A 55,193-nucleotide genomic window follows, 5' to 3' on the forward strand; every position below is an offset into this window, starting at 1 on the left:
TTCCGGCCACGGCACTAGCCCCGCAGGCGACGCAGGGCAGTACCGAACACCGCGATGCCCTCCTCGATCTCGCCCACCGGCCCTGCCGCGTAGCCGAGGATCAGCCCCGGGGGCCCCGGCGCGAGGCGGTGCCAGGACAGGGGGTGGCCCTTGACGCCGAGGTCGAGGGCCGCCGCCGCGAGGGCGGTGTCCTCGAAACGGTCGTCGTCGAAGGTGACCATCAGGTGCAGCCCCGCCGCCGCGCCGTGGACCCGCGCACCCGGAAGACGGGCGGCGATCGCCCCGAGCATCGCGTCGCGGCGCCGGCGGTGGCGGCGCCGGACGAAGCGGAGGTGGCGCTCCAGTTCCCCGGAGCGCATCAGGTCGGCCAGCACCAGTTGCGGCAGCACCGCGTTGCCGAGGTCGGCGTACCGCTTGGCCTCCACCACCGCGTCCCGGTACCGCGGCGGCACCAGCAGCCAGCCCAGCCGGAGCGCGGGCGCGAGCAGCTTGGACACGCTTCCGGCGTAGCAGACCCCGTCGGGCAGCAGTGCCCGCAGCGCGGGGACCGGCGCGCGGTCGTAGCGGTGCTCGGCGTCGTAGTCGTCCTCGATGACCACTCCCCCGGCGGCCGCCCAGCCCAGCAGCTCCCGGCGGCGCTCGCCGTCGAGGACGACCCCGGTCGGGAACTGGTGCGCCGGGGTCAGCAGCACCGCCCCGGCCCCGCTCGCCCCGAGCGCGGCAACGTCCAGTCCGCCCTCGTCCACCCGTACCGGCACCGTCTCCAGCCGCCCGTACTCCAGTTGCTGCCGGGCCCCGAGCGATCCGGGGTCCTCGACCGCCACCCGCCGTACGCCGTGCTCCCGCAGCACCTGTGCCAGGAGGCCCAGCGCCTGGGCGACGCCGGCGACGACGACCACCTCGCCGGGATCGGCGCGGATGCCCCGGTTCCGGGCCAGCCAGCCGACCACCGCCTCGCGCAGCGCGGGCGCGCCCTGCGGGTTCCCGTAACCGAAGTCGGCCGGGGTGAGACCGGCGAGCACCCGGCGCTCGGCCTGGAGCCACGCCGTACGCGGGAAGGCGGTGAGGTCGGGCACCCCGGGCGAGAGGTCGATGCGGCAGGGCACCGCGCGCAGTGCGTCCACCAGCCCGCCGCGCGCCGGGGCGCGGGAGGGCCTGGGCGCCGCCGGGGGCGGCGCCGCGACCACCACGGTGCCGCCCCGCCCGCGTCCGGCCACCTGGCCGCTCTCCGCCAGCCGCTGGTACGCCTCGGTGACCAGGCCCCGCGAGACCCGGAGCTCGGCGGCCAGGACGCGGCTGGCCGGCAGCCGGGTGCCCACCGGGAGCGTGCCGTCGGCGATCGCGGCGCGGAGCCGTCCGGCCAGCCATTGCGTACGGCCGCCCGCCGGGGCCTGGCCCAGGTCGAGCTGGAGGAAATCCGACCCGCCGGTGGCCGTGGGCCCTTTGGACCCCTGGGACTCGCCATCATTGGACCTGCTCATGGGTCCATTCTGGCGCCAGACTCGACGTCATGGAGCCAGAAGCCACATCGCCCGTACCCACCGCATCCGCTGCGTCCAACGCATCCACCGCATTCACCGCGTCCACCGCGTCCACCGCGTCCACCGCCTTCAGGGACCTCGCCCCCGGTATCGCCGGCATGGCGCTGGTCGGCAGCAGCGTCACCGTCTCCCGGTCCCTCGTCGACGCCCCGCTGTTCGCCACCCAGGCCGTCCGGTACGCGGCCGCCGCACTGATCCTGCTCGCCCTCGCCCGCGTCGCCCGGGTGCCGGTCCTGCTACCGCGCGGGCGGGAGTGGCTGTGGCTCGCCGGGATCGCGGCGACGGGGCTGGTCCTGTTCAACGTGGCCGTCGTACGGGGCGTCGCGCATGCCGAACCGGCCGTCATCGCGGTCGCGGTGGCCTCCGTACCGGTCCTCCTCGGGGTGATCGGCCCGTTCCTCGAGGGCCGCCGGCCCAGCCGTCAGGTGGTGCTGGCCGCCCCGGTCGTCGTCGCCGGGGCCGTGCTGGTGGAGGGGACCGGACGGACGGACGCCGCCGGAGTGGCCTGGGCGGGGCTCGCGCTGGGCTGCGAGGCCGCGTTCACCCTCCTCGCGGTGCCGGTGCTGCGCCGCCACGGCGCGTGGGGGGTGTCGGTGCACGCGGTGTGGATGGGGGCGGTGATGCTGGCGGTGCTCACGATGCTCGTCGAACGCCCCTCGGACCTCGTGGCGCTCACCTCGACGCAGTGGGCGGCCGCCGGGTACCTGGCCGTCATGGTGACCGCGGTGGCCTTCGTGCTCTGGTACCGCACGGTGGCCGCCGTGGGCTCCGGCCGGGCCGGGCTGCTGACCGGTATCGCGCCCCTGGCCGCGGCCGCGGCCGGGGCCTTCTCGGGCGACGGGGTGCCGGGCGCGGCGGTGTGGCTGGGCCTGGCCGTGGTGATCGCCGGGCTGGCGGCGGGGCTCCGGCAGCCCGCCCCGCCGGCACGGCTGCCTCTTGCGGACGACCGGGCGCCCGTGGCCCCTTGAGGGCGGCCGCCCGTGTGGATCACAATCCGCAGATGCCGACGCCCCCGCACACCACGTCCCCGTACAGCAGTTGGATGCGGTACTTCTCCCCGACCGCCAACCACCGCCGGCTCGGCCTGGTCTGCCTCGGAGTGGGGGTGCAGCGGGGGGCGCTGCCGGTGGTGGGCCCCCGGGTGCTCGACCACCACGTCGCGGTGGTCGTCTCGCGCGGCCGCGGCTGGTTCAGCCACGGCGGGCGGCCCCCGCAGCCGGTGACGGCGCCCGCGCTGCTGTGGCTGGTGCCCGGGGTGGAGCACCACTACGCGCCCGCTCCGGAGACCGGCTGGGACGAGTGCTTCGTCGACTTCGCGGGGCGCAGCGTGCAGGCGTACACCGACCTCGGCTACGTCACCCCGGACCGCCCGCTGGTGCCGCTGAGCGGGACGGCCGGAGTGCTGCACGTGGCCGACGGGATCGTCCGGGCGGCCCGGCGCGGCGGCCCGCTGCTGGAGGTCGAGGCCGCGGCGGCCGTGCACGGGCTGCTCGTCGCGCTGCGCTACGCCCGCGCCGAGGTGTCCGGGCACGGGGACGCCGTGATGGACACCCTGGCGCGGGACGCGCTGCTGCCGATATCGGTGGCCGAGCACGCCGCCCGGCTCGGGATGCCGCTGCCACAGCTGCGCGGGGCCGTGCGGCGCAGCACCGGGGAGGGAGTCAAGGAGTACCTCCTCGGCATCCGCCTGAGCCGGGCGAAGGAGCTGCTGGCCCGGACCGACCTGCCGGTCGCCGGGATAGCCCGGCGGGTCGGCTACGAGGATCCGGCGTACTTCAGCCGCCTGTTCAGCCGCCGGGTGGGCATGGCGCCCGTCCGGTTCCGCCAGCAGCAGTCAGTGCAGCAACAGGCGGTCCCGCATCAGGGCAGATAGCCGATGTTCAGCTCCGCGACGGAGGTCCACGCGTTGCCCGACACCTCCCTCGTGGCCTTCAGCCTGACGTAGCGCGCGGTGCGGGCCGTGAAGGCGACGTCCTGCTGGGCCGCGCTGTTCGGGAAGGTGCCGGAGGCCGCCGCCGTTCCCCAGTTCAGGCCGTCCGCGGAGGTGAACACCTGGTAGTCCGCGATGCGCCCGTTGCTCTGCGTCTGCCGGGGCAGGTAGTGCAGGGCGCTGACGTTGTACGAGGCGCCGAGGTCCAGGGTGATCTCGTGCGGCATCGGCGCGGTGGCGGCGTACCACTGGGTGTGCCAGATGGAGGAGGCGTCGCCGTCCAGGACGTTGGCGGCGCTGCCGTTCTCACCGGTGGTCTCCTGGCTGTCGACCGCCGTCACGCTCATCTTGCCCTGCGGTACGAGGAGTTCGCCGCCGCCGGCCGGGCCGAGGTCGTCGATGGCCAGGTCGTCCAGGATGAGATCGGCCTCGTTGTGGGAGTTCTCGGGGGTGACCTTGCGTACGCCGATCCAGGCATCGGCTCCGGCGGTGAACGTCTTGGTGAAGCCGGTGGGCGTGCGGGCCTGGTTCAGCGCCGTCGCCGTCTCGGTGCTGCCGGCTCCGGTGACGAACTGGTAGTCGCCGCTGAAGCCGCTCTCGTAGCTGAAGGCGACCTTGTAGGCGTGTCCCTGGGTCAGCCGCAGTGTCTGGGGCAGCGTGCGGTAGACGAGTCCGGTGCGCTCCTCGTGCGACTTGAGGGAGTTCTCGCCGCCGATCACGTCGTCGACGAGCTTGCCGTTCCAGCCGGCCTGGGTGTACGGGGCGTTGCGCTGGGCTATGTGCGTGCGCGGGTCGGTGGCGCAGCCGCCCGCGCCGCCGAAGGCGAAGGGTCCCCAGCCGGCGTCCGCGTTCTCGAAGTCCTCGGTGAAGGTGTGGCCGCCGAGCGGGGTGCGGGCGGAGCGGACCACGCGTACGTCGTCCAGGTGGACGGTGCCGGATCCGGCGGCCGCGGACAGCTTGAGCGTGGCGGTCGACTGGCCGGCCGGGACGTCGAAGAACACCTTCATGCGCTGCGTCTTGGTGCCGTTCTTCTCGCTGCCGCCCAGGTTGTCGGTCAGCGGGGAGGAGTCGGCGTACACGGAGGCCGCGCTGCCGCCGGCCGGGGTCACGGTCAGGGTCGCGGCCCGCCCGGCCGGGGTGGAGACCCAGACGGAGGCGGCGTAGGTGCCGGGGGCCAGGCCGGTGAGCTGCTGGGACACGGCGGGGGCGGTGCCGGCGGCCAGGGTGAGTTCGTTCTGGCCCTGGGCGTTGCGTGTGACGGCGGCGCCGGTCCCGGTGACGGTCCAGGCGTTCAGGTTGCCGGCGTAGAAGGAGGGGTCTTTGACCGGGGTCCCCTCGCCCCACTTCGGATCGGCCTGGGCGGGGGCGGCGCCGTTGGTGACCACGTAGGCGGTGCGGGCGGCGGCGTTGATCGTGACCTGGTTGCCCGTGCTGACGGTGAGGTCGCCGACCGGCTGCCGTCCGGTGTCGGTCAGTTTGTAGAGCTTGGGGGCGGTCCAGCCGGCGGGCAGCGTCCAGGTGCTGTTCCCGCCCTTGTCGTTCCAGTGGTAGAGCTTGCCGTCGCGCGGGAGCAGGTAGCTGCCGCCGGTCAGGACGGTCCGGCCGCCGGTGGTGATCTTCCGGGTGTTCCCGGTGGTGGTGACGGTGGTGCCGTTCGCGAGGGTGACCGTGTCGGAGGTCCACTTCACGATCGGGGATTCCTGGAGGTACTTGGTCGGCAGGTTGGTGGCGAAGGTGGTGGTGAGGAAGGCGGTGTAGTCCTTCTTGCCCTGCCAGCCCTCGTACGCGGTGAGCTCGGCGCCGCCGAGCAGCGGGTTCCCGGCGATCCAGTCGTCCTTGGTGTGGTTGGCGATGAACCGGGTGATGGTGGAGTTGATGCCCTTCAGGTCACTGCCGCCGTAGTTGACGTCGGCTGCCCAGTGGTGCCAGAGGGACTGTTCGGTGAGGGTGTTGGGAAACTCGGTGGCGAGCTGGAGGCCGAGCCCGGAGATCTCCCGCTGGAGCTTGCGCGACACGTAGCCGTCGCCGTACCAGACGTCCACGTACAGGAAGTCGAGGCCGGGCGCGGCCGCCTTGAGGTCCTGGAGCCGCTTCAGCCGCTCGCCGGACTGCCCGTCCTTCCTGGTGTCCACGTAGTACGACTGGTCGAGCCAGTCCCAGCCGAGTCCCCCGCTCTGGTGGGCCGGGTCGAAGGTGGCTGAGACCGGGTACTCCTCGGTGGCGTTGATGTGCACCCCGAAGTCGGCGTTGTACGCCTGGCCCGCGCTGGTGAGGGTGGCCAGGCCGGCGGCGCCGCCCAGTTTGGCGCCGATGTTCTTGTAGTCCATGTGCGCGGAGTCGTGGCCCTCGGAGGCGTACCCCTTGAGCAGGACGAACTGACCGAGGCCGTCGGTCGCGAGGCTGACCCGCTTGGTCTCGTCCAGGGTCTGCGCGAAGGGGTGGGTGGCCTGGGAGGCGAAGTTGAAGGGGATGCGCTGGACGACCCGGTCGGCGGTGTCCTGCCAGCCGGCGGGCGGGGTCCAGATGTCGCGGTAGGCGATGGCCGCGTCCTGCCAGTCGACGGCGGAGTCCGCGTTGCGGTCGCCGGTGATGACGACCCGCGCGTACGGGAGCGGCTCGGTGTCGCTGTCGGCGGCACCCGAGGCCCGGTAGAGCCAGTCGCCGCTCCACAGGCCGGCGCGGCGGTAGGAGCCCTTGTCGGTGACCCGCTTGCTGATCCGGCCGTTCTCGCGGGCGGTTCCGCCCGAGGGGCCGTCGTAGAGGGAGTTGGAGTCGATGGCGGCGGCCAGTTTCGCGGTGTTGAGCAGTCCGTGCATCACCGTGGTCGCGGCGGAGTCCACGGGGGTGGATCCGGTGACGGGGGTGAAGGTGTCCCCGGTGCCGGTGGTGGCGGTGTGCATGTTCGCGGTGGCGAGCGCGGCGCCGGGCTGGTCGCTGCGGACGCTGACGAGCTGGTGGTCCGGGATCGCGAAGCTGTGTACGCGCAGGGCCGCGGTGTCCTCGATCGCGGTGACCTTGAACTCGACGACCGGACCGGCCACCGAGAGCCGGGCCCTGACGGTCACGCCGGAGAAGGCCAGCGCGTAGTCCACGCCGGAGGCGGAGGGTGTCGAGGTCACGGTGGGGATGTGGGCGGTGCCGTTGACGACGATGGTGCTGATGGCGTCCTCGTTGCCGTGGAGCACGTCTCCGGTGGCTCGCCGGGTGTAGCTGATGGCACGGGGGAAGCCGCTGTCCACGCTGACGGACAGCTCGGGGGAGGTGATCGTGACGGCCCCGGCCGCCGCGGCGGCGGGCGCGGGCACGGAGACGACCAGGGTGGCGATGAGACCGGCGACCGCGGCTGCGGCCGGCCAGAGGGGGGTGCGCATCGGGCCTCCGGGAGTCGGTGCTTCCTGCACGGAAGATGCACGGAAGACCGCACGGCTCCGGAGCCCTGCGGTCCGCTCACTGACCAGTCAGCTTGCGGACCGCGGCGCGGCAGGCCCATGGACAAAGCGGAGCGATGTCCTGGACTTGCCTTCCCGGCGCGTCACGGGCAGGGCTCAGCCGGAGGAGGGAACCAGCACGACAGCCGTCCCGTAGGCGCACACCTCGGTGCCCACGTCGGCGGCGTCGGTCACGTCGAAGCGTCATCAGCACCGCGTCCGCGCCCCGCGCCTTCGCCTGCTCGATGAGCCGGTCCATGGCCTGGTTGCGGGTTTCCACCAGGGTCTTGGTCAGGCCCTTCAGCTCGCCGCCGATCATCGGCTTCAGGCCCGCGCCGATCTGGCTGCCCAGGTGGCGGGAGCGTACGGTGAGGCCGAAGACCTCCCCGATGACCTGCTCGACCCGGTAGCCGGGGACGTCATTGGTCGTCACGACGCGCGGACAGTGGTGTGCGCGGCCGGGGTGTGCTTGAGCACGTTCGTCAGCGCCTCCTGGACAACGCGGTACGCGCACAGGTCGATCCCTGGCGGCAGGTCGTACGCGGTCCCCGTGATCCGTACGTCGACGGGCACTCCGGCCTCCCCGACCCGCTTGACCAGATCGCCGAGCCGCCCGGGCCCGGACACCCCGGGGGCCGTCTCGGCGCCGGGCCCGCGCCCCTCCGCGCGTAGGACGACCAGCATCCGGCGCATCTCCGCCAGGGCCTCGCGCGCGCTCTCCCCGGAGCCGGCCCCAACCGGCATCGGCCCTGCCCCCCGGGGCCCCGCCGCGGGGCCGTGCCCGTTCGGGGGCGGGCACGGCCACGCATCCCCGCCCGGATTATTGGGCATATCGGGCTAAACCACGGTGCGCCGCCGAGGTGATGCGCCGCGCCCTCGCCATAGTCGTCGGTGGCGACCGCCCTGGTCGCCTCCCCCGGTCGCGCGCCGCGGCCGGACGGACGCCTTCGTCTGAGGAGCCAGCTCATGCTGAAGCCCACCAGGACCATCCTCGCTCTCGCCGCCGGAAGCCTGGTGCTCGGCCTGGTCGGGGCGGGCGTGGCCGTCGCCGATGAGGACCCGATGGTCGACACGCCTTCACAGGAGAACGTCACCGGCAACGGGTCCGACCACGGGTGGCACGACGCCAACCCGAACGGCAACCCCAGCGGCACCACGAACGGCACCACGAACGGGACCCCCACCGGGAACGCCGCCGGCGGGCGGCCGGGCGGAAGCTCCAGCGGGACCTCCCAGCAGAGGGCCGCCACCGGCCGGGTCGTCTCGCGCGGCCCGCTGAACCTCCGCAGCAAGCCGTACCTCGGGGCACCCGTCCTCGGCACTGTGTCCCCGAACAGCACCATCGGGCTCCTGTGCAAGAGGACCGGCGACACGGTCGACGGGAACCCCCGCTGGTACCGCCTGTCCAGCGAGAACGCCTGGGTCTCCGCCCGCTACGTCCAGAACCTCAGCACGGTGCCGGCATGCCCTGAGCGCTCGTAGCCACGGCCGGGCAGCCCGTCAGTCCGCCGGGCGTACGGTGCGCGGTCCCGCGCACCGCACACCGTACGCCCGTACCCGCGCGCGCAGTTCACGGTCCGCCGTGACCACGACGCAACCGTGCTCCGCGTGGGCCGCGGCCAGTTCCACGATCCGGTCGTCACCGCTCCCGGGGGCCGGGTCCACCCGGACTCCCGGTACGGACTCGACGCCCCGGGCGGCTCCTTCGACCACCAGGATGATCTCCTCGCCCGCGTCCCGCTCCGCGAGCCGGTCGCGCAGCCGCTCGGCCGCGCCCCTGCGGTCCCGCCACCAGCCGTCGGGTACGGATCCGACGACGTTCGCGGCGTCCACGATCAGCACGTTCACCACCCCAGTATGGCGCGGTGTACCGTCCTAGAAATCGCCGTAGTTGACCTGCCAGGTGGGCAGGCCCATCCGGCGCCAGACCGCGACCACCCGGTCCCGGTCGTCCAGCGACACCCGCACCGCGTACCGGTGGCGTACGTGGGCGTCGAACAGCTCGGCCTTCACGACGTCGTCGCGGCGCGTGTCGCCGAGCGGGCGCATCCACAGCTCGTCGTACGGCACCTTGTGCCGGGCCAGCCATGCCTCCGTCTGCGGCCGGTGCTCCTCGCCGCGCCCGGACAGCAGCACGATCGTGTCGCCGTCGGCGCGCCGGAAGGCGTCCAGCGCGTACCGCACCGGCTCGTTCAGCGCGTCGATCTCGCAGCGCGAGAAGTCGTAGGGGCTGCGGTCGCCGGTCAGCGCGAGTGTCCCGTCGATGTCGCACATCACCGCGGAGGGCAGCGCCGGGTCGGCCACGTACGGTTCGGCGGCCGGCTGGTCGTTCAGCCACTCCGCGGTGAGCCGCCAGCCGCCCTTCTTGGCGTTCCGGTGCTTCTCGGACAGTATCCGGATGATCTCCTCGCCGACCGGCCGCTCGCGCGCCGCGTCCCGGCGCAGGCACTCCTCCACCGGCACGTCGGTGAAGTCGTGCACGACGAAGGTGGCCAGCCCCGCGACCGCGGCCTTGAGCCGCTTGGGGATGTGGGACGTCAGGTGCGTGTTGTCCACGACCACGTCGAAGCCGCCCTCGACGGCCGCCCGCACCGCGGCGTCCTGGATGGCCAGGACGGTCTGCTCGTGCTTGTACGACCGGCGCCGCTCGGGGTCGGGTACGTCGAGCATGGCCCGCAGGTCGTCCAGGTTGACGCGGCGCATCCGGCCCGCGGCCTCGGCCTGCAGGGCGCGCGCGGCGGTCGTCTTCCCCGAGGCGGGCAACCCCGTCATGACATGGACGACGGGGCGTACGGGGTGTTCGGACACTGGTCAGTTCTCCTCATCGGTCGTGAAGGGGTCGGCCGTCTCCGGCCGGACGTGCCGCCATACGACGAGGTCGGTGGACCGGTCGTCCAGGCGCAGGAACATCGCGGCACGAATCCACCGGTCGGGCAGGGCCTTGGCGGCGCGTGCGAACGCGCCCCGGTCGCCGGTCAGGTGCGCCAGCCCCTGGAAGGCCTCGTCGATGGCGCGCTCCAGCCGCGTGGCCTCGTCCTCAAGCCGGGCGATGACCTCGCGCACCCAGGTGTCGAACTCGTCGGGCACCTGTTCCAGCAGCGCGTCGAGCGGCTTGCCGCCCGAGGCCTCGATGTCCGCCACGGTGCAGTTCAGGCCCTGGGCCAGCTGCTTGGCGGGCAGGCCGGCGAAGCGCTGGATGCCGTGGCCCCGCCAGATGTCCCGCTCGGTGACGCCGGTGAGCACCTTGTGGAGCCGTACGTACTCGGAGATCTTGGCCTTCGCGCGGACCCCGGAGGCGAAGCGCAGCACGAAGCCCTCGGCGTCGGTGCCGGTGGCGGTCCCGCCGCCGGGCAGCGTGTTGGACTCGGTGAGCGCGATCAGCTCGGCGAGCGGCATGGCGGGCCACACCGTGACGACGGAGCCGATGCCCTGCCAGTGCGCGGCGGCCCCGGCGAGCGGGACCTCGGCGCCGTCCCGGCCGAACGCGGCCAGGAGGACCAGGTCCCGGCGGTCGCCGTAGTCGACGACGATACGGTTCTGCGGGTACAGGATCTCGGCGAGGTAGGTCACGCCCGGGACCAGGCCCGAGGTGTCCTTGCCGTCGAGGCGGCGCTGCGCCCAGGTCGCCTGCTCACTGATGAAGGAACCCTTGGACGCGACCCGCCACCGGCCCGCGTAGTGGAAGACCACCGCGAGGCTGCCGTCGACCTTGTCGTACACCTCGAACGGCTCGTCCGGCAGGGCGGGCGCGTACGGCTGACCGGACTCGTGCTCGCCGACGTTGAAGAACTTCGGCAGCGGCAGTGCGACGACGGCGCCGGTGGTGTCGTCGGCGACGAGCCCCCGGCAGCGTGTGGTGACCTGGTTCCAGACCCGCTCGTACTGGGCCGTCCGCGTGTACGTGTAGATGGACAGCGGCAGTTCGGGGTGCTGTTTGCGGGTCACGTGCCCGGCGTCGATGGCCGCGGCCAGCTCCTGCGGCGGCAGCAGGTCATGCAGAGTCAGGTGGGCCTGGCTCATGGGTTCCTCCCGGATTGAGATGGTCCATTCTCACGTGCGGGAGGGACGGTCCGATAGTCAATTATGGCTGGTCCGGGGCGGGCAGCGGACCGTTCAGGGGCGCGGGCGGGCCTCGCCCAGCCGGTTGATGTCCTGGGGCCGGATGATGCGGGTGGAGGTGCCGGCGCCGGGTGTGGCCACCGCGATCATGGCGCGGCCGAGGGCCTCGGTGGTGGTGATCAGGTTCGGCGCGATACGGCGCAGCAGCGGGAAGAGCGGCGCGGTCACCGCGTAGAGGGTGCGGTAGAGCCGGGTCTTGGAGGGCATGCCGCGCACGGGCTGCACGATGCCGGGCCGGAACATGTAGGCCTGGAAGGGGAGCTTCAGCAGGTCGTTCTCGGTCTTGCCCTTGACCCGGGCCCACATGGACCGGCCCTGTTCGGTGCTGTCCGTGCCCTCGCCGGAGACGTAGACGAAGGTCAGTGCGGGGTTGGCGGCGGCGAGGGGGCGGGCGACCGCGAGCGTCAGGTCGTGGGTGACGCGGCGGTAGGCCTCCTCCTTCATCCCGACCGAGGAGACTCCGAGACAGAAGAAGCAGGCGTCGTAGCCGGGCAGTTCGGCCGACAGGGCGGACAGGTCGGAGGGGGCGTCCTGGACGAGCTCGTGCAGTTTGGGGTGGGAGACGCCCAGCGGGGTACGCCCGATCGCCAGGACGCGTTCGACGGAGTCGTCCCGCAGGCACTCCCGCAGGACGCCCCGCCCGATCATTCCGGTTCCGCCGAAGAGGATGACGTTCACGTGCGCAGCCTAGTGCGAGACGCAGAGTTCGTTGCCTTCCGGATCCGCGAGTGTCGTCCAGCTGCTGGGGCCCTGGCGGCCGTCGTGGAGGTGCTTGGCGCCCTTGGCGATCAGGCGCTCGACCACGGCCTTCGGGTCGTCGGAGCCGGTACGGACGTCGAGGTGCACGCGGTTCTTGACCGTCTTGGGCTCCGGCACGCGCTGGAAGAGGACGCGGGGCGCGCGTTCGAGGCCTTCCGGATGGCGGATCCCGGCGCCGGCCTTCCAGACGAGGGTGCCGCGGTGTGTGGTGGTGTCGTCCTCAGTCGCATGGCCCGCCGCGATCACGCTTCGGATGAATCCCTCGTCGCTCGCCTCCACTTCCCAGCCGAGGGCGTCGGCCCACCAGTCCGCGAGGGAGTGCGGGTCGGCCGAATCGATGGTCACCTGGAACGTGTATGCCATGACGGGACCCTACTGAGGAGTCCCGGGGGCCGCCACGCGGAGGAGGGAACCGGCTCCATGACTTCCACGGCCCGGAGCGGCGTACTGCGGCGGCTGGCCGCGCGGCTGTTCCCGCCGGGGCCGCGGGACGGGGAGGGCGGCCCGCACGGGGTGCTGCCGCCGCTGCTGATCGTGCTCACCTTTGTGAGCGGACTGGTCGATGCCGTGAGCTATCTCGGGCTCGACCATGTCTTCGTCGCGAACATGACCGGCAATGTGGTGTTCCTCGGCTTCGCGCTCGCCGGGGATCGCGAACTGTCCGGTGCGGCGTCGGTGTTGGCACTGGCCGCCTTCCTGGCGGGGGCCATGGCCGCCGGGCGGCTGCGCCGGGGGCGGGAGGCCGCCCTGATGTTCGGCCCGCTGGTGGCGACGCAGGCCGTGCTGGTGGGGGGTGCGCTCGCCGCGACCGCGGGCGGTGGCGGGCAGTTGGCCGTCGTCGGCCTCCTCGCACTCGGCATGGGCCTGCAGAACGCGGTCGTCCACCGGCTGGCCGTCCCCGACCTGACGACCACCGTGGTCACCCGGACGCTGACGGGCCTGGCCGCCGATCCGTGGGGACCGGCCGCGGTGCGCCGGCTGGTCTCGGTGGTGGCGCTGCTCTGCGGGGCGCTGGCCGGCGGTCTGCTGACCTTGCGGCACGGGTCCCGATGGGCGCTGCTGGCGGCGGTGGTGCTGCTGGTCTGGGTCGCGGTGACGGGGGTACGGTCGGCCGGCGAACGGCGCGGGGCCGCCGAGGGCGGAGACGGGGACGGTCGTTAGGGCGTCAGAGGCGGGGCCGGGGACGGGATGGTCGTTGGGCGTCAGGCGTCAGGCGTCGTGGCGACGGTCCTGTACGAGCTGTCCCAGGAACGCGACGAACGTCAGCAGCCACGCGGCGACGGCGATCCAGAGCAGCACCTCGCCCAGGGGCCGCAGCTGGCCCACGCCGGTCGGCCCGGCCGCGGCGAGGCAGGCTGTGGCGGTCATCCCGAGCGGGAAGACGGTCGCCCAGCGCCGGATGTCGTAGCGCGGGCGGAACCGGCCCAGCTCGGCGGCGAGGAGGACGAGGTACCAGGCGAGGGACAGGCCGAGGGGCCCGCCAGCGCGGTGCGCCATTGGGGCCAGGGCCGGCCCCCCGCGTGCCCCCCGCGATCGGCCTCGGTTCAGAGGACCTCGGTTCAGAGGACGCCGCGTGGCCGGAACTGGACGCTGATCCGGGGGCCGACGGCCCGCGCCGATTTGGGGATCGCGTGCTCCATGGTGCGCTGGCACGAGCCGCCCATCACGACGAGGTCGCCGTGCCCGAGGGGCAGCCGCAGCAGGGTCGCGCCGCCGTCGCGAGGGCGGAGTACGAGATCGCGCGGATCGCCGACGGAGACGATGGCGACCATGGTGTCCTCGGTGGCGGAGCGTCCGTGGCGGTCGCCGTGCCAGGCGACGCTGTCGCGGCCGTCACGGTAGAGGCAGAGCCCGGCGGTGGTGAACGGTTCACCGAGCTCGGCGGCGTAGTGCCCGGTCAGCGTCTCGCGGGCCTCGGTGAGCACCGGGTGCGGCAGGACCTCGCCCTCCCCGTAGAAGGCGAGCAGCCGGGGCACGTCCACCTCGCGCTCGTACATCTGCCGCCGCTCGGCCCGCCACGGGACCTGGCGGGCGAGGTGTTCGAACAGCGCGTCGGCTCCGGTCAGCCATCCGGGCAGGCAGTCCACCCAGGCGCCGGCTCCGAGCTCGGTGCGGCGCACACCCGTGAGCGGGCCGAGCCGGATCTCGTCGGTCTGGTCGAAGAGCGAGCCCTGGAGTGCGTGCATGACGCCCAGCGTACCGCGCGATACGAACACCTGCTCGATTTACTCGGCGACCTGGTACGGGACGAAGGTGCTGGTGTTCTCGTCGACGGCCAGCGGCCGCCCGAGCGGCGGTACGGCCCGCTGCGGGCACTCCAGGCGTTCGCAGATGCGGCACCCCATACCGATCGGGGTGGCCGCCCCGGCGTTGCCGAGGTCGAGGCCGTCGGAGTAGACGAGCCGTGCGGCGTGCCGGATCTCGCAGCCCAGCCCGATGGCGAAGGTCTTGCCCGGCTCGCCCCAGCCGCCGCGGTGGCGGGTGACGGCGCGGGCGGTCCACAGGTGGCGCTGCCCGTCGGGCATGGCGGCGACCTGGACGTGGATCCGGCCGGGCGCGGCGAAGGCCTCGTACACGTTCCACAGCGGGCAGGTGCCGCCCGCGCGGGAGAAGTGGAACCCGGTCGCGGACTGCCGCTTCGACATGTTCCCGGCCCGGTCGACCCGGACGAAGGAGAAGGGGACCCCGCGCAACCGTGGCCGCTGGAGGGTGCTCAGGCGGTGGCAGACCGTCTCGTGGCCGAGCCCGAAGCGGTCGGTGAGCCGCTCGATGTCATACCGGAACTCCTCGGCGGCCGCGTGGAAGGCGCGGTACGGGAGGATGAGCGCGGCGGCGAAGTAGTTGGCGATGCCGATCCGGGCCAGCGCGTGCGCGGTGGACCCGGCCGGGAAGTCCTGCGACGCCAGCCGGTCCAGCTCGTCGGCGTACTCCAGCAGAGCCAGCTGGGTGGCCATGCGGAACGCCTGCTGGCCCGGCCGGAGGCGGGCGGAAAGACGCAGCAGGCGGCCGGCCTCGTCGTAGTGGTGAAGCCGTGCCGAGTCGGCGGCGGAGGCCACCCGTACCCCGTGGTGCTCGGAGAGCCGCGCGGACAGGGCGCGTACGACGTCTCCGGGGCGGATACGGATCACGCGGGCCAGTTCCTCCGCGGCGAGGTCGGTGTCGTGGAGGTAGTTCTGGCGCCGGTAGAAGAACTCCCGGATCTCCTCGTGCGGGGAGCGCGGCATGCCGGTGTCGCCGGCCCCGTCCCGGCCGTCGGCGGTGTCGGTGAGGCGCTCGGCCAGCAGTTGGCTGCGCCGTCCGAGGTCCAGCAGGACCTGGGCGACGGCCGGCATCCGCGAGGCGAGTTCCGCCAGGTCGGCGGCGGACACCCGGGCCTCGGCGACCTCCCCCGCGAGGGCCTCCCGCAGATCGGCGACCAGCCGGCCGGTGTCCCGCTCGGAGAAGAAACCGGGGTCCACGCCGAAGGCCTCGGTCAGCCGCAGCAGGACGGGCACGGTCAGCGGGCGGGAATCGTGCTCCATCTGGTTGAGGTAGCTGGGCGAAATGGCGAGTACCCGGGCCAGCTCGGCCTGGTTCATCCGCCGCTCCTCGCGCAGCCGCCGCAGCCGCGCTCCCGCATAGGTCTTGCTCACCGCGCCCCCTCTCCCCGTGTCCCGCACCAGCCTACGCGGGAAAGCCCGCCGAAAAACCTTCGCAGACTTGGCAATTGGCCGCGCAAAGATGCGCAGAACTTGGCAGGCGTCCCTGGTTGATGGCACTAGGTGTCATTGGCAGAGTCATCCCCGCGGCCCGCCGGATCTGGCAGCTCGGACAGCATTGCTCAGCTCGTTCCACAGGCGGGGACGGCGGGCCGCGATGCAACGCACGGCACACAGTGCCAATGCTTCGCACATGTGACGTGCCGGGCAAGCTCAAGCGACTCATGGAGACAGTGACGGTGACGGTCATGGCAGAGACGAACACGAGGACGGCGGCAGCCGCGGCCGCAGCCGCAGCGGTGCGTGCCGAGCGCTGGGCGACGGACCCGCGGTGGTCGGGCATCGAGCGGACGTACAGCGCCGAGGACGTGGTGCGGCTCTCCGGCAGCGTCCGCGAGGAGCACACCCTGGCCCGGCGCGGTGCCGAACGCCTGTGGCGGCAGCTCCACGAGCGGGACTACGTCCACGCCCTCGGCGCGCTGACCGGCGGCCAGGCCGTCCAGCAGGTGCGGGCCGGGCTCCAGGCCATCTACCTCTCCGGCTGGCAGGTCGCCGCCGACGCCAACCAGGCGGGACACACCTACCCCGACCAGAGCCTCTACCCGGTCAACTCGGTGCCGCAGGTGGTCCGTCGGATCAACAACGCCCTGCTGCGCGCCGACCAGATCGCCACCGCGGAGGGCGGCGCCGACACGACCGACTGGCTCGCGCCGATCGTCGCCGACGCGGAGGCCGGATTCGGTGGTCCGCTGAACGCGTTCGAGCTGACCAAGGCGATGATCGCGGCGGGCGCGGCCGGCATCCACTACGAGGACCAGCTGGCCTCCGAGAAGAAGTGCGGCCACCTCGGCGGCAAGGTCCTGGTCCCCACCTCCCAGCACATCCGCACCCTCAACGCGGCCCGCCTCGCCGCGGACATCGCCGACACCCCGACCGTGATCATCGCCCGTACGGACGCCCTGGCCGCGAACCTGCTGACCAGCGATGTCGACGAGCGCGACGCGGAGTTCGCCACGGGCGAGCGCACCGCCGAGGGCTTCTACCGGGTCCGGCCGGGCATGGGCCCGGTCATCGCCCGCGGCCTCGCCTACGCCCCGTACGCGGACCTGATCTGGGTGGAGACCGGCACCCCGGACCTCGCGCAGGCCCGCGAGTTCGCCGAGGCGATCCACGCGCGGTACCCGGGCAAGATGCTGGCCTACAACTGCTCGCCGTCCTTCAACTGGAAGGCGGCCCTGGACGACGACCAGATCGCCAAGTTCCAGCGGGAGTTGGGCGCGCTCGGCTACCGCTTCCAGTTCATCACCCTGGCCGGCTTCCACTCCCTCAACCACGGCATGTTCGACCTCGCCCGCGGCTACGCCGAGCACGGCATGACCGCTTACGTCGACCTCCAGGAGCGCGAATTCGCCGCGCAGGCCCACGGGTTCACCGCCGTCAAACACCAGCGTGAGGTCGGGACGGGGTACTTCGACCTGGTCTCCACCGCCGTCAACCCGGCCTCCTCCACGACCGCGCTCACCGGCTCCACCGAGGAGGAGCAGTTCCACTGAGGACTGCGACGAACACATACGAACACATACGACCAGGACTGAGGGGTCCTGGTTCGCCGCCGGGGCTGAGGGTGTCCCGGCGGCGCGGTGAACGGCGGGGGTACGACGGGTGGTGCCGTCGCGCCCCCGCCGCGCGGCGGTGTCGTCACCCCTCGCGCGCGGTCTCCCCCCGAGTACCGGCGCCGGCCCCTGACGGTACGCCGGAATCCGCCACCGGAAGTACCGGGTGCATGGCGTCCAACCGCCGCAGGCTGGCCCGCCGTTGTACGAGCGACAGCCCGGCGACCGCCGCCCCGAGCACGAGCCAGCCCGCCGGCCCGGCGGCCATCACCGCACCGGTCAGCAGCAGCGGGCCGACGGACTTCTGTACGGACTGAGACATGCCGGCCACCCCCAGGTAGGCCGCCCGCGCCTCCTGCGGGGCGAGGGAGACGGCCAGTTCCCAGGAAGTCACCGACCGCATCAGCTCCGCCGCGGTGACCAGCATCGCCGCGGCGAGCAGAGCGACCGAGGCCGCCCACGCCCCGCCCCCGGTGGCCGTGGCCAGGAGCGTGCAGCACGCCAGCATCGTCAGCCCGTAGACGAGCAACGCGCCCAGCGCCTGCCGCGGCCCCTCAACCTTCGCCGACACCCGCATCTGCAGGACGACGACCAGCACCGTGTTGATCACCAGGAAGGCCGGGACCATGGCGTGCGGGGCCGCGGTATGGCCCACGAGCCACAGCGGAAGGCCGACGTCGAGGATCGAGTCGTCCAGGCTCATCGCGATGTCCAGCAGTACGAACCGCAGGTAGCCGCGGTCCCGCCAGGGGCTCGGCGCGGCCGGCCGGCTCGGCACGGCCGCCGTGCCGCCGGGCCCGGAACTGGGCCCGGCAGCGGGCCCGTCACCCGGCCCCACACCCGGCCCGACACCCGGCCCCACACCCGGCCCCACACCCGGCCCGGCACCGGGCCCCGCCGCCACCCGCTCGTGGCCGCGCGGTTCGCGAGTGCGCCACACCAGCGCCGCCGCCACGAGGAACGACAGCGCGTTCCCCAGGATCAGGACGTGGTAGGCATCCCGTGTCCCCACGGCCAGGCCGATCGCCGCGATCCCCGCACCGAGCGCGCAACCGGCGTTCGCCGAACTGCGCGAGAGGGCCTGGTACGTGGAGCGCCGCTCCCCCGCCACCCGGGTGGCGAAGAGCATCTCCAGCGTCTTGGCCGCCCGGTCGCCCAGGTACGTGATGGCGACCACCGCCAGCAGCACGTCGAAGCCGGTGAACACGAGCAGCGCGCAGAGGGTCCCGAGGCGCAGAAGGTGACAGCCGATCAGCAACGAGCGGACCGGGAAGCGGCCGGCCAGGTGGCCGGCGAGCGGCGAGCCGGCGATGCCCGCCACGCCGGCCGCGCCCAGCAGCAGGCCCAACTGCCGGGCGTCCAGGCCGACCACAAAGGTGAAGAAGAGGACGGAGGACGCGGCCCACACGCCCGAGCCCGTCCTGTCCAGAAGCTGGGCGAGCAGCATGATCCGCGCATCACGGCCCCCCGGCGGCCGGCGCAACTGCGCCACCAGCCCGGCCTCGCCGCCCCGCCGGGCCTTCTGGGATTCCCCGCCGCGCCGCATCTCTCAGACCTCCGCTCCGCCGAATGTATCTCGACATCGAGATACACGAGCAGCCAGCCTGCCTCACATTAATCTTGACGTCAAGATACTTGATGTCAACAGGATTTGTTCGAGGACGTCGCGGAGCTCGCTCGTGGATACCCTGGATGGGAACCGTGATGCCGGCCCTCGGTGGGAGGCGACCGCATGAGACGACGCCATCATTTCCACATCGACCACAGGGGCCATTCCGTCAGCGCCACGGTCCAGACCGGGCACAACGTCGAGGTGGAGGTCCTCGTCGACGGCAAGGAGACCGGGCACGGCACCACCCAGGATGACCGTCCCGTCACCGTGCACCTCGAGTTGCCGACCGATCCGCCGTCCCAGGTCGCGGTACGCGTGACGCCCGGCCCGGGTGTACCGCGGTGCGCCTTCGAGGCGCCCGGCGCCGAGCCGCAGGTCATGTCCCCGCACCCCTACTGACGCCTTCCGCGGGCCGTGCCGTCTGACACGATGGGATCATGGACGCACCCGTACGCGGCGCATGGCTTCGCGCCGGAATCAGTCGTGACGGCGGCCCTCTCGTGGAGACCGGGCACGTGGTCTGGCTCCAGAGCGGCACGCTCTACGCGGACAGTCGCGGCTTCGCCGGCAGGACCTCGTACGACGGAGAACAGGTCACCTTCCACCACGACGTCGGCACCCCGGGGCACGACGTCGGAACCCTCCGCTCCGAGGGCACGCGGATGATCGAGACGGGCACCAACCTCGACGGCAGTACGTTCATGGAGGTGTGGACCCCCCTGAGCGCCGGCGACGGCCCGGACGGGTCCTGGTCCGTCGCCGGAACCCAGACCGTCCGGGTGGGCAGCCATGTCGTGCACGTCGACGCCGCCGGAGGCGCGCACTTCGACCTGACTGGCACCATGATGGCGGCCGTCGACGCGGCCGCCCTGAACGAGGACGCGTACTCGGCGGCCGTACGGGGGCACCTGTTCGCGTCCATCACCGGACTCGGCGTCGACGGCTACTGACGGCCGTAGGGGGACCCGCAGCAGCTGTCCTGCGCCATCTGCGCCGCGACGGCGCGCCAGTCGTCACCCGGCGCGGCGGCGTCCGCCGCACCGGGCCGGGTGAACGCCTCGACGAGGGCGGCGCGTTCATGGACCGTGCCGCCCCGGACCGCCGCGCTGATCCGGGTCAGCGCGGCGAAGTCCGTGAACGGGTCCCCGTCGACGACGGTCAGGTCGGCCAGTTTGCCCGGCTCGACCGTTCCGAGGTGGTCCGCGACGCCGAAGACGCGGGCCGGGGTACGGGTCGCGGTGGTCAGGGCCTCCGCCGGGCTCATGCCGTAGCGGTGCAGGCCGCGCAGGGCCAGGTGGAGGTGGAGCCCGACCGGGGTCAGCGGCGCGTCGGTGCCCAGGACCAGCTGCGCGCCGCCCCGCAGGGCCTGCCGGTAGACGCCGACCTCCCGTTCCAGGGCGGTGAGCTGATCCCGCGTCGGCGGCTGCCCGGCCGCCTCCCGCACCGCGGTCACGTCCCACGGCGGCATCAGGGCCGTCACCCGCGGGTCGGCGGCGGCCGCGGGATCGTCCCCGAGCAGGGGCAGTGCGGTGAACGGAGTGGCGATCAGGTGGAAACCGCCGCAGGTGTAGAGCTCCAGCGTGTCCTGGTAGGAGTGGCCCTGCGGGGTCGCGCCGTGCCCGCACTCGGCGCGTTCGGTGGCCACCAGGTGCGTGGTCAGGTCCTGCCCGGTGTAGATGCCGGCGGCGCACAGGTGCGAGCCGGCCGTCACCCCGAGCCGTTCGTGGGCGAACCGCGCGGCCTGCTCCATCTCCCGGTACGGGGCCCGGACATAGGTCTTGACGAAATCCCAGTCCAGCGCGGCGCCGCGGGCCAGGGAGCGGGCGAAGCCCTCCGGGGTGCGGTGGGCGCGGCCCATGCTGTAGGCCACGCGGGAGCCGTCCAGGAGTTCCCCGCCGGCCAGCAGCCGGGGCGCGGCGAGTCGGCCCGCCCGGATGTCCTCGCGCAGCCTGGCCTGTTCGTACGCCGAACCGCCGAGGGAGACGGCGGTGGTGACGCCGTAGGCGAGGAGCGCGGCGCCCTCACGCGCGCCGTAGGTGTTCAGGTAGGTGTGGACGTGGGAGTCCCACAGGCCCGGCAGGACGGTGCCGTGGGAGGCGTCGACGGTACGGGTGGCGCGGCGGCGTACGCCCGGCCGGTGCGGTTCGACGGCGGTGATCCGGCCGCCGCGGATCAGGATGTCGACGTCGGCGCGGGGCGCGGAGCCGGTGGCGTCCCACAGCAGCCCGGCGCGTACGACGGTGTCGACGGGGGTCGGGCGGCGGTAGCTGAGCGCGAGGGGCACCGCCCTGGACGGGCCGGCGGGGGTGCCGGTGGCATCGAGGTCCAGCAGCCGCAGCCGGGCGCCCGACTGGTAGAGCAGGGTGCGGGAGTCCCCGGACCACGAGGGATGGTCGGCCGACTCGTCGGTCAGCCTGCGGGCCGGGCCGTCGGGGGTGCCGTCGGGGGTGACCGGCAGGAGCCACAGGGCGGATTCGCTGACGCAGGCCAGGAAACGGCCGTCGGGGGACCAGACGGGCCCGGAGGCGTAGCGGTCGGAGAGCGAGGCGTGCGGGGCGAGCGCGTACAGGCGCGCGGCGCCACTGCGGCCGCCGGTATCGGTACCCGTGCCGGTGCCGGTGCCGGTATCGGTGCCCGCGCCCGCGCCCGTATCGGTGTCGATGATCCGGATGAGGTTGTAGCCCTCGCGGAAGCGCCGGCTGAGCCGGTTGCGGTCGCACAGGGCGAGGTGGCGGCCGTCCGGCGACCAGGTCGGCGGGCCGGGCAGGCCACCGCCGCCGAAAGCCGTGGCCAGGGCTGTCTCCTCCCCGGTGGCGAGGTCGCGGACGAGGAGCCGCCCGGCCATGTCCAGGGCGGCCAGGCGGGTGCCGTCCGGTGAGAGGACGCCGTAGACGCGGCCGCCGGGGGCGAGTCCGCCGGATGTGAGGACGGAGTCCGCGCCGCTGGTCAACTCCCGGCGGCGGACGGTGTTCAGGCCGTCGCGGTCATCGGTGTAGAGCAGGGCCCGGCCGTCGGGGGTCCACACGGGCCCTTGGACGTAGGCGGTGGTGGGTGCCTGGACGATCCGGCGCGGCGCTCCCCCGGTCACCGGCGCCACCCACAGCGCGTTCAGGGCGGCGAAGGCCACGCTGCGGCCGTCGGGGGACAGGCTCGGCAGGTGGATTCCGCGGACCGGGCGGCTCCGTTCGGCCTCCAGGACGTACTCCTTGGCCCGGTAGCGGGGCCGGGGAACGTCGAGGGTGGCGTCGAGCGGGATCTCACGGCCGGTGTGGTCCCGGTGCGGGCGGATGAGGCGGAACCGGCCGTCGAGGGTGATCAGCAGCTGTTCGTCACCGGCCCAGCGCGGCGGGGCGGGCGCGAGGTCGCCGTCGAGGGCGACCCGGCGGCCGTCCACGAAAAGGGTGATGTTCTCGGCCTTGCGGGGTCCGGGCAGCGCGCAGAGCCATGCCGTGCGTCCGGCCGGGGAGAGCGCGGGGGCGAACAGCCTGCCTTCGGTCGCGGTGTGCTCGACCCGTACCGGCCCGCGGGCGCCGGCGGCGACGGAGGCGAGGGTGCGGGCGATGAGGGTCTCCCCGGCCGGGGTACCGCGGACGAACAGCACCCGGGAGCCGTCCGCGGACCAGGCCGGGTCGAAGTCCTCCCACTCTCCGTCCTGTCCGGGCCCCTCCTGCCCCGGCAGGCCGGTCAGCCGGCGGGTGAGGCCGTCCCGTACGCCGACGGTCCAGATCCGGTACGGGCTCCCCGCGACCGGGTCCCCGCCGCGTTCGGAGCAGAAGGCGATCGTGGCACCGTCGGGGGACCAGGCGGGCGAGCGGTCGTCGAAGGGGCCGTCCGTGAGCCTGCGCAGCCCCGAACCGTCGGCGCGCATCAGCCAGAGGTGGAAGGAGCCGTCGCGGTAGGCGCTCATCGCCACCTGCCGGCCGTCGGGCGAGAACACCGGACGGCTCGGCTCCAGGTCGGGCGGGGTCAGCGCCCGCGCGGCCGATCCGTCCGGCGGCAGCGACCACAGGATGCCCTGGACCTCGGCGATGACACGGTCCCCGGTGGCCGTGGCGGTCGCCGCGCCGTTGGTCGCCGCGGTGAAACGCAGCCTCACCACCTCGTCACCCGCTCCTTCCGCGCCGGCGGTGTCCGGGACATCCACGCCGGCGGTGGCCGGGACATCCCCGGCCGCCTCCGCCACCGCGGAAGGGCCGAGCAGCACCGCCGCCGCCGTACCGGCCGAAGCCGCCTGCAGTACCGTCCTGCGTGCTACCGCCACCCCGGTCCTCGTCCCCGCCTCGTCGGCCGCCCACGTCAGGCGGGTCAACGACCGGCGCGGCGGATGGGCAACGGGGGGCGCGGCATCTGCGGCACATGCCGGTCGGGGACCGTCGGCGTGTACCGCGTTCGACGACGTCTACCAGCCCCGGAGGACCACGTCGACCAGCCCCGGAGACGGACCGCGACCCGACCTTCTCCGGCTACTCCCCCACCCGCCCCGACCAGTAGGCCCTCCTGTCCGCTCCCCCGCAGCCGAATTTATGGGGCACCCGGTGGGCTTGTGGGCGGCGGGCCCTATGCGCATACTCCACCCAGCGCCTGTCAGGAACACGTCAGGTCCTGATGCGCCTCACAGGGCCCCCACCCCCCGGCCCCAACGCTCCGAGGAGGAGATCAGTGAGGATCACGCGCACCATTCCCCACACCCGCACGGCGCGACGAGCCAGGCTTGCCGCTCTCGCCGCCGGCCTGCTCGCGGCCACCGCGCTCACCCTGCCGCACGCCGAAGCAGCCACCGTACGGACCTACAGCCCCACCCGGCTCGCAGCCGTCGACCAGGCCGTGCTCACCGCCGACGTCGGCGGCACCGCTTGGCATGTGGACCAGGCCACCGGCCGCGTCGTCGTGACCGCCGACAGCACCGTCTCGGCGGCCGGCCTCGCGAAGATCAGGAAGGCGGCGGGCGCCGGAGCGGGCGCACTGCGGATAGAGCGCACCTCCGGGAAGTTCAGCCGGCTGCTCGGCGCGGGCGACGCCATCTACGGCGGCGGATACCGCTGCTCGCTGGGCTTCAACGTGGTCAGCGGCAGCACGTACTACTTCCTCACCGCCGGCCACTGCGGAAACGTGGTCAAGACCTGGTACACCAGCTCCGCACAGAGCACCCTGATCGGCCCCACCGTCGGCTCCACCTTCCCGGGCAGCGACTACGCGCTGGTCCGCTACGACAACGCATCGCTCAGCCACACCGGGGGCTTCACCGCCGCCAACGCGTACGTCGGCGAGCCGGTCAAGCGCAGCGGTTCCACCACCGGCACCAAGAGCGGAACCGTCACCGCGCTGAACGCGACCGTCCACTACAGCGGCGGCGGGACGGTCCGGGGCATGATCCAGACGAACGTATGCGCCGAGCCCGGCGACTCCGGCGGCGCGCTGTACGACGGCACGAAGGCACTCGGCATCACCTCCGGCGGCAGTGGCAACTGCACCACCGGCGGCACCACGTTCTTCCAGCCCGTGCCCGAGGCGCTCGCCAAGTACAAGGTCTCGCTGTACTGATGAATCGCCGTACTGATGATCCCGTACTCGTGATCCCGTACTGATGATCACCGCACTGATGATCGCTGCGCTGATCACGCGTTGATCCACCCAGGTGCCGGTCGGGACGATTCCCGGCCGGCACCGCCGCGTTGCGGCCCCGCCGGGGACAAATGCCATATAGGGCATGCCGGGTGGGGCCGAGCCGGTCGTACCGCATCATGTCCCGGTGCAGAATGCGGAGCAGTTCGGCGAGACCGAGGGCCAGGCGGGAAGCCCTGGAGTGCCGCGCCGGCGGGGGCCTGAGGACATGTCCGCGCAGGTGAGAGCCGCCCAGGAGGGCGATGAGGGGGCGTTCGGGGAGTTGTTCCGGGCGGTGCAGCCCGGACTGCTGCGCTACCTGGGGGTGCTGGCCGGCGCCGAGGCGGAGGACGTGGCCTCCGGGACCTGGTTGCAGATCGCCCGGGACCTGGGCACGTTCCAGGGCGACTTCGCGGGTTTCCGCGGCTGGGTGGCGGCGATCGGCCGGAACCGGGCGATGGACCTGCTGCGGTCCCGGCGGCGCCGGCCGGTCAGCACCGTGCCGGTGGAGGAGCTGCTCGGCGACCGGCCGGCCGCCGAGGACACCGAGGGCGCCGCACTCACCACCGTCGGCACCGCCTCGGCTCTGGCTCTGATAGCCACCCTGCCCCGCGACCAAGCCGAGGCGGTGCTGCTCCGGGTGGTCATGGACCTGGACGCGGTCACCGCCGCGCGGGTGCTCGGCAAGCGGGCGGGCGCGGTGCGCATGGCCTCTCACCGTGGTCTGCGAAAGCTCGCCAAGCTGCTCGACACACCGCCGGGGCCAGCGGAAACGACCACAGAACCAGACATACGGAAGTCGCCGGAAATTGATTCCGCCTCGGGAGTGACACCTACGACGGCTCCAACGCTGAAAGGTTTGAGATGAGCACCAACCGATCCCGTCGCATCGACCATGACACAGCCGAGCAGTTGCTCGGCGGGCACGCGGTCGGCGCGGCGGACGGCCTCGAAGCCCTCGCGGGACTGCTTTCCGCTGCCGCCGCCCCCGCGGCGGACGGCGAGCTGTCCGGCGAACGGGCGGCGCTGGCCGCCTTCCGGGCCGCTCGCCTCGAACCTGTCCGTTCGCGTGTTCCTGCCCGCGCACCTTCCCCGCGACACCTCCCGAGGCGGCCGATGCTCACGTCAGGGCTGACGAGGCTCCTGAGCGCGAAGGTCGCGGCTGCCGCTGTCGCCACCGCGCTCGGCGGCGTCGCCGTCGCGGCCGGCACCGGCCACCTGCCCGCCTCGCTGGGCGGCGGTCCCGCCGAGCCGGTCCAGGCCCGGACCTCCGCTCCGGCAACCCCGGGCTCCGTTCCGCCGGGCATCACGGCTCGCAGTGCGGCCCCCGTGCCGGCCGACCTCGCCGAGCTGTGCCGGGTCTACAGCCAGGTGGGGGGCGCGCATCCCGAGGACGTGCTGGCCGAGCGCCGCTTCACCGGGCTGGTCGCGGCGGCCGGTGGCCCCGGCAACGTCGCGGGGTACTGCGCCCCGGCGCTGGACGCCTCCGGCGGTCCGAGCCCCGCGCCGGCCACCCCCACCGACCAGCCGGCGCGAACCGGGCCGGGCCGGCACCCGACGCCCAGGACTCAGCAGCCCGGCAATCGGCCCGCCAGCCCCGGCGCCACCCACTCCCCGGCCGGACCCGGCAGCCATCCGACCGCCCCTCCGGACAACCGGCCCAGTACCCCCGCGAAGGGGGGCGAACCGAGCATCCGTCCCAAGCCGTGACGGGGCCCCGCTCCCCGTGTCCGCCGCCCGCCCGGCTCTGATCCCGCTACCCGCTACCCGTAGAGGCCACCGACGCATGCAACACCGACTTGGCATCCCGGACGAGGACACCGTTCCGGTTCCCCGCGTGTACGTGGCCGACGCCCCCGGCACGGCGGACACCCCGCCGCGGCCCGTCCCCGAGGCGAGTCCCGTCTTCGTGGACGCCTCGGGGCGCAGGCAGCGCCGGGTGCGCCGGTTGGGCCGCTTGCTGGTCATACCCGCCGCCGCCTACGTCGTCCTGCTGATCAGCACCCTGATGGGCGGGCCGACGGTCCAGTCGCCCTTCCTCCCGTCCGCCCAGGCACCGCAAACGGCCAAGACCGAAGCCCCCGCGACCGGGAAGAGCACCGCGAGGCCCTCCCCCACCGGCGCGGCGAAGAGCTCCACCCCGCGCAGGGGAGCACCCTCGCCCACCGCCAAGGCCACGGCCGCGCCCGGCAAGACGGCGTCGCCCGGCACCGGGACCGGACCGAGCGGGGCCGTCAGCGACCCGTCCACCGCTGGCACCGGTGGAACCCGTCCTTCGCCCAGCAGTGCGGGGCACGGTCGCCCCTCGACCGCGCCGGGCCAGGGCGGCAAGCCCACCGCCCACCCATAAGCACCGGAACGCAGCAGGCAGGAAGCGCCCCCTTGTCCAAGAAGAACCGTCGCCGCCATCCGCGCGGTCGGCACAGCAGCGTGCGCAACGTTCCGCTGCGTACGCACTGGCTTCTGCTGACCACTCTGGTGCTCACCCTCTCCGCCGCGCTGCTGCTCCAGGGCTACACCCAGCACCTGTTCGACACCACCGCCGACGGAGCGCCCCGGGAACAGGGCTCGGCCGCTTCCGTACCGGACCAGATCTCCTCCGGCGGGCCGGTGATCGAAGGCTCGGCAGCCCGCTCCGCCGGCCCGGCCGCCCGTACGATCGCGCTGACCTTCGACGACGGCCCCGACCCGGTCTGGACACCGAAGATCCTCGATGTCCTGCGGCGCAACAACGTCCACGCCACGTTCTTCACCGTCGGCACCCGCGTCGCCGAGAACCCCGACCTCGCGCGCCGGATCGTCGAAGACGGCCACCAGATCGGCCTCCACGGCTTCACCCACACCAACCTCGGCGCCGCGTCCCCCTGGCGGCGCTCCCTGGAGCTGCGTGAGACCCAGCTCGTCGTCGCCGGGGCCACCGGTGTCACCACCCCGCTGCTGCGCCCGCCGTACTCCTCCACCAACAAGGCCCTCACCGACGCCGGCTGGGACGCCGTCAAAACGGCCGGCCAGGAGGGGTACCTCACCGTCCTCACGACCCTGGACAGCGAGGACTGGCGCCGCCCGGGCGTCGAGCGGATCATCGCCAACGCCACCCCGAAGGGCACCGGTGGGCAGATCCTGCTGATGCACGACGCGGGCGGGGACCGCGCGCAGACCGTCGCCGCGCTGGAGCAGCTCGTCCCGCGGCTCAAGGCGTCCGGATACAAGTTCGCCACCGTCGGCGACGCGGTCGACCTCCCCAAGACCGTGCAGCCGGCCGCGACCGCGGACGAGTGGCAGGGCCTCGCCCTGATCAGCGCGCTTCGGACCAGCGACTGGATCCTCGACGCCATCTCCTGGCTGCTGTGGGCCGCGGGCGCGATCAGCCTGCTGCGCGCGGTCGCCGTGTTCGTCGCCGCCCGGCGCCACGTACGGATGCGCCGCAAGCCGTGGGGCGCTCCGGTGACCGAACCCGTCAGCATCATCATGCCCGCCTACAACGAGAGCGCGGGCATCGAGGCGGCCGTCCGCTCCCTGCTGGCGTCCGACCACCCCGTCGAGGTCATCGTCGTCGACGACGGCTCCACCGACGGCACCGCCGACATCGTCGAAGCCCTGCGCCTGCCCGGCGTACGGATCATCCGGCAGCAGAACGCCGGAAAGCCCGCCGCCCTCAACACCGGGATCGCCGCGGCCTCCTGCAACCTGCTCGTCATGGTCGACGGCGACACCGTCTTCGAACCGGACGCCGTCCGCATGATCATCCAGCCCTTCGCCAACCGCCGCGTCGGCGCCGTGTCCGGCAACGCCAAGGTCGTCAACCGGGGCGGGCTGCTCGGCCGCTGGCAGCACATCGAGTACGTCGTCGGGTTCAACCTGGACCGCCGCCTGTTCGACCTCGCGGAGTGCATGCCCACCGTCCCCGGCGCCGTCGGCGCCTTCCGTCGCGAAGCGCTGCTGCGCGTGGGCGGCGTCAGCGACACCACCCTCGCCGAGGACACCGACCTCACCATGGCGCTGTGCCGTGACGGCTGGCGCGTGGTCTACGAGGAGCGCGCCAAGGCCTGGACCGAGGCGCCCGCTTCCCTCGGCGCCCTGTGGAAGCAGCGCTACCGCTGGTGCTACGGCACCCTCCAGGCCATGTGGAAGCACCGCGGCGCCTTCACCCAGCGCGGACAGGCCGGCAAGCTCGGCCGCCGAGGTCTGCTCTACCTGCTGATGTTCCAGGTGCTGCTGCCCCTGCTCGCGCCGGTCGTGGACGTCTTCGCGATCTACGGTCTGATCTTCCTCGACCCGGTGCGCATCATCGGCCTGTGGTCGGCGTTCCTGCTCCTCCAGGTCTTCTTGGGCCTCTACGCGTTCCGCCTCGACAACGAGCGGCCCGGACCGCTGTGGAGCCTGCCGTTCCAGCAGTTCGTCTACCGCCAGCTGATGTACCTCGTCGTCATCCAGTCCGTGTTCACCGCCGTCGCCGGATCACGCCTGCGCTGGCAGCGGATGGAGCGCTACGGGAGCCTCCAGGTGCCCGTCGGAGCGGCCGAGTCACCCGTGGCCGAGCCCCCCGTGACCGGGCTTCGCGCGCCCGAGCCCTTCGCCGCCGTACCGCCCGGCCCCGTAACTCCCGGCCTGGAGCTCGCCGAGAGCTGGACCGAGGAAGCCCGCCGCGCGGCGGCGGCCGCGCCGGGCAGCGGCTACTACTCGGATCTCAACTGGGCATCCCAGCCCCAGCCCTACCCCCAGCCCCACCGCCAGGGCGGGCAATTTCCGGCACAAGGGATGCACGGCGAATACCGCTGAGGAAAATCAACCGTCCGGAGTGGCGCGTTACCGCCACTCCGGACTGGCCGGTCCAGAGGCGGCACACGATCGCAACACAGTCGTAACGTCGGCGGTAATGCCGGAGTTGGCATCGAATTCCCCAAAGCGCACTCTGCCGTACACCCGGTAACCGCGATTCCACGGTCCGGTTCGACCGATTTGTCTATTTTTCCTGACGTCGCCTCAGTTATTTTCCACCGGCCCGGCGTGGCGGAACTGTGCCAATCCCATTGCAGGCCTGGCCATTTGATCTAGTCGATTGTCATGCTTCCGACAGCCTTCTACGGGCATCGCATCGCCGGTCAATCCCCTCCGGCAGGTGCCGCTTGACCGTACGGAGCAGCAGCGCCCGCTCCGCCCCCTGCGAGCACTCACCCCGGTGCCCCGGAGCGAGGCGCGACCGCGCACACGCGGTTGCATTCGGAAGGAAAGACCTACGTGAAGCGAAAGCTCGCAATCGGAGCCGTCCTCTCCACTTCGGCCCTGCTCGCCAGTGCCATCCAGGTCAGTGCCGGGCTGGCCCAGGCCGCCCCCGCGCCCGCCCCCGCCGGGCAGCAGCGCGCCGCTCTCCTCGCCCAGGCCGGCACCGACGCGCCCGCCACGGGCCGCGCCCTGGGACTGGGCAAGGCGGAGAAACTGGTCGTCAAGGACGTCGTGACCGATGCGGACGGCAGCCGTCACGTGCGCTACGAACGCACCTACAACGGGCTCCCGGTGCTCGGCGGCGACCTCATAGTCCACCAGGACGCGAAGGGCGCGGTGAAGTCGGCGGACAAGGCCGTCAAGGCCTCCATCGCCCCCGCCTCGCTCTCCCCGAAGCTCTCCGCGAGCCAGGCCGCGGCCAAGGCGGCCGGCGCCGCGAACGCCACCGTCGGCATCGTGGAGGACGAGGACGAGGCGGCCCTCGCCTCGGTCGACCGGACCGGAGCCGCCCGTCTGGTCGTCTGGGCCGCGTCCGGCACCCCGCGCCTCGCGTACGAGACCCTCGTCGAGGGCACGCGCGCCGACGGCACCCCCAGCAGCCAGCGCATCGTCACCGACGCGGCGAGCGGCGAGGTGCTGTCCACCCGCGAGGGGGTCGAGACCGCCAACGCCGCCGGTACCGGCAAGGGCGTGTTCGTCGGCTCCGTGCCGCTGACCACCAACTCGACCGGTACCACCTTCGAATTGAAGGACGCCACGCGCGGGGGCCAGTACACCGTCAGCCTCGCCAACAAGACCGGTGGCAACGGAACCCTCTACACCGACGCCGACAACGCCTGGGGCGACGGCACCGCCGCCAACGGCCAGTCCGCCGCCGTGGACGCCCAGTACGGCGCCGCGGCCACCTGGGACTTCTACAAGAACACCTTCAGCCGCAGCGGCATCCGCAACGACGGTGTCGGCGCCTACAGCCGGGTCCACTACGGCCGCAACTACGTCAACGCGTTCTGGAGCGACTCCTGCTTCTGCATGACGTACGGCGACGGCGCGAGCAACACCCACCCGTTGACCGAACTGGACGTCTCCGGCCACGAGATGAGCCACGGTGTCACCGCGAACACCGCCGGCCTGAACTACTCCGGTGAGTCCGGTGGCCTCAACGAGGCCACCTCCGACATCTTCGGCACCGGCGTGGAGTTCTACGCCAACCTGGCGTCGGACAAGGGCGACTACCTCATCGGCGAGCTGATCGACCTCAACGGCAACGGCACGCCGCTGCGCTACATGGACAAGCCGTCCAAGGACGGCAAGTCCGCCGACTCCTGGTCCTCCGGTGTCGGCAGCCTCAACGTGCACTACTCCTCGGGTGTCGCCAACCACTTCTTCTACCTGCTGTCCGAGGGCAGCGGCGCGAAGACCATCAACGGCGTCGACTACAACAGCCCCACCTCCAACGGTTCCACCGTCACCGGCATCGGCCGCGACAAGGCCCTGCAGATCTGGTACCGCGCTCTCACCGTCTACATGACCTCCACCACCGACTACAAGGGCGCCCGCGCCGCCACCCTCAAGGCGGCGGGCGACCTGTACGGCGCCACGTCCACCGAGTACCAGACCGTCGCCGCGGCCTGGTCGGGCGTCAACGTCAACTGACGCGACGAGACACCGGCGGCGCGCCCACCACTCGTGGGACAGCCGCTCCCGGCCGTGTCCGTCCCTCCCTTCGACGGGAGGGACGGACACGTTCCGTATGCCCAGTTCAGTTCAGCCCGGTTCAGTCCACGCCGAGCAGCCGCCGCCGGTCGTCCGGACGGGACTGGAACTCCGCGCAGCTCGCCCGGTGGACGATGCGGCCCTTCTGCATGACGGCCACCTCCTGGGCGACGGAGAAGGCCAGCCGCAGGTTCTGCTCGACGAGGACCACGGACATGCCCTCCGCGCCCACCTCGCGGATCACCTCACCCACCTGGGCCACGACCGCGGGGGCGAGCCCGTCGGACGGCTCGTCGAGGAGCAGCAGCCGGGGATTGCCCAGCAGGGCCCGGGCGATCGCGAGCATCTGCTGCTCCCCGCCGGAGAGCTGGTCACCGCGGTGTCCCAGCCGCTCTCCCAGCCGCGGCAGCAACCGCAGGACGCGCTCCCGCGTCCAAGGACCGGTGGTCGGGCGGCGGGTGGCGATCGCCAGGTGCTCCGCCACGGTGAGCGGCGCGAACACCCGGCGCCCCCGGGGGACGATGCCCACCCCGGCCCGGGCGATCGCGTCGACCCGGGACCCGGCGGTCTCCCGGCCGTCCAGCATGACGCTCCCCTCGTAGGGCCGGATGAATCCGGTGACGGTCGACATGAGGGTGGTCTTCCCCACCCCGTTGCGACCGAGGACGGCGATGATGCCACCCGCCTGGAGGTCGAGATCGACTCCGTGCAGAACGACCCCGCCGGCGTAGCCGGACCGCAGCGCGCGGATGCTGAGGAACGGCTTCACGACGTGACCTCCACACTGCCCAGATAGGCGGCCTGCACCTCGGCGGAGGCCCGTACCTCGTCCGGGGTGCCGGTGGTCAGGTGCTTGCCGAGATGCATGACGGTAACGGTGTCCGCCAGCTCGAAGACCATGTCGAGGTCGTGCTCGATGAGCAGCACGGTCACGTCACCGGGCAGTGCGGCGATCAGTTCGGTGAGTCGGGCCGTCTCGGCCGGGGACATCCCGGCCGCGGGTTCGTCGAGCAGCAGGAGCCGGGGCTCGGTGGCCAGGGCGACGGCGACTTCGAGCTGGCGCCGTTCGCCGTGCGAGAGTTCGGCGGCCGGAGTGTCGTGCCGGGAGGGCAGTCCCACCCGGTCCAGCAAGGCGTGCGCCCGCGCGACCGTGGTGCGGTGGGCGCGCACCGGGCGCAGGCCGCCGAGCCCGGCCCCGCTCCGCCGGAGCGCGGCGAGCAGGACGTTTTCCAGCGCCGTTTCCCGCAGGAACAGGCTGGAGTGCTGGAACGTCGTGGCGATACCGAGCCCGACCCTGCGGTGAACGGGCAGCCGGGTGATGTCCCGCCCGTCCAGACGGATGGATCCCGCGGTGGTGGCGAGCGTCCCCGAGAGCAGGCCGAAGAGTGTGGACTTGCCGGCGCCGTTGGGGCCGATGACGGCCTGCCGCGCACCGGTCCGTACCGTGAGGGTGACGCCGTCCACGGCCTTGAAGGACCCGAAGTCCCGGGAGACCCCGTGCAGTTCGAGCAGCTGATGATCCGTCATGCGGTCCTCCTGCGGCTCGGTCCGCGCGGTATCCGTAGGCCGGCCAGGCCGCGTGGCAGGGTGTAGACGGCGACGACGAAGAGCACGCCGAGCAGCAACGATCCGTGGCCTGCGACGAATCCGAGGTTGCCGAGCCAGTCACGGGTGAGCCAGACCAGCGCGGCGCCGGCGCAGGCCCCCCACATCGACCCCGAACCGCCGATGACGACGGCCAGCAGTGCCAGCGCGGCGATTTCGAATCCGGCGTCGCCCGGCGAGACGAACCGCTGGACCGAGACCCAGAGCGCCCCCGCCGCACCGGCCAGGGCTCCCGCACCGCAGTAGACGGTGAGGGCGTAGCTCCGGGTTGGGTATCCGATCGCCCGCATCCGCCGCTCGTTGTCGCGGATGCCGCGCAGCGCGAGGGCGAACGGCGTCCGGGACAGGCAGGCGATCACCACGAGGAGCGCCAGAAAGACCGCCAGTACGTAGAAGTAGACCAGCCCGTCGAGCTCCAGGGCGGGCATGCCCGGCAGCGGCACGACGGGCGGGATGCCGGACATTCCGTCCGAACCGTTGGTCACCGGCTTCCAGTTGACGGCGGCGCTGTAGGCGATCTCGCCGATGGCGAGCGTCAGCATGAGGAACACCACGCCGCGCGCCCGGACGGCCAGCCATCCGGTCGCCGCGGCCACCGGCGCGCAGACGCCGGCGGCGATGAGGAGCTGGACGATCCCGATGTCGGTCAGCCGCGTCGCCACGATCGCCGCCGTGTACGCCCCGACGCCGAAGTACGCCGACTGACCGAGCGTCGGCAGCCCGGTCAGACCGGTGAGCAGGTGCACGCTCAGGGCGAGCAGGGCGAACACCAGGATCCGCGACAGGGTGGCGATGGCGTAGGAGCCGAGGAGGAACGGGGCCATCGCGAGCCCGGCCAGGGCGGCGGCCGCGGACAATCGTCGTGCGGCCGGTCCGGCCGCCGGGTACGCGGAGCTCATGTCGCCACCGCCGAGGGAACCAGGCCGTGCGGCCGTACGACGAGTACGGCCAGCATCGTGCCGAAGAGCAGGAACGGGGCGTACTCGGGGAGCAGCGCCACCCCGAGCGTCTGCACCTGGCCGATGAGGAGCGCCCCGACGAGCGCCCCGCGCACCGACCCCAGGCCGCCGACGACCACCACGACGAGCGAGAGCACGAGCACCTTCTCGTCGACTCCCGGTCCGGGGCCCAGAATCGGCGCTCCGAGGACTCCGCCGAGGGCCGCGAGGGCGGCTCCGAACGCGAAGACCCCGTAGAGCACCTTGCGGGTGTCGACGCCGAGCGCGCGGACCATGTCGCGGTCGGCGACCGTGGCCCGCACCAGCGCTCCGAGGGAGCTGCGCTCGAACACCAGGTACACGAGGGCCGCGAGTACGGCGGCGACGCCGATGAAGGCCAGCCGGTAGACGGGATACGTGTGCCCGAGGAGGCCGACCGACCCGCGCAGCGCGCTCGGCGGGTCCGTGGGCAGTACCTCGCCGCCGAAGGCCGAGGTGAGCAGATCGGCTGCGATGAAGGTGATGCCGAGCGTCAGCACGGCCTGGTCCAGATGACCGCGCCGGGCCAGCGGCTGGGTGAGCAGCGTCAGCGCCGCACCGCCCAGCGTGCCGACGGCGGCTCCCGCCGCCAGCGCGATGAGCAGGCCTGGCAGGCTGCCGTCCGAGAGCGCGTACGCGACGTAGGCGCCGACCAGGTAGAGCGTTCCGTGGGCGAGGTTGAGCACGTCCATCATGCCGAACACCAGGGACAGGCCGACGGCGAGCGTGAACAGGAGCAGACCGAAGGCGACCCCGTCGATGACGCTGACGAGGTTGTCGTCCAACCATCCGGTCATGTCAGCCGCCCAGCCGGACGAGTTCCGCGGTGACGGTGTTGGCGCCCTGCTCGACCTCGCGCAGGTACCAGGGCTGGACGGGCGTGCCACCGGTGTTGAAACGCCAGGTGCCCCGCGGGCTGTCGATGTCGCCCACCTTCGCGATGGCGGCGTTGACCGTTTCCGAGGTGACCTTCCCGCCGGCCGCCGCGATCGCCTTGTCGAGTACGTGGGCGGCGTCGTACGAGGCCATGGCGTAGGTGGTCGGGGCGGAACCGTAGGCCGAGCGATAGGCGGGCGCGAAGGTCTTGTTGGCCGGGTTGTCCAGGTCGGCGCTGTAGTTCAGGGCGGTGCGGATGCCGTTGGCTGCATCGCCCTGGCCCTTCAGCACGCCTCCCTCGGTGAGGAAGCCGGGCGCGTAGAGCGGGATCTTGCCGGCCAGTCCGAAGTCCCTGTACTGCTTGACGAAGTCGACTGCCGCGCCGCCCGCGTAGAAGCAGAAGACCGACTTCGCACCGGACTTCTCGATCTGCGCGAGGTAGGGCTGGAAGTTCGTGGTCTGCGGGAACGGCGTGTAGACCTCCGTCCCGGCGATCTTGCCCCCGGCGGCGAGGAAGGTGGACTTGAAGCCCTCGATCTCGTCCTTGCCGGCCTGGTACCCCGCGGCGATCAGGAAGACCGGACCGTCGGCCTTCGTCGCCACATGCGCGCCGAGCGCCTTGCCCGGTTCGTCGTTGACGTACGAGGTGCGCCAGATGAAGTGGGTCCCGGTCAGTGTCGTCGGTGAGGCGTTCGAGCCGACGAGCGGGATCTTTCCGGTCTCGAACAGATCCTTGACCCCGTTGATGGTGGCCGAACTGACCACACCGCTCACGGCCAGCACGTGGTCCTGCTTGACCAGCTTCTCCGCGGCCGCCTTGCCGGAGTCCGCGGTCTCCCCCTCGTCCGCGACCACGATCTTCACCTCGTGGCCGCCGAGCTTGCCGCCGTGCTGCTCGACGTAGAGCTCGAACCCGGCCTTCATGTCGTCGCCGAGCGCCTTGTAGATGCCCGACCGGGGGACGAGGAGCCCGATCTTCAGGGGCCCGTCGCCCGTGCTTTCGCTGCCGGTCCCGAGGCTGGCACCACCGCACGCGGTGGCCAGCAAGAGGCCCGTGGTGACAGCTATCAGACCAAGGGGACGAAACCGACGTGTCATGGTGACTCCGTACGTGGTGAGGGCGGCCCGGCAGGGTCGGCAGAGCGCGAGGTTACACGTGTTTATAGCGCTCTCCTGACGGACGTCAATAGTTCTCGCTATTTCGGCTCCAAAGTGCCGCGAACCCTTGCCCGGCTCAAAAATGCGTCGCAATACTGACCATCGAAAATTTCACACTATGCCGGGGAGCCTGGGTCTCGGCGCCAGGCCACCAGCTCGCGATCAGTCAGGGAGTGACGCAACATGACCGACGATCCATTGCGGCGCGATGTCCTCAAGACCGGCGGAATCCTGGCCGGCCGCATGCTGGCCGGCGGCATGCTGCTTTCCGGCGTGGCGGGCCTGCGCCCCGCGTACGCCAGCACGCCAACCGCCCCTTCACCAGACGTTGTTGACGCACCCGCCGGCCGCCTGCGCGGCACCGTGGAGGGAGGCCTCACGGTGTTCAAGGGCGTGCCCTACGCCGCACCCCCGGCCGGCCCCCTCCGCTGGCGGCCGGCCCAGCCGCATCCCGGCTGGGCGGGAACGCTGGACGCGACCGCCTTCGGCCCGAGCGCGCCGCAGCTCTACCGCGAGGGGGGCGACCAGGTACTGGGCACCCACGGCTCGCCGCCCTTCGACGAGGACTGCCTGACGCTCAACATCTGGACTCCGGGCGCCGGCGAGGCCAAGCGGCCGGTGCTGGTGTGGATCCACGGCGGTGGCTTCATCTCCGGATCCGGCTCGCTCCCCAACTACTCCGGCGAGACCTTCGCGCGTAACGGCGACGTCGTAGTGGTGACCATCAACTACCGTCTCGGCCCGCTGGGTTACCTGTACTTCGGCGAAGACGGCGCCGCCGGGAACTTCTGGCTCACCGACCAGATCGCCGCGCTGCGCTGGGTACGGGACAACATCGCCGCATTCGGCGGAGACCCGGACGAGATCACCGTCGCCGGCCAGTCCGGCGGCGCCCTGTCGGTGGCGGCGCTGGCAGGCGCCCGGCCCAAGGGCCGCCGGTTGTTCCGGCGCGCCATCCTGCAGAGCCCACCGCTCGGCCTGCGGATCCCCACCCGCGCCGAGTCCCTGGAGCGCACGGCCGCCTACCTGGACATCCTCGGCGCGAAGGACGTCACCGAACTGCGGGGCATCCCGTGGCCGCGCCTGATCGCGGCCACCATCGAGATGTTCGGCCGCACCGCACAGTGGGGTTACTGGTCCACGCCGTTCCTGCCGGTGCTCGACGGCGTCACCCTGGCCCGCCAGCCCGCCGACCTGCTGGTGGACGGCCCAGGCGGGGACATCGAGGTCCTCCTCGGCTGGACCAGGGAGGAGGCCAACTTCGCCTTCGCACTCAATCCGGCCTACGCCGCGGCCACCAGGGAACAGGTGCTCGGCAGAACACGGGACACCTTCGGAAGCCGGGCGGCCGAGGCGTACACCGCCTATGAGGAGGCCCGGCCGGGCGCCCGGCCGGTGGACGTCCTCATGGACGTGATCTCCGACGACCTGTTCCGCATGCCCAGCCTGTCCTTGGCCGAACGCCGGGCGGCCCGCGGGCGCCCGCTGTGGACGTACCAGTTCGACCTCCCCACGCCGGCGCACGACGGCCAACTGGGGGCCGCGCACTGCCTGGAGCTGCCGTTCGCCTTCGACAACTTCGACAAGTGGACGCAAGCCCCCTTCCTCGCAGGTCTCAACCCGAGGATCCGCGACGGCCTCGCCGCGACCATGCACCAGTCCTGGATCTCCTTCATCCGAACCGGCGATCCCAACCACCACCCCATGCCCGCCTGGGACCGGTACGAGCGGAACTCCCGCATCACGATGAGCCTGGACTCGGTCACCTCCGCCACCGGCGACCTCGCCGGATACTGGAGCCGACTGCGCAATCCGGCGACTGCGGCGAGCCGGTAGCAGGTAGCAGGTACTACGCGCGGCCCTCCTGGAGCACGGAGAGGATGTTGCCCGCAGGGTCCTTGAACCAGGCGATAGCGGGGCCGGGAGGGTTCTCGCGGGCGATTCCCTTCGCGTCCTGGCCGAATCCCTCGTAGCGCTCGAAGGTCACGCCGCGGGCGGCGAGGTCGTCCACGGCCTCGTCGATGTCACCCACGGGGAAGTTCAGTACGGTGAACGACGCGGGCGTGTGGTTCTCCTTGGGGTACAGCAGCACGTCGGTGTCTCCCGCGAAGTGCAGGAACAGCATGCCGTTGTCCTCGGAGACTCGCAGGCCCAGCGTCCCGCCGTAGAACTCCTTCGCGCCCTCGATGCTGTCCACCGAGAAGCCGCTGAATGCCTTGCTCTCTCCCAGCATGGTGGCAGCCCTCCGTTCGCCGCGGCTCGACCGGCTTCGGTCCTCGCCCCCCATCGTCCCGCCGAAGCCCCACCCGCGCACCTGGGTCGGCGGCCGTCAGGAGGAGTCCGGGCAACGCCCCCGGGAAACGGCGCGGGCGGCGGCGGAAGGCAACTTGGTGCCTCCCACCGCCGCCCGCATGCCTGGACGCCGGATCAAACAGTCCGCCGGATCAAACAGTCCGCTGGATCAAACAGTCCGCCGGGTCGAGCAGTCCCGCCGGATCAGACCGCCGGGGCCGGGTACGTCGGGTACTCCACGCCGGAGACGTGCTGGACGACTCGGATGACCTGGCAGGAGTAGCCGAACTCGTTGTCGTACCAGAGGTAGAGGATCGCGTTGTCGCCCTCGACCTTGGTGGCGCCGGCGTCGACGATCGACGCGTGGCGCGAGCCGATGAAGTCGCTGGAGACCGCGTCGGGGGCGCAGATGAAGTCGATCTGGCGCTTGAGCGGCGAGGTCAGCGACACGTTGCGGAGGTAGTCGAGGACTTCCTCGCGGGTGGTCTCGCGCGCGAGCTGGAGGTTGAGGATCGCGATGGAGACGTCCGGCACCGGAACGCGGATCGAGCTGCCGGTGATCTTCGCCGTGAGGTCGGGCAGCGCCTTGGCGACGGCGGACGCGGCACCGGTCTCGGTGATGACCATGTTCAGCGCGGCCGAACGGCCACGGCGGTCGGAGCCGTGGTAGTTGTCCAGCAGGTTCTGGTCGTTGGTGAACGAGTGGACGGTCTCCACGTGGCCGCGCAGGACGCCGTACTCGTCCTCCATCGCCTTCAGCGGCGGGACGATCGCGTTGGTGGTGCAGGAGGCGCAGGACAGGATCTGCTCGTCCGGCTTGATCGTGTCGTGGTTGACGCCGTGCACGATGTTGGGGACGTCGCCCTTGCCCGGCGCGGTCAGGACGACCTTGTCGATACCGGGGCGCAGGTGCTTCGACAGGCCCTCGCGGTCGCGCCACTTGCCGGTGTTGTCGATGAGGATGGCGTCGTTGATGCCGTACGCCGTGTAGTCGACCTCGGACGGGTCGTTGGCGTAGATCACCTTGATCTCGTTGCCGTTGGCGATGATCGTGCTGTTCGCCTCGTCGACCGTGATCGTGCCCTGGAACTGGCCGTGGATGGAGTCGCGGCGCAGCAGCGAGGCACGCTTGACGATGTCCTGATCGCCGCCCTGGCGGACGACGATGGCGCGCAGCCGCAGGCCGTTGCCGGACCCGGCCTTCTCGATGAGCAGGCGGGCGACGAGGCGGCCGATGCGGCCGAACCCGTAGAGGACGACGTCGCGCGATCCGCCGCGCTCGATCTTGTTGTCACCCGTGGCACCGGCGACGGCTCCGGCGGTGAACTCCTCAACCGAGAGACCGCGGACGTCGCTCTTGTACGTCGCGGCGAGCATGCCGATGTCGATCTGGGAGGGGCCGAGATCGAGGGTGGTCAGAGCCTGGAGGAACGGCAGCGTCTCGGTGACCGAGAGCTCCTCACCGGCGATCTGCCGGGCGAATCGGTGGGTCTTGAGGATGCTGACCACCGACTTGTTCACCAGGGAGCGGCTGTGCAGCAGGACCGTGACGTCCTGCTCCCGGTGCAGCTTCCCGATGATCGGGATCATCGACTCCGCGATCTCCTCGCGGGTCTTCCAGTTGGTGAACGAGTCGTCATTGACAGTCACAGGTTTATCTTTCGAGCTAGGCGGCGCTCATATGCTAACCCCACTCAAGTTCGATCATTTAAGCGGTATGGCGTCCGCGTCGCCCCCCTTCGGGTGCGCCCGTGAAAGCGCAGGTCAGAGCACCCATCCGGGCTGCTGGAACGCAGCGGGGGCGCGATCGGGAGCGACTGCGCTGCTGCGATCGGCTGGGCGCGCGCCGAGAACGGGGCGGCGGCGGGCCGGCGCGGTTCCGGGGCGGCATCATGTGGCTGGCTGCTGCCCATCCGTCGGCAGCGCGTCTGCCCGTCTGCCCGCCGCCGCGCGTACGCACCCTGCGCGCCGGCCACCGGAGCCCCATGGAGGCCTGTATGACCCGTGCGTGGGCGCGCACCCTTCCCGTGGTCGTCGTGCTGGCAGCCCTCGCCGCAGGCACTGCGGGGTGCTCGGACGACACCACTCCGTCCGAGGTCGCGTCGAAGGCGGCCTCCGCCGTTCAGTCGGTCGGAGCGGATCTCGACGCCGCAGTGGCCGAGGCCAAGAAGAAGCTCGACAGCGTGAAGGACGGAGCCGACGTGAAGAGCGACGTCCGGCTCGGCACGCCGTCCAAAGACGCGGACGGGCACAGCTCCGTGCCGGTCACCGTGTCCAACACCGCCGAGGACAAGAAGTCGTTCGCCATCCAGGTCAACTTCCGCGACACCGGAGGGAACCTTCTCGACACGGTCGTGGTGACCGTCTCCGACGTCGCCCCCAGCGCAACGGGCCAGGGCACGGCCCGCAGCACTCGCGATCTCTCCGGGGACGTCAAAGCGGAAACCGGAGCCGCCCTGCGTTACTGAGTCACACGGGCGCCGGGTTTCTCGGCCGTGAGGTGGGTAGCCGCCCACTGGCGGGGTCAGTGGTTCCCGCCGGGGCGGCGGTGCCGCCCTTGGACGCCGAGACGAGGGAGAGCCGTGATGGACGACCAGGGAGGCGCCGGGGGTGTCCCGCTGGAGGGCGAGAGCGAGGAGAAGCGCAGAAAGCCGCATGTGGACAAGCCGGCCGATACGCGGCACCGGTCACGATCGGTCCCTCGCGGATCCGGCGACGCAGCCGCCGACGGGCCCGAGGGCGGACAGGGCGAGCGGCAGCCACAGCAGCAGCCCGGGCGGAAGGAACGTCGGGCCGAAGGCAGGTGATCCTGTCGGACCGGCCCCTCCAGCTGCCGTCCTCCCTGCGGGTGGACGGCAGCCGGATGCCCCCTCGCCTGCCTAGGCTGGGGCGGACCGGGCCTCACGTCCCGTGACGCCGCGGTGGCGGACCGTCGGCTAGGGGCGGCTAGGGATACGTACGGCCGTCGCCGTCACCGTCACCTGTCTCCGAGCGGCGAGCGTGGAAGTGGCGCAGCCGGGCTTCGACGTGCCCGTCAGCGATGCGCGTGTCGAAGGCGGGCTGGGGAGCGGTGGCCGGGCCCTCGACGTTCCAGCCGTCCGTGAGGCGGAACAGGCTGCCGTGCCAGGGGCACCGGACGCAGCCGTCGGTGACCTCCCCTTCCGACAGCGGTCCGCCCATATGTGCGCAGCGGTCGGCCAGGACGCGGACGGATCCGCCGCTCTCGCGTACGACGACTACGTCAACGCCGTCCACGGAGGCGCGCACCGCCCGGCCCACGGGAAAGTCGGACACCGGTCCGACCGGGTGCCAGCCGTCCGCGACGCGGTGCGCCACGTACTCGGCGTGGTTCGCGCCGGCCGCCTGGCGGTAGGCCAGGTGTCCGCCCAGCGCGCCGCCCGCGCTGACCGCGGCGAGCCCGGCCATGCCCAGCACCTTGCCGCGTCCGTCGCGGCCCCGCGTCCGGGCGAGGAACGAGCTCGCGTAGAGCACGACCCCTGTGGTGTTCGCGAGGGCGTGCACGAGGCCGGTACGGGCCTGTTCCGGCGGCAGTTCCGCCCAGTCGGTCCAGCCCGCCACGGCGGCGGGCGCCGCCGCGGCCAGCCCCACACCGACCAGTACCCGCGCGGCGCGGCGCTGGCCGGGCAGCAGGTCCAGGACCGCCGCCGAGAGCCAGGTCCCGAGCGGCACCTGAACGAGCGGCGGGTGGGCCGGGTGGCCGACGGGCCGACCGTGCAGCACATCGCGTGCGGGTCCCAGGGGTGCCGCTCGTACGGCCCGGCGGACCACGCCGATCAGGGCATCCGCCCGCGACGTCTGTTCGAGGCGTTCCACGGCCGCCAGCAGCGGCCCGGGGCCGGCGCTGGCTGCCGGATTCATGCGCTCTGTGTCCATGGCCCGCGCATACCCGCGCCCGCCCGGCATATGTTTTCAGGGCTGCTTCCCCTCACGCCCGTGAAGCGCGGCGAGGCGCCGCCCCGCCGAATGCAGGGAGCGGCCGCGCGGAGCGTCCTGCCACGGGTCGTCCTTGAGAAGCCGGTCGACCGTGGCGAGCGTCCACCGCCACGCGGTCAGATCCGGATCGTCCAGGTCCGCCCACCGCACCGGGGCGGCGACCGGGGCGCCGGGCCGGGCGCGGACGGCGTAGGGGGCCACGGCGGTCTGGGCGTAGGCGTTGCGCTGTACGTCCAGGTAGAGCCGGCCCCGGCGGGCGTTCTTCCTGGCCTCGGTGGTGAGGTGGTCGTGGCGGGCGGCCAGCAGCTCGGCCGCGTCCCGGGCGAAAGCCCTGACCTCGTCGAACGGCATACGGCGATCGAGCGGCACCACCACGTGGACCCCGCGTGAGCCGGTCGTCATCAGCAGGGAGGGCAGTTCCAGCTCCTCCAGCAGTTCGTGCGTCCATCGGGCGGCTTCGCGTACGGCCGTGAAGTCATCGCCCGGGGGATCGAGGTCGAACACCAGCCGGTCGGGGTGGTCGGGCCGGTCCGCCCTGGACAGCCAGCGGTGCGGCGTGATGCAGGCCTGGCCGGCACCGTCGTCCGGTCAGCCCGTCAGGCCGTCAGCCCGTGGGTGCGGTGCCGGCTGCCAGACGGTCCATGAGGGCTGCGCGGTGCAGTTCGGCGATCGGCGCGAGGAGGTCGGGGTGGCGTAGCAGAGCGGCCGCGTGGCGGTCGTTCTCCCCGGGCTCGGTCAGGCGGCGGAAGGTCGCCACGGTGCCGGTGCGCTCCGTCGAGGTGAGGTCGTGGGCGGCTGCGGCCAGGGCCGGAGCGCCCAGCAGGCACGCCGCCCAGCTGACCACGACCTCGTCGACCCAGGTACGCCACGCGTTCTCCGGCTCTTCCTCACCCGGGGAGGCGAAGGCGTGGGCGGCGTCGGCCCCGGTGATCCAGTCGATCCGGTCCGAGCCGCCCGGTCCCGACAGCACCACGAGCTGCGCGTCCAGGTCCGTCGGGTAGCGCAGCCAGGCGGCGAGCGTGACGGCCTGGCGGGCCTGCGCCTCCGCCAGGCCGCGCTGGAATGCGCCGCCACCCGAGGGGTAGGCGCGGGTCAGCCAGTGCGTCGTCGCCGCTATGAGCGGGGACAGGGAGAGGTCTGTGGGCACGGGCGGGCCATCCGGCTGGTTTCGGGGAACGAGAACGCCACGGTAACGGCCACATCACCCCAATTGGAATGAGATGGCTGGAATCGTTGCGCACCACACACGCCACCGATCGAGGAGGACGCCATGGGACACGGCGGTGACGTCATCGCGGAACTGACCACCGACCACCAGGAGGTGGAGGACTTCTTCAAGAACATCCAGGCACTGCCCGTCGGGGACCCCCGCAGGAAGCACTACGCGGACAAGGCCACCATCGAGCTGGTCCGGCACTCCGTCGCCGAGGAGGCCTACCTGTATCCGGCCGTCCGCGAGCACCTGCCCGAGGGGGACGCCCTCGCCGACAAGGAACTCGAGGACCACGCGGCGGCAGAGCAGATCATGAAGGACCTCGAGGGCTGCGACGCCGACGACCCACGGTTCAACGAGCTCATCAACAAGCTCATGACCGACATCCGGGCACACGTGACCGACGAGGAAACCAACCTCTTCCCCCGGCTACGCGCCATGTGCTCCGCCGAAACACTCGCCGAACTCGGCGACAAGGTACGCACCGCCAAGAAGACCGCACCCACCCGCCCCCACCCGTCCGCCCCGGACAAACCACCGGCCAACAAGCTCCTCGCCCCCGGCATCGGCCTCGTCGACCGCCTCCGCGACATGATGAGCGGCCGCGGCAAGGACTCCTGAGCCACGCCGCAGCGGCCGCCGCCCCCTCCGCATCCCAGGGAGGGGGCCGCGACCGCGGGTTGCTCGTCGCTCGTTGCTCGTCCGGCATCCGCAGGGCGGGTTTCGGGGGCTGGAAACCGGTAAGGCGCAGCGCATGGTGCGATTCGGATACACGATGATGACCGAGCAGGCCGGACCCCGGGATCTGGTGGGGCACGTGGTCGGTGCCGAACGTGCGGGGTTCGACTTCTCCGTCGCTTCAGACCACTACTTTCCGTGGCTGGCCGCCCAGGGCCACTCCCCCTACGTGTGGAGCGTCCTGGGAGCGGCGGCGCAGGCCACCACCACCATCCCGCTCATGACCTACGTGACCTGCCCGACGATGCGCTACCACCCCGCGGTGGTGGCGCAGAAGGCGGCGACGATGCAGCTGCTGTCCGAGGGTCGCTTCCGGTTGGGCCTGGGCTCCGGCGAGAACCTCAACGAGCACGTCATCGGCCCGGGGTGGCCCGCCGCGCACGTACGGCTGGACATGCTGGAGGAGGCGGTGGAGATCATCCGCGAGCTCTTCGCCGGCGGCTCCGTGAACCATCACGGACCGTACTTCGACGTCGAGAACGCCAAGCTGTGGGACCTTCCCGACGACCCGCCGCCCCTCGGCATCGCGGTCTCCGGGGACGACTCCTGCGAGCTGGCGGGCAGACTCGCCGACCTGGTGATCGCCATCGAGCCTGAGAAGGATCTCCTGGAGGCCTTCGACCGCGCGGGCGGCGCGGGAAAGCCGAGCGTCGGCCAGCTGCCGGTCTGCTATGACGCCGACCGGGACACGGCCGTCAAGCGCGCCCACGAACAGTTCCGCTGGTCCGCGGGAGGCTGGAAGGTCAACGCGGAGCTGCCCGGACCGGCCGCCTTCGACCAGGCTTCCCGGTACGTCCGCCCGGAGGACATCGCCGAGGCGATCCCCTGCGGTGACGATGTCGACGCGTTCGTCGACGCCGTCCGTCCGTTCGTGGACGCGGGCTTCACGGAGATCGCGCTCGTGCAGGTGGGCGGAGCCCACCAGCGGCCCTTCCTCGACTGGGCCGAGGCCACCCTGCTCCCCGCGCTGCGCGAGCTCCGCCCCGCCGCTTCCGCCTGAGCTTCAGCCGCCGCTTCCGCCGCCGCTTCCGCCTGCGAACGAGACGTCGGCGGCGAAGCGGATGTCCGCCGCCATATTGATCTCCATCATGCGCAGCGCGGCGTCGGCCAGGTCCTTGTGGATGTGGGCGACCGCGTCCCGTACGACGGTGACGTGCAGGTGGCGGATGTGCGCGTCCAGGGCGGAGTAGAGCACGCACTGCTCCGTGACCTGTCCGCAAAGGACCAGGCGGTCCACGTCCAGCGCCCCCAGGAGATACGCGAGCGGTGTCTCGTAGAAGATCGAGTGCCGCGCCTTGACGACGAACAGCGAGTCGCTGTCCGGTGCGACGGGCTTCACCAGATCGGCGTGCGGGCCCGCCAAGGCCGTCTCCAGGATCTCGCCGTGGTGGGAGCGCCACAGCCCGAAGTTGTCGTTCACGTAGATCACCGGGGCGCCGCGGTGGCGGGCCTGGTCCAGCACGGCCCGGACACCGGGCAGGGCCTCCCGCACGGCCGGCAGCAACAGCTCCGCATCGGCATGGTCATAGGTGTTGATCATGTCGATGACGACCAGCGCGCTGACGGCCACCGCACCTCCGGAGCCTGGATCCGCCGCGCCGTCCATCCGGCGCGGGATGATCACCCGGCGCCTACCCCGTCCCCGTCACACCACACATCGCACGTCCCCCGCTGCGGGGGGGTGGCGGCCCGTGCCAGTGTGGAGGTCTCCCCGAGCAAGGAGCGGCGTCATGGGCGGCATGCGGGACAAGGCCCAGCGGCCGGGCATAGGCCGTGAGGAGCAGGTGCGCGATACCGGCGACACCTCCGGGCAGCGGCGGCCGACGCGCGGACGCACCAAGGAAGAGTCCACCCGGCGGCGCTCGGACGAGTCGCCGAAGCGCGACGAGCACGCGGAGCGCACGGCTGCGGACGGGTCCGGTGCCGAGGGCGAAGCCGAAGCCGAGGGCTGAGCCGATTCCGGGCCCCAGCGAGGCGGAACACGGGCGCGGGCACTACCGCTGAGGGGCGTGGATGATCAGTCGGAGGCGCTCGCGAGTTCCAGGGCGAGTGCCTGGAGGATGTCCTCCGTCGAAGTCTCCGGCCCCACTTCGTCATACGCGTCCGCGACCGCCTCGAACGCCTGGACGAATCCGCTGATCAGCGCGCTCCACGGACCGGACAGCTGCTCCAGCATCGCCCGTCCGATCTCGGCCGCGTCAGCGTCGGCGGGCACCAGGAACTGCGACGGCGTCACCTCGCTGATCAGTGCCGAAACAAAGTCCGAGCCGACACCACTCCGAAGGCCCGTGAGCACCGCGATCGCCTTGAGCTTGATCTCGTTCTCGTTCTCGTTCTCGTACTCGTCCATCCCGCCCGCCTATCCAAAGTTCGGCCGCGGAACCGGTCCGCGGGCGGACGATGACCACGGGGCAGGCCGAATGAAGAGCACACTGCTGACTCACCGAGCCCAGCAGCACCGGAACCTCCGCGCGTCCGCCCAGCCATTGATACGCCTACCCGCGCGCGGCAGCGGCACACCAGCGAAGCGTCGCCGTCGAATCCGCGGACATCAAGCCGGATCAGCCGGGTAGCCGCCTCATTGACCGACTCCCCGACCTGCCGACCCACCCACCCAGGAGGTCTTCCATGGGCACCCCTCCCAACGATCCCGTACCCCCCAGTCCCACCCCGGCTCCCGGCCCCGGCCCGGGACCGCAGCCCGGCCCGGTACCAGGTCCCGTACCGGCCCCCGGCGGGCCCGACCCCGTACCGCCGGCGCCACCACAACCCGAACCCGACCCACAGCCGCCACCCGCACCGCGTCCCGAGCCACACCCCCAGCCCGGACCCCTGCCCGGGCCGGTACCGGCCCCCGAGCCCGTCACCTGACGGCTCAGGCCGTCACATCACGGCTCCCGGCAGATGACCACGCCAACGGGATCACGGTCGGCCCTCGACCCGCCAAGGGCCCGCATCAGTGGCCGAGGGCGTTCTTGAGCTGCTGCTTGGTCATCGTGGAGCGTCCCTCGATATTGCGCTTCTTCGCCTCGTCGTACAGCTCGTCACGGGTGCGCTCCGAGGAGCCCCCACCGCCTCCGCCGCCGGACCTCTGGCCTCCGCGCTGGGAAGCGGACTTGCCCTGGGTAGAGCTGCGGCTGGACGACTTCGACTCTCCCGAACGGGCCCGTTCCCTGTTCACCGTCCGGGACGCCATCTCCTTCGCACGGCCTTCCGACATGCCGCGCTTCTCGCCGGACTCCTTGATGTGTTCGTACTGCCGTTCACGCTTGCCGCTGGAACCACGAGGCATTGCAGGTCTCCTTCACCATCGGATGACCGCGCGCGGCCTGACTGCGCGCGCTGGGCGTTCAGCGCCATCCTGCGAGCCTCTGCTCCACCCCGCACGCCCGGATCCCCCAACCGGCGGCGTGACGCTTCCGGGGCTGTTGCCACCGCCCCACGGATGCGATCAGGCGGCCGAGGCCTTGAGCTGGAAGGGGAACGGCTTTGGAGGTGGTGGTCATGGCCCGACCCGTATGGGCGGGAGTCTTGACGTTCGGCCTGGTCAGCCTGCCCGTCGGCATGTATACGGCGACCGACAGCCACACCATCCACTGCCTCATCGACGCCCTGACCATGACGTGGGACCCGGAAGCGTTCCGCGACACCTTCCGCGAGAAGGTCGCCCAGCTGATCGAGGCCAAACAGGCTGGCGAAACCGTCGAGAAGGCCGAACCCGCGGCGAAGTCCACCCACGCCGTCGATCTCATGGAGACGTTGCGCGCCAGCGTGGAGCGCGCCCGTTCCCCCAAGGACACGGGTGAGAAGGCAACCGCGCCGGGCGCGCGGCACGAAGTGCGGAAGCGGGCGGGGAGCAAACCGGCCGCCAAGAAGCGCGTCCGGTCGGCGCCGACGAAGCACGACTTGGAGTCGCTGACGAAGTCCGAGTTGTACGAGAAGGCCGCCGCCGCCACGATCCCCGGCCGCTCCACCATGACCCGCGACGAGCTGATCAAGGCCCTCACGCGGAAGCACCAGGCCGCGTAAAGCCCAGCCGCACCCAGCTCAGCGGACCCGTCCTCGCGGCTTCAACCGGGTGGTCGCGGGAGTCCCGGGGCAGGAATCGGAGCGCCGTCGGGCAAACCGTCAGCACGCGTCCCTCGGTGTGATCCGTACCAGCCCCAGCCGGCCCTCAACGACCGGCAGGTCGAGGCGGGTTCGCTCGTACATCGGGCGGGCCAGGCGCTCCCGAGCCTGCCTCCGCTTCCCCGGAGAAGCGGAGGCAGTTCGCTGCCCGCACAAGGCGACTCCTGCCGGGCGGCCGTCGACAAAGCGGAACGCAACGAAGGAGTCGCCTGGTTGTGCGAAGATTCCGTCCCCCGGTTCATGTGGACCGGGTGACAAGGGGAAAATCAGTGATACCAAGAAGGTTCAGGCTCGCCGTCGGTGCGGCCTTGACCGTGACGCTGTCGTCCGCGACCCTGCTCGCCTACTCCGCGAGTGCGGGTTCCGGGCCCGAAGCGGCCGACCGCCCGACCGTCGACGCCTTCGCCCGCATAGCCGACGACGTGCTCTCCCGGCGCACCCAGGCTCTGGTCGAGGACCAGCCAGGACACGGCAACTCCGGCCCGGCCTCCGCGAAGACGCGCATGTCGGCCCAGCTGAAGAAGGACGAGGCCGCGGCGATCTCGTCGCTGCAGTCCCGCAAGACGCGCCTGGCGGCGCTCGGCGAGGCCTACACGGGCGCGAACACCCGCGTCGCCGTGGACCGTGCCACGGTCACCGGCGGGAAGGCGACCGTACAGGTCACCGAAGACACCACGCTCACCTACAAGAAACTGCGCGGAGACGAGCCGGCCACCACCGGCTTCCGGACGCGCTACGAGCTGACCCTCACCAGCAAGCGGGGCCGTGGCTGGGAGCTGACCTCGATCAAGTCCCAGGACAACGGCCCCGTCGCGATCAACGAGCCCGTGGCGGCCAAGGCGAAGGTCGCCAGGGACGACGGCAACCAGTATCCGGACGGCACACCCGCATCCACCAAGTACCCCGCCACGGCGAAGCCCAAGGCGCAGACCGGCGGTGCGTACGACTACGCGGCCATGGCGAAGTACGCGGAGAAGTACTGGAGCAATTACAACCCGGCGTACCGCAAGTTCAGCGGAGCCGGGGGTGACTGCACCAACTTCATCAGCCAGGCGCTGAAAGCGGGTGGCTGGAAGGCCGTTCCGGGCTCCACGACGGACTACCGGAACTGGTCGTACGACGGCACCCGCCAGACCGACTCCTGGGTCGGCGCGAACGAGTGGGCGTGGTTCACGCTGTCCAACCAGCGGGCCACCAACTTGGCCAACGTCTACCAGACGGACGTTGGTGACATCGTGCAGGCGGACTTCAACAGGGACGGGTCCAAGGACCACTCCATGATGGTGACGTACCGCAGCCGCGCCGGAATGCCGTACCTCACGTACCACTCCACCAACACGTACCGTAAGTCGCTCGCGAGCATCGTCGCGTCCTACCCGGACGCGATCTATTACGCGTACCGCACCTGACGGGTGCCCTTCGGCTCCTCCTGCCGCGGAACCCCAGCGGCAGGAGGGGCTGACGCGCCAGTGCCGTGGCCGGACGGCTTACGGGCCGGGCGGCACCTGGCCGGCCCGCCTGGACACGTACCTCGCGGACGGCATCGCACTCGCGATGTGGAGCGGTGGGTGCAGACGGCTTCGGTGCTCCACTCGAACGGCGACGCGATGGACATCGCGGTGCGGGACGGCCGGATCGTCGGTGTCCGCGGACGGGTGGTGGACCGGGTGAACCGGGGCCGGCTCGGGCCGAAGGACCTGTTCGGCAGGTCGCGCACTGTACTCCGGCGTGGGCCTCGGCCATCTGCGACGTCCCCGCCGCCGCGATCACGGAAGCCGCGGAGCTGCTGGGCGGGGCCGTCAACCCCCGTTGGTCATCTGGTCATCGGCGCCGTTCCCGGCTCGTGGAGGTGCCCCAGGCTCTCAAGGAGTGAAGAGCACCTTGACGGCGCCGTCCCGCTTCTTCTGGAACATCTCGTAGGCGTCCGGCGCCTGCTCCAAGGGCAACCGGTGCGTGGCGAAGTCGTCCACTCCGAGGGGATCGCCGTCAGTGAGCAGGGGGAGGATGTCGTCGACCCAGCGGTGGACGTTGGCCTGGCCCATGCGCAGTTGGAGCTGCTTGTCGAACATGGTCAGCAAGGGCAGGGGATCGGCCGCACCGCCATACACCCCGGACACGGAGATGGTGCCGCCCCGGCGGACGAGGTCGATGGCCGTGTAGAGCGCGGAGAGCCGGTCGACTCCGGCGCGCTTCATCATGGCGGCGGCCAGGGCGTCCGGCAGGAGGGTGGTCAAGCCCTGCGCAGCGGCGGCGACGCGGCTGCCGTGCGCTTCCATCCCGACGGCGTCGATGACGGCGTCCGGCCCCCGCCCCCCGGTGAGGGCACGGACGGCGTCCGTGAGCCCGTCGCCGCACTCCTGCACGTCCAGAGTGTGCATGCCGCGCCGGCGGGCGCGCTCCAGACGCTCGGGAACAAGGTCGATGCCGATGACCGTGGAGGCTCCGCGGTGGGCCGCGATGCGGCAGCTCATGTCGCCGATGGGCCCCAGCCCCAGTACGGCGACGCTGCCGCCCGGCGGGACGTCCGCGTACTCGACCGCCTGCCATGCCGTGGGCAGGACGTCGGACAGGTAGACGAAGCGTTCGTCGGACGGTCCGTCCGGGACCGGAATGGGGAGGTTGTTGCCGAAGGGGACCCGCAGGTACTCGGCCTGGCCACCGGGTACTTGACCGTAGAGTTTCGTGTAGCCGAAGAGCGAGGCTCCGTTGCCGTGCTCGCGGACCTGGGTCGTCTCGCACTGGGAGTGAAGGCCCCGGGCGCACATGAAGCATGTGCCGCACGAGATGTTGAAGGGAACCACGACGCGGTCGCCCGGCCTCAGGGCGGTGACGGCCGGTCCGACCTCCTCCACGACACCCATGGGTTCGTGGCCCAGGATGTCACCGGCGTCGAGGAAGGCCCCCAGCACTTCGTAGAGGTGCAGGTCGGAGCCGCACAAGCCGGTGGTCGTCACTTTGACGATGACGTCATCGGCGTCGCGAACGACGGGATCCGGCACGGTGTCGACGCGTACGTCCCGCTTGCCGTGCCATGTCAGTGCCCTCATCACGTCTCCTCGCCGGCTGTTCCACCTCGGGTGGTGCGTGCGTGCCTCGCCCGACGTCTGCCCCCGGCAGTACCGGCAAACCGGGATGACGCGCGTTTTCCGCGCCGGTCCCCCGGACAACTCCGGCGTGGGGTCCCACGCTTTGCGGAAATCCTCGGCGTCAAGCCGCCCCAATACGAGTGCCGCAAGGTCGGCGAGTATCGCGAAGGCGGCATTTTCGATGTCTGGAATCGGATAGGCGGCGTAGAAGGATTACACTGGATTCGCGCGTTGGCGAGAGGCACTCCATAGGCATCATGGATTGGATTTTTTGCGTCTGCTCGCCGGATTCATTACGGAGGCCTGACGCCGGGCCGGGGCCCGATGGCATCGCCCTTAGGGATGCTTATCGACTTTCCCTGGCGGTCTTCTAGTGGGATGGCTCGCCAAGGACACTTTCGAGGTCGGCTGTCCATCGCTTTGTACCCGGCAGGAGACACTCGTGAAGTTCACCTTGGGGCGGCGCGGACATAAGTGGAGCAGGCGTCGGACGCTCGCTCGCTGGGCGCCCCGAGCTGTCGTCCGCCGGAGCTGCCTGCGACTGACGGTGTGGGGTTTGCGGCTGACTGTGTGGGGCCTGCGACTGGCGCTCCGGCGTCTGCTGCGCGTGTTTCTTCCCGCGTCGCCCCGCCGGTTCTGGAACACGGGACTTTGGTTCATCGCGGTCACCTGAGGGTGGACGGTTGTGCGCGCCGCGTTACGGACCACATGCGCAATCCGATCCGATTGCCCGAGGTATAGGTGGCCTCCCAGGGGGCAGTAGACATGAAGGAGTTCGGAGGTGACCAATTATGGCCACAGGCAAGAAGGCCAAGAACATCGGAAAGAACGTGAAGGGCAAGGTCAAGGAAACCACCGGCAAGGCCGTCGGCAACGAGAGCCTTGAGATCAAGGGAGAGGCCGAGCAAACGGCCGCTGATGCCAAGCAGGCCGGACAGAAGGCCAAGGACACGCTGACCTGACTGATCCACGAGCGGGGCCGTCGCCTCGGAGGCGACGGCCTCCGCCGTGACATCAGCACTGGCCAGGGCTGACAGCGTGGTGGCCCGGGGGCTTCGGCCCTGCTGGACGGCCCGGCGGCACGGGGCGCGGCATAGTGGTGGGGTGACCACGGAACGTGACGACACAAGCGGCGTTGCCGCCCCCGACGGCCGCTCACTGGCGCCGGAGGGTGCCGGGGATGAAGAGGCGCAGGTCATCGTGGTGGGGGCGGGGCCGGCCGGTTCCGCCGCCGCGCTGCACCTGGCGCGAGCGGGGGTGGACGTGCTGCTGCTGGAGAAGAGCGCCTTCCCCCGGGAGAAGGTGTGCGGCGACGGGCTGACACCGCGGGGCGTGTATCAGTTGGTGCGGATGGGTGTTGACCTCGATGCGCCGGGCTGGATGCGGAACAAGGGGATGCGGTGGGTGTGTGAGGGCAACCAGGTGGAGCTGGACTGGCCGCGGCTGGGCAGTCTTCCCGACTTCGGGCTCACCCGCAGCCGGCACGACTTCGACGACCTGCTCGCCGCTCATGCCAGCGCCGCCGGAGCGCGGCTGCGCACCCAGGTGAAGGTGACGGCCCCGCTGACCGACCGGGCGGGATGCATCACCGGGGTGGCCGCTTCTCGAGGTCCCGGCGAGCAACCGGTTCGCTATCGTGCGCCGCTCGTGGTTGCAGCCGACGGCGCCTCCGCGCGGACTGCGCTGGCTCTGGGACTCGAACGTGACGCACGTCGGCCGGTCGCGGCGGCCGCCCGCCGCTACTACCGCAGCGAGGCCCGGACCAAGGACCCGTACTTGGAGTTGTGGGCCGATCTGCGCTGTCCGCACACGGGGCTGGATCTGCCCGGGTACGGCTGGGTGTTCCCGCTCGGTGATGGGCGCATCAACGTCGGCCTGGGGGGCCTGCCGCAGCGGCGGCGCAGGCCGGTGGATCTGCGGGCGGCTTTGGAACACTGGTTGCCCCGCCTGCCCCCGGACTGGGGTGTGCGGGAGGAGAATGCCGACTCGCCCCTGCGCAGTGCGCCCCTGCCGATGGGACTGAATCGGCGGCCGCAGTATCGGCGGGGCTTGCTGCTGGTCGGAGACAGCGCCGGCATGGTCAGTCCGTGGAGCGGCGAGGGTATCGCCCAGGCGATGGAGGCCGCGGAGACGGCTGCCGAGATCATCGCCTTGGCCTTGGCTCGGCCGGCTGGGCCGCGGCGGGAACACGCGCTGCAGCAGTACCCGGGGGAGATCCACCGCCGCTGGGGGCGCTACTACCGTCTGGGCAACCTCGCCAGTGATCTTGTCTTCGCCCGGCACGGCTTCCGGCCGCTCCTCCACCCCCGCGTCATGGCCTCGCCCCCGCTCCTGCGCGCCCTGGCCCGCCTGCTCACTCAAGTGACCGATGGACCGGCCCACGACGGCATCGACGCCGTCCTGCACGCACTTCTGCGCCTCGTTCCTGCCCCACGACGGTAAGCCTGTTGCGCTTGCGTGGCCGTATCCGGCAGTCCAGAGCGAGTGAGGTTTCGCAGTGAAGGTCTACACCGACGTGGTCACGGGTGACGAGATGTTCAGTGACGAATTCCCCGTCACGGACGAGGGTCGGTGGTACGAAATCGAGGGCAAGGTCGTCACGATTGCAGGCGTCCCGGTCGTCGACGTCGAGCACGCGTACCGCCTTAAGCCGGTCGTGCTCGGCAAGAGGTCCTTCGTGATCTACATGAAGGACTACGTGAGGGCTCTACGCGCCGTGCTCGAAGAGAACCAGGCCGGCGTGGAGGCTGACGCCAATGCACTCAAAGAGCACCTCCTCGCCGACTTCGACAGGTGGTGGTTCTACGCCGGGGAAAGCTGGAGAACTGACGGCGGGTTGCTCTGCAAGAGCTGGCGGGAGGACGGCACGCCGTACTTCATCTGCCTCAAGCTGGGAGTCAAGGAGACCACGCGCGCAGTGCCTCCGCGCTGAGGTGGCGGTAGCCGAACGCGGCAGACTGCACTTCGCTCTCCCCTCTGGAAGTGCAGCTCGTGTGGGCTTAGTCCAGTCGTTTAGAAGCAGGCCGCAGGGGGCATACGCGTGACTGCCTGGATTACGAGCGGACTGCGAGGGACCGATATGAGTACCCGCGAGAAGGCGAAGGCGCAGATCGAACAGGTTGCCGGGAAGGCTGTGAGGAAGGCCGCCCATGCAGTGGGCAAGGAGACCATCGCCGCCAAGGGCGCGGCTCTGGAAGCCCGAGGCAAGGCCAGGAATGTCAAGGAGAAGGGGAAGGGCACGTTCCGTTGATCTGATCAAACCTGAGTGAGCCAGCCGTGGCGCCGCGGAAAGCGCTGCCGTTAGGAAAACAGTTCCGTCCGGAAACTTGCGGATTCGAAGGTTTGGGAATGCCTAGGCAGTGAAGAAGCTTATTGACATCAGCTTTACACAACCAGGCAGGAAAGCATCATGGGCATAATTGCTTGGATCCTCCTCGGGCTACTCGCGGGCCTCATCGCTAAGATGCTGATGCCCGGAAAGGACCCGGGCGGCATCATCATCACCATACTGATCGGCATTGCGGGCGGCCTGCTCGGCGGCTGGCTCGGCAAGGTGATCTTCGGCGTCGACTCCATCGACGGCTTCTTCGAGCTCTCTACATGGATCGCCGCCATCGTCGGCTCCCTCATCCTTCTCGTCGGCTACCGCGTCATTACCGGTGGGCGCCGCCGCACGTGACTCGGCGCGCGCCCAGCCGTCCCGAAATGGCTCCTCCTCGTGGGGAGCCATTTCCGCGTTGCTGTTCGCCCGGGAGGGCATTGACGATCAGCAACCCGGGGTGCGGCAGGGGGACCGCCTCAGGGCGGAAGGAGGGGTCCTAGTGGGCCGAGGTCGAGGTTGAGGTCCTCCAGTGCGTAGCCGTGCTGGGCGCACAGGTCGCTCATGCGCTCGTGCAGGGCGAGGAGCGTGGCTCCGAGTTCCTCTTCTT

The 55,193-nt window shown here is 71.5% G+C and carries 52 protein-coding genes and 4 pseudogenes (1 of these 56 cut by a window edge); 27 read left to right on the plus strand and 29 right to left on the minus strand.

Annotation, left to right across the window (positions count from 1 at the left end):
- Window positions 1-14: 14 nt before the first annotated feature.
- Window positions 15-1,481: a PLP-dependent aminotransferase family protein gene (locus J7I97_RS22550; RefSeq protein WP_214937702.1), complete on the minus strand. Its 1,467-nt coding sequence runs from the start codon at window positions 1,479-1,481 to the stop codon at window positions 15-17.
- Between the two features lie 29 nt (window positions 1,482-1,510).
- On the opposite strand from J7I97_RS22550, the gene J7I97_RS22555 reads away from it, so the two are divergent.
- Together J7I97_RS22555 and J7I97_RS22560 are read left to right on the plus strand one after the other, a co-directional pair.
- A complete protein-coding gene (locus J7I97_RS22555; RefSeq protein ID WP_214937704.1) occupies window positions 1,511-2,509 on the plus strand; it encodes a DMT family transporter in 999 nt (332 codons plus the stop codon).
- A 32-nt stretch (window positions 2,510-2,541) separates the two neighbouring features.
- Complete coding sequence (locus J7I97_RS22560; protein ID WP_251059061.1) at window positions 2,542-3,414, plus strand: AraC family transcriptional regulator; 873 nt, start codon at window positions 2,542-2,544, stop codon at window positions 3,412-3,414.
- Here the strand turns inward: J7I97_RS22560 and J7I97_RS22565 are convergent.
- The 3 genes and pseudogenes from J7I97_RS22565 to J7I97_RS22575 form a co-directional block, all read right to left on the minus strand.
- A complete protein-coding gene (locus J7I97_RS22565; protein WP_214937706.1) occupies window positions 3,402-6,842 on the minus strand; it encodes an endo-alpha-N-acetylgalactosaminidase family protein in 3,441 nt (1,146 codons plus the stop codon). The two genes, J7I97_RS22560 and J7I97_RS22565, sit on opposite strands and share 13 nt — an antisense overlap.
- Window positions 6,843-7,016: 174 nt before the next feature.
- Window positions 7,017-7,332 (minus strand): annotated as a pseudogene (locus J7I97_RS22570) (YbjQ family protein).
- Window positions 7,329-7,643, minus strand: a complete 315-nt coding sequence (locus J7I97_RS22575; protein ID WP_214937708.1) for a sensor histidine kinase — start codon at window positions 7,641-7,643, stop codon at window positions 7,329-7,331. Before J7I97_RS22575 ends, J7I97_RS22570 begins: the two are co-directional and overlap by 4 nt.
- Window positions 7,644-7,865: 222 nt before the next feature.
- Here J7I97_RS22575 and J7I97_RS22580 point away from each other — a divergent pair, with 222 nt between their 5' ends.
- On the plus strand, window positions 7,866-8,381 hold the full coding sequence (locus J7I97_RS22580) for an SH3 domain-containing protein (protein ID WP_214937710.1): 516 nt from the start codon (window positions 7,866-7,868) through the stop codon (window positions 8,379-8,381).
- A gap of 18 nt (window positions 8,382-8,399) precedes the next feature.
- Here J7I97_RS22580 and J7I97_RS22585 read toward each other — a convergent pair whose 3' ends face one another.
- The 5 genes from J7I97_RS22585 to J7I97_RS22605 form a co-directional block, all read right to left on the minus strand.
- On the minus strand, window positions 8,400-8,750 hold the full coding sequence (locus J7I97_RS22585) for an NTP pyrophosphohydrolase (protein ID WP_214937712.1): 351 nt from the start codon (window positions 8,748-8,750) through the stop codon (window positions 8,400-8,402).
- A gap of 24 nt (window positions 8,751-8,774) precedes the next feature.
- Window positions 8,775-9,707, minus strand: coding sequence for an AAA family ATPase (locus J7I97_RS22590; RefSeq protein ID WP_308362989.1), 933 nt, complete (start codon window positions 9,705-9,707; stop codon window positions 8,775-8,777).
- Window positions 9,708-9,710: 3 nt separating this feature from the next.
- A complete protein-coding gene (locus J7I97_RS22595; RefSeq protein WP_214937714.1) occupies window positions 9,711-10,919 on the minus strand; it encodes an RNA ligase in 1,209 nt (402 codons plus the stop codon).
- A gap of 93 nt (window positions 10,920-11,012) precedes the next feature.
- The gene (locus J7I97_RS22600) at window positions 11,013-11,696 is read right to left on the minus strand and encodes an epimerase (protein ID WP_214937717.1); all 684 of its coding nucleotides are present in this window, start codon (window positions 11,694-11,696) and stop codon (window positions 11,013-11,015) included.
- Between the two features lie 9 nt (window positions 11,697-11,705).
- A complete protein-coding gene (locus J7I97_RS22605) occupies window positions 11,706-12,140 on the minus strand; it encodes a VOC family protein (RefSeq protein WP_214937719.1) in 435 nt (144 codons plus the stop codon).
- Window positions 12,141-12,197: 57 nt separating this feature from the next.
- Here J7I97_RS22605 and J7I97_RS22610 point away from each other — a divergent pair, with 57 nt between their 5' ends.
- On the plus strand, window positions 12,198-12,938 hold the full coding sequence (locus tag J7I97_RS22610) for a YoaK family protein (RefSeq protein ID WP_214937722.1): 741 nt from the start codon (window positions 12,198-12,200) through the stop codon (window positions 12,936-12,938).
- 48 nt (window positions 12,939-12,986) lie between these two features.
- On the opposite strand, the pseudogene J7I97_RS22615 reads toward J7I97_RS22610, so the two are convergent.
- The 3 genes and pseudogenes from J7I97_RS22615 to J7I97_RS22625 all read right to left on the minus strand — a co-directional run.
- Window positions 12,987-13,244, minus strand: a pseudogene (locus tag J7I97_RS22615) (hypothetical protein); the annotation flags it as partial.
- Between the two features lie 92 nt (window positions 13,245-13,336).
- Window positions 13,337-13,963, minus strand: coding sequence for an alpha-ketoglutarate-dependent dioxygenase AlkB (locus J7I97_RS22620; RefSeq protein WP_214937726.1), 627 nt, complete (start codon window positions 13,961-13,963; stop codon window positions 13,337-13,339).
- A gap of 39 nt (window positions 13,964-14,002) precedes the next feature.
- Window positions 14,003-15,409 (minus strand): short-chain fatty acyl-CoA regulator family protein, encoded by a 1,407-nt coding sequence (locus J7I97_RS22625; RefSeq protein ID WP_214937728.1) that lies wholly within the window; start codon window positions 15,407-15,409, stop codon window positions 14,003-14,005.
- A 314-nt stretch (window positions 15,410-15,723) separates the two neighbouring features.
- Here J7I97_RS22625 and aceA point away from each other — a divergent pair, with 314 nt between their 5' ends.
- Complete coding sequence (aceA, locus tag J7I97_RS22630; protein ID WP_251049219.1) at window positions 15,724-17,028, plus strand: isocitrate lyase; 1,305 nt, start codon at window positions 15,724-15,726, stop codon at window positions 17,026-17,028.
- Between the two features lie 145 nt (window positions 17,029-17,173).
- On the opposite strand, the gene J7I97_RS22635 is transcribed toward aceA, so the two are convergent.
- Window positions 17,174-18,634, minus strand: a complete 1,461-nt coding sequence (locus tag J7I97_RS22635) for an MFS transporter (protein WP_285441109.1) — start codon at window positions 18,632-18,634, stop codon at window positions 17,174-17,176.
- 186 nt (window positions 18,635-18,820) lie between these two features.
- On the opposite strand from J7I97_RS22635, the gene J7I97_RS22640 reads away from it, so the two are divergent.
- The gene (locus J7I97_RS22640; protein WP_214937729.1) at window positions 18,821-19,099 is read left to right on the plus strand and encodes a hypothetical protein; all 279 of its coding nucleotides are present in this window, start codon (window positions 18,821-18,823) and stop codon (window positions 19,097-19,099) included.
- A 38-nt stretch (window positions 19,100-19,137) separates the two neighbouring features.
- Window positions 19,138-19,650: a hypothetical protein gene (locus J7I97_RS22645; protein ID WP_214937731.1), complete on the plus strand. Its 513-nt coding sequence runs from the start codon at window positions 19,138-19,140 to the stop codon at window positions 19,648-19,650.
- On the opposite strand, the gene J7I97_RS22650 is transcribed toward J7I97_RS22645, so the two are convergent.
- The gene (locus J7I97_RS22650) at window positions 19,644-22,961 is read right to left on the minus strand and encodes an amidohydrolase family protein (RefSeq protein WP_308369269.1); all 3,318 of its coding nucleotides are present in this window, start codon (window positions 22,959-22,961) and stop codon (window positions 19,644-19,646) included. The genes J7I97_RS22645 and J7I97_RS22650 overlap by 7 nt on opposite strands.
- A gap of 398 nt (window positions 22,962-23,359) precedes the next feature.
- On the opposite strand from J7I97_RS22650, the gene J7I97_RS22655 reads away from it, so the two are divergent.
- The 6 genes from J7I97_RS22655 (at window position 23,360) to J7I97_RS22680 (ending at window position 31,177) form a co-directional block, all read left to right on the plus strand.
- On the plus strand, window positions 23,360-24,241 hold the full coding sequence (locus tag J7I97_RS22655; RefSeq protein WP_214937733.1) for a S1 family peptidase: 882 nt from the start codon (window positions 23,360-23,362) through the stop codon (window positions 24,239-24,241).
- A gap of 208 nt (window positions 24,242-24,449) precedes the next feature.
- Complete coding sequence (locus J7I97_RS22660) at window positions 24,450-25,169, plus strand: RNA polymerase sigma factor (protein ID WP_308369270.1); 720 nt, start codon at window positions 24,450-24,452, stop codon at window positions 25,167-25,169.
- Entirely contained in the window at window positions 25,166-26,011 is an 846-nt protein-coding gene (locus J7I97_RS22665; RefSeq protein WP_214937735.1) for a hypothetical protein, read from the plus strand. Before J7I97_RS22660 ends, J7I97_RS22665 begins: the two co-directional genes overlap by 4 nt.
- A gap of 76 nt (window positions 26,012-26,087) precedes the next feature.
- Window positions 26,088-26,651, plus strand: coding sequence for a hypothetical protein (locus J7I97_RS22670; RefSeq protein WP_214937737.1), 564 nt, complete (start codon window positions 26,088-26,090; stop codon window positions 26,649-26,651).
- Window positions 26,652-26,683: 32 nt separating this feature from the next.
- Complete coding sequence (locus J7I97_RS22675) at window positions 26,684-29,080, plus strand: bifunctional polysaccharide deacetylase/glycosyltransferase family 2 protein (RefSeq protein WP_251059064.1); 2,397 nt, start codon at window positions 26,684-26,686, stop codon at window positions 29,078-29,080.
- A gap of 459 nt (window positions 29,081-29,539) precedes the next feature.
- Window positions 29,540-31,177, plus strand: coding sequence for a M4 family metallopeptidase (locus J7I97_RS22680; protein WP_214937739.1), 1,638 nt, complete (start codon window positions 29,540-29,542; stop codon window positions 31,175-31,177).
- A 121-nt stretch (window positions 31,178-31,298) separates the two neighbouring features.
- Here J7I97_RS22680 and J7I97_RS22685 read toward each other — a convergent pair whose 3' ends face one another.
- The 5 genes from J7I97_RS22685 to J7I97_RS22700 are packed head-to-tail and all read right to left on the minus strand — an operon-like array spanning window position 31,299 to window position 35,793.
- On the minus strand, window positions 31,299-32,006 hold the full coding sequence (locus J7I97_RS22685) for an ABC transporter ATP-binding protein (RefSeq protein ID WP_308369271.1): 708 nt from the start codon (window positions 32,004-32,006) through the stop codon (window positions 31,299-31,301).
- On the minus strand, window positions 32,003-32,764 hold the full coding sequence (locus J7I97_RS22690) for an ABC transporter ATP-binding protein (RefSeq protein WP_214937741.1): 762 nt from the start codon (window positions 32,762-32,764) through the stop codon (window positions 32,003-32,005). The genes J7I97_RS22685 and J7I97_RS22690 overlap by 4 nt, the downstream gene beginning before the upstream one ends.
- Window positions 32,761-33,741: a branched-chain amino acid ABC transporter permease gene (locus J7I97_RS38785; RefSeq protein ID WP_251059066.1), complete on the minus strand. Its 981-nt coding sequence runs from the start codon at window positions 33,739-33,741 to the stop codon at window positions 32,761-32,763. Before J7I97_RS38785 ends, J7I97_RS22690 begins: the two co-directional genes overlap by 4 nt.
- Window positions 33,738-34,616, minus strand: a complete 879-nt coding sequence (locus J7I97_RS38790) for a branched-chain amino acid ABC transporter permease (RefSeq protein ID WP_251059067.1) — start codon at window positions 34,614-34,616, stop codon at window positions 33,738-33,740. Before J7I97_RS38790 ends, J7I97_RS38785 begins: the two co-directional genes overlap by 4 nt.
- A 1-nt stretch (window position 34,617) precedes the next feature.
- Entirely contained in the window at window positions 34,618-35,793 is a 1,176-nt protein-coding gene (locus tag J7I97_RS22700; protein WP_214937743.1) for an ABC transporter substrate-binding protein, read from the minus strand.
- Window positions 35,794-36,036: 243 nt separating this feature from the next.
- Here J7I97_RS22700 and J7I97_RS22705 point away from each other — a divergent pair, with 243 nt between their 5' ends.
- Entirely contained in the window at window positions 36,037-37,689 is a 1,653-nt protein-coding gene (locus J7I97_RS22705; protein WP_214937745.1) for a carboxylesterase/lipase family protein, read from the plus strand.
- Window positions 37,690-37,702: 13 nt separating this feature from the next.
- Here J7I97_RS22705 and J7I97_RS22710 read toward each other — a convergent pair whose 3' ends face one another.
- Both J7I97_RS22710 and J7I97_RS22715 read right to left on the minus strand, forming a co-directional pair.
- Window positions 37,703-38,086 (minus strand): VOC family protein, encoded by a 384-nt coding sequence (locus J7I97_RS22710; RefSeq protein WP_214937747.1) that lies wholly within the window; start codon window positions 38,084-38,086, stop codon window positions 37,703-37,705.
- A 263-nt stretch (window positions 38,087-38,349) separates the two neighbouring features.
- Window positions 38,350-39,795, minus strand: a complete 1,446-nt coding sequence (locus J7I97_RS22715; RefSeq protein ID WP_214937749.1) for a glyceraldehyde-3-phosphate dehydrogenase — start codon at window positions 39,793-39,795, stop codon at window positions 38,350-38,352.
- 347 nt (window positions 39,796-40,142) lie between these two features.
- Between J7I97_RS22715 and J7I97_RS22720 the strand changes: the two genes are divergently transcribed.
- Together J7I97_RS22720 and J7I97_RS22725 are read left to right on the plus strand one after the other, a co-directional pair.
- The gene (locus J7I97_RS22720) at window positions 40,143-40,613 is read left to right on the plus strand and encodes a hypothetical protein (RefSeq protein WP_251059068.1); all 471 of its coding nucleotides are present in this window, start codon (window positions 40,143-40,145) and stop codon (window positions 40,611-40,613) included.
- A 117-nt stretch (window positions 40,614-40,730) separates the two neighbouring features.
- A complete protein-coding gene (locus tag J7I97_RS22725) occupies window positions 40,731-40,952 on the plus strand; it encodes a hypothetical protein (RefSeq protein WP_214937752.1) in 222 nt (73 codons plus the stop codon).
- A gap of 139 nt (window positions 40,953-41,091) precedes the next feature.
- Here the strand turns inward: J7I97_RS22725 and J7I97_RS22730 are convergent, their stop codons facing one another.
- The 3 genes and pseudogenes from J7I97_RS22730 to J7I97_RS22740 all read right to left on the minus strand — a co-directional run bounded on the left by J7I97_RS22730 (window position 41,092) and on the right by J7I97_RS22740 (window position 43,246).
- Entirely contained in the window at window positions 41,092-42,039 is a 948-nt protein-coding gene (locus tag J7I97_RS22730; RefSeq protein ID WP_251059069.1) for a Rieske 2Fe-2S domain-containing protein, read from the minus strand.
- 36 nt (window positions 42,040-42,075) lie between these two features.
- A pseudogene (locus J7I97_RS22735) lies at window positions 42,076-42,675 on the minus strand (DNA primase small subunit domain-containing protein); the annotation flags it as partial.
- 28 nt (window positions 42,676-42,703) lie between these two features.
- On the minus strand, window positions 42,704-43,246 hold the full coding sequence (locus tag J7I97_RS22740; protein ID WP_214937754.1) for a hypothetical protein: 543 nt from the start codon (window positions 43,244-43,246) through the stop codon (window positions 42,704-42,706).
- A 123-nt stretch (window positions 43,247-43,369) separates the two neighbouring features.
- On the opposite strand from J7I97_RS22740, the gene J7I97_RS22745 reads away from it, so the two are divergent.
- Window positions 43,370-43,933, plus strand: a complete 564-nt coding sequence (locus J7I97_RS22745; protein WP_214937756.1) for a hemerythrin domain-containing protein — start codon at window positions 43,370-43,372, stop codon at window positions 43,931-43,933.
- A 133-nt stretch (window positions 43,934-44,066) separates the two neighbouring features.
- On the plus strand, window positions 44,067-45,050 hold the full coding sequence (locus tag J7I97_RS22750; RefSeq protein ID WP_214937758.1) for an LLM class F420-dependent oxidoreductase: 984 nt from the start codon (window positions 44,067-44,069) through the stop codon (window positions 45,048-45,050).
- Window positions 45,051-45,053: 3 nt separating this feature from the next.
- On the opposite strand, the gene J7I97_RS22755 is transcribed toward J7I97_RS22750, so the two are convergent.
- Complete coding sequence (locus tag J7I97_RS22755) at window positions 45,054-45,620, minus strand: isochorismatase family cysteine hydrolase (protein WP_214937850.1); 567 nt, start codon at window positions 45,618-45,620, stop codon at window positions 45,054-45,056.
- Window positions 45,621-45,780: 160 nt separating this feature from the next.
- Here J7I97_RS22755 and J7I97_RS22760 point away from each other — a divergent pair, with 160 nt between their 5' ends.
- A complete protein-coding gene (locus J7I97_RS22760) occupies window positions 45,781-46,002 on the plus strand; it encodes a hypothetical protein (protein ID WP_214937759.1) in 222 nt (73 codons plus the stop codon).
- 65 nt (window positions 46,003-46,067) lie between these two features.
- Here the strand turns inward: J7I97_RS22760 and J7I97_RS22765 are convergent, their stop codons facing one another.
- The gene (locus tag J7I97_RS22765) at window positions 46,068-46,400 is read right to left on the minus strand and encodes a hypothetical protein (protein ID WP_214937761.1); all 333 of its coding nucleotides are present in this window, start codon (window positions 46,398-46,400) and stop codon (window positions 46,068-46,070) included.
- A 606-nt stretch (window positions 46,401-47,006) separates the two neighbouring features.
- Window positions 47,007-47,342 carry a plasmid stabilization protein gene (locus tag J7I97_RS22770; RefSeq protein WP_214937763.1) on the minus strand — a complete coding sequence of 112 codons (336 nt, stop codon included), beginning with the start codon at window positions 47,340-47,342 and terminating at the stop codon, window positions 47,007-47,009.
- A 212-nt stretch (window positions 47,343-47,554) separates the two neighbouring features.
- Here J7I97_RS22770 and J7I97_RS22775 point away from each other — a divergent pair, with 212 nt between their 5' ends.
- From J7I97_RS22775 to J7I97_RS38795, 3 genes and pseudogenes are all read left to right on the plus strand, one after another.
- The gene (locus J7I97_RS22775; protein WP_214937764.1) at window positions 47,555-48,079 is read left to right on the plus strand and encodes a Rho termination factor N-terminal domain-containing protein; all 525 of its coding nucleotides are present in this window, start codon (window positions 47,555-47,557) and stop codon (window positions 48,077-48,079) included.
- Window positions 48,080-48,486: 407 nt separating this feature from the next.
- On the plus strand, window positions 48,487-49,587 hold the full coding sequence (locus tag J7I97_RS22780; RefSeq protein WP_251059070.1) for an amidase domain-containing protein: 1,101 nt from the start codon (window positions 48,487-48,489) through the stop codon (window positions 49,585-49,587).
- Between the two features lie 49 nt (window positions 49,588-49,636).
- Window positions 49,637-49,884: pseudogene (locus J7I97_RS38795) on the plus strand (nitrate reductase); the annotation flags it as partial.
- A gap of 156 nt (window positions 49,885-50,040) precedes the next feature.
- Here J7I97_RS38795 and J7I97_RS22785 read toward each other — a convergent pair.
- Window positions 50,041-51,225, minus strand: coding sequence for a zinc-dependent alcohol dehydrogenase (locus J7I97_RS22785; protein ID WP_214937768.1), 1,185 nt, complete (start codon window positions 51,223-51,225; stop codon window positions 50,041-50,043).
- Window positions 51,226-52,055: 830 nt separating this feature from the next.
- Here J7I97_RS22785 and J7I97_RS22790 point away from each other — a divergent pair.
- From J7I97_RS22790 to J7I97_RS22810, 5 genes are all read left to right on the plus strand, one after another.
- Window positions 52,056-52,226, plus strand: a complete 171-nt coding sequence (locus J7I97_RS22790; protein ID WP_214937769.1) for a CsbD family protein — start codon at window positions 52,056-52,058, stop codon at window positions 52,224-52,226.
- A gap of 196 nt (window positions 52,227-52,422) precedes the next feature.
- Window positions 52,423-53,706 (plus strand): geranylgeranyl reductase family protein, encoded by a 1,284-nt coding sequence (locus J7I97_RS22795; RefSeq protein WP_251049223.1) that lies wholly within the window; start codon window positions 52,423-52,425, stop codon window positions 53,704-53,706.
- A gap of 55 nt (window positions 53,707-53,761) precedes the next feature.
- On the plus strand, window positions 53,762-54,196 hold the full coding sequence (locus J7I97_RS22800; protein ID WP_214937771.1) for a translationally-controlled tumor protein: 435 nt from the start codon (window positions 53,762-53,764) through the stop codon (window positions 54,194-54,196).
- A gap of 147 nt (window positions 54,197-54,343) precedes the next feature.
- The gene (locus J7I97_RS22805; RefSeq protein WP_214937772.1) at window positions 54,344-54,514 is read left to right on the plus strand and encodes a hypothetical protein; all 171 of its coding nucleotides are present in this window, start codon (window positions 54,344-54,346) and stop codon (window positions 54,512-54,514) included.
- 159 nt (window positions 54,515-54,673) lie between these two features.
- Window positions 54,674-54,943, plus strand: a complete 270-nt coding sequence (locus J7I97_RS22810; protein WP_214937774.1) for a GlsB/YeaQ/YmgE family stress response membrane protein — start codon at window positions 54,674-54,676, stop codon at window positions 54,941-54,943.
- 119 nt (window positions 54,944-55,062) lie between these two features.
- Here the strand turns inward: J7I97_RS22810 and J7I97_RS22815 are convergent, their stop codons facing one another.
- Window positions 55,063-55,193: the end of a gas vesicle protein K gene (locus J7I97_RS22815; RefSeq protein WP_214937776.1), read on the minus strand. 265 nt of this gene lie beyond the right edge of the window; the window shows 131 of its 396 coding nt (coding positions 266-396); its start codon lies off the right edge, out of view; the stop codon is at window positions 55,063-55,065.

This window comes from Streptomyces sp. ISL-87 (assembly GCF_018614095.1).
Taxonomy (GTDB): Bacteria; Actinomycetota; Actinomycetes; order Streptomycetales; family Streptomycetaceae; genus Streptomyces.

Coding starts and splice junctions, on each gene's coding strand:
- J7I97_RS38785 (WP_251059066.1), bottom strand. CDS start 33,741: ATGAGCTCCGCGTACCCGGCGGCCGGACCGGCCGCACGACGATTGTCC.
- J7I97_RS22560 (WP_251059061.1), top strand. CDS start 2,542: ATGCCGACGCCCCCGCACACCACGTCCCCGTACAGCAGTTGGATGCGG.
- J7I97_RS22690 (WP_214937741.1), bottom strand. CDS start 32,764: ATGACGGATCATCAGCTGCTCGAACTGCACGGGGTCTCCCGGGACTTC.
- J7I97_RS22775 (WP_214937764.1), top strand. CDS start 47,555: ATGGCCCGACCCGTATGGGCGGGAGTCTTGACGTTCGGCCTGGTCAGC.
- J7I97_RS22645 (WP_214937731.1), top strand. CDS start 19,138: ATGGACGCACCCGTACGCGGCGCATGGCTTCGCGCCGGAATCAGTCGT.
- J7I97_RS22565 (WP_214937706.1), bottom strand. CDS start 6,842: ATGCGCACCCCCCTCTGGCCGGCCGCAGCCGCGGTCGCCGGTCTCATC.
- J7I97_RS22700 (WP_214937743.1), bottom strand. CDS start 35,793: ATGACACGTCGGTTTCGTCCCCTTGGTCTGATAGCTGTCACCACGGGC.
- J7I97_RS22670 (WP_214937737.1), top strand. CDS start 26,088: ATGCAACACCGACTTGGCATCCCGGACGAGGACACCGTTCCGGTTCCC.
- J7I97_RS22710 (WP_214937747.1), bottom strand. CDS start 38,086: ATGCTGGGAGAGAGCAAGGCATTCAGCGGCTTCTCGGTGGACAGCATC.
- J7I97_RS22810 (WP_214937774.1), top strand. CDS start 54,674: ATGGGCATAATTGCTTGGATCCTCCTCGGGCTACTCGCGGGCCTCATC.
- J7I97_RS22605 (WP_214937719.1), bottom strand. CDS start 12,140: ATGGCATACACGTTCCAGGTGACCATCGATTCGGCCGACCCGCACTCC.
- J7I97_RS22555 (WP_214937704.1), top strand. CDS start 1,511: ATGGAGCCAGAAGCCACATCGCCCGTACCCACCGCATCCGCTGCGTCC.
- J7I97_RS22790 (WP_214937769.1), top strand. CDS start 52,056: ATGGCCACAGGCAAGAAGGCCAAGAACATCGGAAAGAACGTGAAGGGC.
- J7I97_RS22595 (WP_214937714.1), bottom strand. CDS start 10,919: ATGAGCCAGGCCCACCTGACTCTGCATGACCTGCTGCCGCCGCAGGAG.
- J7I97_RS22610 (WP_214937722.1), top strand. CDS start 12,198: ATGACTTCCACGGCCCGGAGCGGCGTACTGCGGCGGCTGGCCGCGCGG.
- J7I97_RS22665 (WP_214937735.1), top strand. CDS start 25,166: ATGAGCACCAACCGATCCCGTCGCATCGACCATGACACAGCCGAGCAG.
- J7I97_RS22785 (WP_214937768.1), bottom strand. CDS start 51,225: ATGAGGGCACTGACATGGCACGGCAAGCGGGACGTACGCGTCGACACC.
- J7I97_RS22550 (WP_214937702.1), bottom strand. CDS start 1,481: ATGAGCAGGTCCAATGATGGCGAGTCCCAGGGGTCCAAAGGGCCCACG.
- J7I97_RS22745 (WP_214937756.1), top strand. CDS start 43,370: ATGGGACACGGCGGTGACGTCATCGCGGAACTGACCACCGACCACCAG.
- J7I97_RS22760 (WP_214937759.1), top strand. CDS start 45,781: ATGGGCGGCATGCGGGACAAGGCCCAGCGGCCGGGCATAGGCCGTGAG.
- J7I97_RS22765 (WP_214937761.1), bottom strand. CDS start 46,400: ATGGACGAGTACGAGAACGAGAACGAGAACGAGATCAAGCTCAAGGCG.
- J7I97_RS22770 (WP_214937763.1), bottom strand. CDS start 47,342: ATGCCTCGTGGTTCCAGCGGCAAGCGTGAACGGCAGTACGAACACATC.
- J7I97_RS22730 (WP_251059069.1), bottom strand. CDS start 42,039: ATGGACACAGAGCGCATGAATCCGGCAGCCAGCGCCGGCCCCGGGCCG.
- J7I97_RS38790 (WP_251059067.1), bottom strand. CDS start 34,616: ATGACCGGATGGTTGGACGACAACCTCGTCAGCGTCATCGACGGGGTC.
- J7I97_RS22580 (WP_214937710.1), top strand. CDS start 7,866: ATGCTGAAGCCCACCAGGACCATCCTCGCTCTCGCCGCCGGAAGCCTG.
- J7I97_RS22720 (WP_251059068.1), top strand. CDS start 40,143: ATGACCCGTGCGTGGGCGCGCACCCTTCCCGTGGTCGTCGTGCTGGCA.
- J7I97_RS22635 (WP_285441109.1), bottom strand. CDS start 18,634: ATGCGGCGCGGCGGGGAATCCCAGAAGGCCCGGCGGGGCGGCGAGGCC.
- J7I97_RS22805 (WP_214937772.1), top strand. CDS start 54,344: ATGAGTACCCGCGAGAAGGCGAAGGCGCAGATCGAACAGGTTGCCGGG.
- aceA (WP_251049219.1), top strand. CDS start 15,724: ATGGCAGAGACGAACACGAGGACGGCGGCAGCCGCGGCCGCAGCCGCA.
- J7I97_RS22575 (WP_214937708.1), bottom strand. CDS start 7,643: ATGCCGGTTGGGGCCGGCTCCGGGGAGAGCGCGCGCGAGGCCCTGGCG.
- J7I97_RS22705 (WP_214937745.1), top strand. CDS start 36,037: ATGACCGACGATCCATTGCGGCGCGATGTCCTCAAGACCGGCGGAATC.
- J7I97_RS22750 (WP_214937758.1), top strand. CDS start 44,067: ATGGTGCGATTCGGATACACGATGATGACCGAGCAGGCCGGACCCCGG.
- J7I97_RS22640 (WP_214937729.1), top strand. CDS start 18,821: ATGAGACGACGCCATCATTTCCACATCGACCACAGGGGCCATTCCGTC.
- J7I97_RS22620 (WP_214937726.1), bottom strand. CDS start 13,963: ATGCACGCACTCCAGGGCTCGCTCTTCGACCAGACCGACGAGATCCGG.
- J7I97_RS22725 (WP_214937752.1), top strand. CDS start 40,731: ATGGACGACCAGGGAGGCGCCGGGGGTGTCCCGCTGGAGGGCGAGAGC.